The 57,671-nt window shown below is 50.1% G+C and carries 53 protein-coding genes (2 of these 53 cut by a window edge); 23 read left to right on the top strand and 30 right to left on the bottom strand.

Annotation, left to right across the window (positions count from 1 at the left end; translation table 11 throughout):
• Positions 1-928 carry the 3' portion of an SgrR family transcriptional regulator gene (locus FEK47_RS11795; protein WP_135486578.1) on the top strand. The gene continues 773 nt to the left of window position 1, outside the view, so the window shows 928 of its 1,701 coding nt (coding positions 774-1,701); its start codon lies off the left edge, out of view; its stop codon occupies positions 926-928.
• A 63-nt stretch (positions 929-991) separates the two neighbouring features.
• Positions 992-1,687, top strand: a complete 696-nt coding sequence (gene queC, locus FEK47_RS11790) for a 7-cyano-7-deazaguanine synthase QueC (RefSeq protein ID WP_130223217.1) — start codon at positions 992-994, stop codon at positions 1,685-1,687.
• 51 nt (positions 1,688-1,738) lie between these two features.
• On the opposite strand, the gene fadM is transcribed toward queC, so the two are convergent.
• From fadM to bolA, 9 genes are all read right to left on the bottom strand, one after another.
• Complete coding sequence (gene fadM / locus FEK47_RS11785; protein WP_001194534.1) at positions 1,739-2,137, bottom strand: long-chain acyl-CoA thioesterase FadM; 399 nt, start codon at positions 2,135-2,137, stop codon at positions 1,739-1,741.
• Between the two features lie 93 nt (positions 2,138-2,230).
• Entirely contained in the window at positions 2,231-2,602 is a 372-nt protein-coding gene (locus FEK47_RS11780; RefSeq protein ID WP_135486579.1) for a helix-hairpin-helix domain-containing protein, read from the bottom strand.
• A 150-nt stretch (positions 2,603-2,752) separates the two neighbouring features.
• Positions 2,753-4,624 (bottom strand): peptidylprolyl isomerase, encoded by a 1,872-nt coding sequence (ppiD, locus tag FEK47_RS11775; RefSeq protein ID WP_138183192.1) that lies wholly within the window; start codon positions 4,622-4,624, stop codon positions 2,753-2,755.
• A 191-nt stretch (positions 4,625-4,815) separates the two neighbouring features.
• Entirely contained in the window at positions 4,816-5,106 is a 291-nt protein-coding gene (gene hupB / locus FEK47_RS11770) for a nucleoid-associated protein HU-beta (protein WP_254892905.1), read from the bottom strand.
• Between the two features lie 190 nt (positions 5,107-5,296).
• Positions 5,297-7,651 carry an endopeptidase La gene (gene lon / locus FEK47_RS11765; RefSeq protein ID WP_130215455.1) on the bottom strand — a complete coding sequence of 785 codons (2,355 nt, stop codon included), beginning with the start codon at positions 7,649-7,651 and terminating at the stop codon, positions 5,297-5,299.
• A gap of 187 nt (positions 7,652-7,838) precedes the next feature.
• A complete protein-coding gene (clpX, locus tag FEK47_RS11760; protein ID WP_000130305.1) occupies positions 7,839-9,113 on the bottom strand; it encodes an ATP-dependent protease ATP-binding subunit ClpX in 1,275 nt (424 codons plus the stop codon).
• A gap of 125 nt (positions 9,114-9,238) precedes the next feature.
• Positions 9,239-9,862 carry an ATP-dependent Clp endopeptidase proteolytic subunit ClpP gene (gene clpP / locus FEK47_RS11755; protein ID WP_000122253.1) on the bottom strand — a complete coding sequence of 208 codons (624 nt, stop codon included), beginning with the start codon at positions 9,860-9,862 and terminating at the stop codon, positions 9,239-9,241.
• 245 nt (positions 9,863-10,107) lie between these two features.
• The gene (tig, locus tag FEK47_RS11750; protein WP_001198386.1) at positions 10,108-11,406 is read right to left on the bottom strand and encodes a trigger factor; all 1,299 of its coding nucleotides are present in this window, start codon (positions 11,404-11,406) and stop codon (positions 10,108-10,110) included.
• 343 nt (positions 11,407-11,749) lie between these two features.
• Positions 11,750-12,067, bottom strand: coding sequence for a transcriptional regulator BolA (gene bolA, locus FEK47_RS11745; RefSeq protein ID WP_130215453.1), 318 nt, complete (start codon positions 12,065-12,067; stop codon positions 11,750-11,752).
• Between the two features lie 304 nt (positions 12,068-12,371).
• On the opposite strand from bolA, the gene FEK47_RS11740 reads away from it, so the two are divergent.
• The 7 genes from FEK47_RS11740 to cyoE all read left to right on the top strand — a co-directional run bounded on the left by FEK47_RS11740 (position 12,372) and on the right by cyoE (position 19,725).
• Entirely contained in the window at positions 12,372-12,950 is a 579-nt protein-coding gene (locus FEK47_RS11740) for a lipoprotein (protein ID WP_130206262.1), read from the top strand.
• Between the two features lie 43 nt (positions 12,951-12,993).
• Positions 12,994-14,469, top strand: coding sequence for a muropeptide MFS transporter AmpG (gene ampG / locus FEK47_RS11735; RefSeq protein ID WP_135403883.1), 1,476 nt, complete (start codon positions 12,994-12,996; stop codon positions 14,467-14,469).
• Between the two features lie 460 nt (positions 14,470-14,929).
• Positions 14,930-15,877, top strand: coding sequence for a cytochrome o ubiquinol oxidase subunit II (gene cyoA, locus FEK47_RS11730; protein ID WP_001239440.1), 948 nt, complete (start codon positions 14,930-14,932; stop codon positions 15,875-15,877).
• A 21-nt stretch (positions 15,878-15,898) separates the two neighbouring features.
• Positions 15,899-17,890 (top strand): cytochrome o ubiquinol oxidase subunit I, encoded by a 1,992-nt coding sequence (gene cyoB / locus FEK47_RS11725; protein WP_130215449.1) that lies wholly within the window; start codon positions 15,899-15,901, stop codon positions 17,888-17,890.
• Entirely contained in the window at positions 17,880-18,494 is a 615-nt protein-coding gene (locus tag FEK47_RS11720) for a cytochrome o ubiquinol oxidase subunit III (RefSeq protein ID WP_000179819.1), read from the top strand. The genes cyoB and FEK47_RS11720 overlap by 11 nt, the downstream gene beginning before the upstream one ends.
• Positions 18,494-18,823, top strand: coding sequence for a cytochrome o ubiquinol oxidase subunit IV (locus FEK47_RS11715; protein WP_130237752.1), 330 nt, complete (start codon positions 18,494-18,496; stop codon positions 18,821-18,823). Before FEK47_RS11720 ends, FEK47_RS11715 begins: the two co-directional genes overlap by 1 nt.
• An 11-nt stretch (positions 18,824-18,834) precedes the next feature.
• Positions 18,835-19,725 (top strand): heme o synthase, encoded by an 891-nt coding sequence (gene cyoE / locus FEK47_RS11710; protein WP_000971339.1) that lies wholly within the window; start codon positions 18,835-18,837, stop codon positions 19,723-19,725.
• Positions 19,726-19,750: 25 nt separating this feature from the next.
• On the opposite strand, the gene FEK47_RS11705 is transcribed toward cyoE, so the two are convergent.
• Complete coding sequence (locus FEK47_RS11705; RefSeq protein WP_135486580.1) at positions 19,751-20,689, bottom strand: tetratricopeptide repeat protein; 939 nt, start codon at positions 20,687-20,689, stop codon at positions 19,751-19,753.
• 10 nt (positions 20,690-20,699) lie between these two features.
• A complete protein-coding gene (locus FEK47_RS11700) occupies positions 20,700-22,199 on the bottom strand; it encodes an SEL1-like repeat protein (RefSeq protein ID WP_138183191.1) in 1,500 nt (499 codons plus the stop codon).
• 393 nt (positions 22,200-22,592) lie between these two features.
• On the opposite strand from FEK47_RS11700, the gene FEK47_RS11695 reads away from it, so the two are divergent.
• From FEK47_RS11695 to FEK47_RS11685, 3 genes are all read left to right on the top strand, one after another.
• A complete protein-coding gene (locus tag FEK47_RS11695; RefSeq protein WP_135486583.1) occupies positions 22,593-23,963 on the top strand; it encodes an MFS transporter in 1,371 nt (456 codons plus the stop codon).
• Positions 23,964-24,144: 181 nt separating this feature from the next.
• Positions 24,145-26,298, top strand: a complete 2,154-nt coding sequence (locus tag FEK47_RS11690; RefSeq protein ID WP_135486584.1) for an SEL1-like repeat protein — start codon at positions 24,145-24,147, stop codon at positions 26,296-26,298.
• A 52-nt stretch (positions 26,299-26,350) separates the two neighbouring features.
• Complete coding sequence (locus tag FEK47_RS11685; protein WP_138183190.1) at positions 26,351-28,081, top strand: hypothetical protein; 1,731 nt, start codon at positions 26,351-26,353, stop codon at positions 28,079-28,081.
• Between the two features lie 59 nt (positions 28,082-28,140).
• On the opposite strand, the gene yajQ is transcribed toward FEK47_RS11685, so the two are convergent.
• On the bottom strand, positions 28,141-28,632 hold the full coding sequence (gene yajQ, locus FEK47_RS11680; protein WP_001138904.1) for a nucleotide binding protein YajQ: 492 nt from the start codon (positions 28,630-28,632) through the stop codon (positions 28,141-28,143).
• Between the two features lie 167 nt (positions 28,633-28,799).
• Between yajQ and panE the strand changes: the two genes are divergently transcribed.
• Together panE and yajL are read left to right on the top strand one after the other, a co-directional pair.
• On the top strand, positions 28,800-29,711 hold the full coding sequence (gene panE, locus FEK47_RS11675) for a 2-dehydropantoate 2-reductase (protein ID WP_000705865.1): 912 nt from the start codon (positions 28,800-28,802) through the stop codon (positions 29,709-29,711).
• Complete coding sequence (gene yajL / locus FEK47_RS11670) at positions 29,674-30,264, top strand: protein deglycase YajL (protein WP_001276309.1); 591 nt, start codon at positions 29,674-29,676, stop codon at positions 30,262-30,264. The genes panE and yajL overlap by 38 nt, the downstream gene beginning before the upstream one ends.
• Positions 30,265-30,317: 53 nt before the next feature.
• On the opposite strand, the gene thiI is transcribed toward yajL, so the two are convergent.
• Positions 30,318-31,766, bottom strand: a complete 1,449-nt coding sequence (thiI, locus tag FEK47_RS11665) for a tRNA uracil 4-sulfurtransferase ThiI (RefSeq protein ID WP_135486585.1) — start codon at positions 31,764-31,766, stop codon at positions 30,318-30,320.
• Between the two features lie 205 nt (positions 31,767-31,971).
• On the opposite strand from thiI, the gene xseB reads away from it, so the two are divergent.
• Genes xseB through yajO form a run of 4 tightly spaced genes read left to right on the top strand, consistent with a single transcriptional unit; the run spans position 31,972 to position 36,029 of the window.
• Positions 31,972-32,214, top strand: a complete 243-nt coding sequence (gene xseB, locus FEK47_RS11660; RefSeq protein WP_135486586.1) for an exodeoxyribonuclease VII small subunit — start codon at positions 31,972-31,974, stop codon at positions 32,212-32,214.
• Positions 32,214-33,113: a (2E,6E)-farnesyl diphosphate synthase gene (ispA, locus tag FEK47_RS11655; RefSeq protein WP_130215435.1), complete on the top strand. Its 900-nt coding sequence runs from the start codon at positions 32,214-32,216 to the stop codon at positions 33,111-33,113. Before xseB ends, ispA begins: the two co-directional genes overlap by 1 nt.
• Before the next feature lie 24 nt (positions 33,114-33,137).
• The gene (gene dxs / locus FEK47_RS11650) at positions 33,138-35,000 is read left to right on the top strand and encodes a 1-deoxy-D-xylulose-5-phosphate synthase (protein WP_000006815.1); all 1,863 of its coding nucleotides are present in this window, start codon (positions 33,138-33,140) and stop codon (positions 34,998-35,000) included.
• A 54-nt stretch (positions 35,001-35,054) separates the two neighbouring features.
• Complete coding sequence (yajO, locus tag FEK47_RS11645; RefSeq protein WP_001199800.1) at positions 35,055-36,029, top strand: 1-deoxyxylulose-5-phosphate synthase YajO; 975 nt, start codon at positions 35,055-35,057, stop codon at positions 36,027-36,029.
• 53 nt (positions 36,030-36,082) lie between these two features.
• Here the strand turns inward: yajO and pgpA are convergent, their stop codons facing one another.
• From pgpA to nrdR, 6 genes are all read right to left on the bottom strand, one after another.
• Positions 36,083-36,601, bottom strand: coding sequence for a phosphatidylglycerophosphatase A (pgpA, locus tag FEK47_RS11640; protein WP_000154044.1), 519 nt, complete (start codon positions 36,599-36,601; stop codon positions 36,083-36,085).
• Complete coding sequence (gene thiL, locus FEK47_RS11635) at positions 36,579-37,556, bottom strand: thiamine-phosphate kinase (protein WP_135486587.1); 978 nt, start codon at positions 37,554-37,556, stop codon at positions 36,579-36,581. Before thiL ends, pgpA begins: the two co-directional genes overlap by 23 nt.
• Before the next feature lie 78 nt (positions 37,557-37,634).
• Entirely contained in the window at positions 37,635-38,054 is a 420-nt protein-coding gene (gene nusB / locus FEK47_RS11630) for a transcription antitermination factor NusB (RefSeq protein ID WP_000801125.1), read from the bottom strand.
• A 19-nt stretch (positions 38,055-38,073) separates the two neighbouring features.
• Entirely contained in the window at positions 38,074-38,544 is a 471-nt protein-coding gene (gene ribE, locus FEK47_RS11625; RefSeq protein WP_001021161.1) for a 6,7-dimethyl-8-ribityllumazine synthase, read from the bottom strand.
• 88 nt (positions 38,545-38,632) lie between these two features.
• Positions 38,633-39,736, bottom strand: coding sequence for a bifunctional diaminohydroxyphosphoribosylaminopyrimidine deaminase/5-amino-6-(5-phosphoribosylamino)uracil reductase RibD (gene ribD, locus FEK47_RS11620; RefSeq protein WP_130258536.1), 1,104 nt, complete (start codon positions 39,734-39,736; stop codon positions 38,633-38,635).
• A gap of 3 nt (positions 39,737-39,739) precedes the next feature.
• Complete coding sequence (gene nrdR / locus FEK47_RS11615; protein WP_064527125.1) at positions 39,740-40,189, bottom strand: transcriptional regulator NrdR; 450 nt, start codon at positions 40,187-40,189, stop codon at positions 39,740-39,742.
• Positions 40,190-40,339: 150 nt separating this feature from the next.
• Here nrdR and FEK47_RS11610 point away from each other — a divergent pair, with 150 nt between their 5' ends.
• Positions 40,340-40,882 (top strand): DUF3251 domain-containing protein, encoded by a 543-nt coding sequence (locus FEK47_RS11610; RefSeq protein ID WP_135486588.1) that lies wholly within the window; start codon positions 40,340-40,342, stop codon positions 40,880-40,882.
• Positions 40,883-41,179: 297 nt separating this feature from the next.
• Complete coding sequence (tsx, locus tag FEK47_RS11605; RefSeq protein WP_116836751.1) at positions 41,180-42,064, top strand: nucleoside-specific channel-forming protein Tsx; 885 nt, start codon at positions 41,180-41,182, stop codon at positions 42,062-42,064.
• Between the two features lie 217 nt (positions 42,065-42,281).
• On the opposite strand, the gene yajD is transcribed toward tsx, so the two are convergent.
• The 6 genes from yajD to queA all read right to left on the bottom strand — a co-directional run bounded on the left by yajD (position 42,282) and on the right by queA (position 48,222).
• Positions 42,282-42,629 carry an HNH nuclease YajD gene (yajD, locus tag FEK47_RS11600; RefSeq protein WP_000974823.1) on the bottom strand — a complete coding sequence of 116 codons (348 nt, stop codon included), beginning with the start codon at positions 42,627-42,629 and terminating at the stop codon, positions 42,282-42,284.
• 128 nt (positions 42,630-42,757) lie between these two features.
• Positions 42,758-43,729 (bottom strand): protein translocase subunit SecF, encoded by a 972-nt coding sequence (secF, locus tag FEK47_RS11595; RefSeq protein ID WP_130206230.1) that lies wholly within the window; start codon positions 43,727-43,729, stop codon positions 42,758-42,760.
• Positions 43,730-43,739: 10 nt separating this feature from the next.
• Entirely contained in the window at positions 43,740-45,587 is a 1,848-nt protein-coding gene (gene secD, locus FEK47_RS11590) for a protein translocase subunit SecD (RefSeq protein WP_130215424.1), read from the bottom strand.
• A gap of 27 nt (positions 45,588-45,614) precedes the next feature.
• Positions 45,615-45,947 (bottom strand): preprotein translocase subunit YajC, encoded by a 333-nt coding sequence (yajC, locus tag FEK47_RS11585; RefSeq protein WP_135486589.1) that lies wholly within the window; start codon positions 45,945-45,947, stop codon positions 45,615-45,617.
• A 22-nt stretch (positions 45,948-45,969) separates the two neighbouring features.
• Positions 45,970-47,097, bottom strand: a complete 1,128-nt coding sequence (gene tgt / locus FEK47_RS11580) for a tRNA guanosine(34) transglycosylase Tgt (RefSeq protein WP_000667317.1) — start codon at positions 47,095-47,097, stop codon at positions 45,970-45,972.
• 54 nt (positions 47,098-47,151) lie between these two features.
• Positions 47,152-48,222, bottom strand: a complete 1,071-nt coding sequence (gene queA / locus FEK47_RS11575; protein WP_135486590.1) for a tRNA preQ1(34) S-adenosylmethionine ribosyltransferase-isomerase QueA — start codon at positions 48,220-48,222, stop codon at positions 47,152-47,154.
• Between the two features lie 92 nt (positions 48,223-48,314).
• On the opposite strand from queA, the gene acpH reads away from it, so the two are divergent.
• Positions 48,315-48,896 (top strand): ACP phosphodiesterase, encoded by a 582-nt coding sequence (gene acpH / locus FEK47_RS11570; RefSeq protein WP_135486591.1) that lies wholly within the window; start codon positions 48,315-48,317, stop codon positions 48,894-48,896.
• Between the two features lie 4 nt (positions 48,897-48,900).
• Here acpH and malZ read toward each other — a convergent pair whose 3' ends face one another.
• From malZ to phoB, 5 genes are all read right to left on the bottom strand, one after another.
• Positions 48,901-50,718, bottom strand: coding sequence for a maltodextrin glucosidase (gene malZ / locus FEK47_RS11565; RefSeq protein ID WP_135486592.1), 1,818 nt, complete (start codon positions 50,716-50,718; stop codon positions 48,901-48,903).
• Between the two features lie 154 nt (positions 50,719-50,872).
• On the bottom strand, positions 50,873-52,246 hold the full coding sequence (gene proY, locus FEK47_RS11560) for a proline-specific permease ProY (RefSeq protein WP_130223251.1): 1,374 nt from the start codon (positions 52,244-52,246) through the stop codon (positions 50,873-50,875).
• 75 nt (positions 52,247-52,321) lie between these two features.
• Positions 52,322-53,641: a branched-chain amino acid transporter carrier protein BrnQ gene (gene brnQ, locus FEK47_RS11555; RefSeq protein WP_130206217.1), complete on the bottom strand. Its 1,320-nt coding sequence runs from the start codon at positions 53,639-53,641 to the stop codon at positions 52,322-52,324.
• Between the two features lie 405 nt (positions 53,642-54,046).
• Positions 54,047-55,342 (bottom strand): phosphate regulon sensor histidine kinase PhoR, encoded by a 1,296-nt coding sequence (phoR, locus tag FEK47_RS11550; RefSeq protein WP_135486593.1) that lies wholly within the window; start codon positions 55,340-55,342, stop codon positions 54,047-54,049.
• 57 nt (positions 55,343-55,399) lie between these two features.
• Positions 55,400-56,089, bottom strand: coding sequence for a phosphate response regulator transcription factor PhoB (gene phoB, locus FEK47_RS11545; RefSeq protein ID WP_000113933.1), 690 nt, complete (start codon positions 56,087-56,089; stop codon positions 55,400-55,402).
• 189 nt (positions 56,090-56,278) lie between these two features.
• Between phoB and sbcD the strand changes: the two genes are divergently transcribed.
• Together sbcD and sbcC are read left to right on the top strand one after the other, a co-directional pair.
• Positions 56,279-57,481 (top strand): exonuclease subunit SbcD, encoded by a 1,203-nt coding sequence (sbcD, locus tag FEK47_RS11540; protein WP_105477770.1) that lies wholly within the window; start codon positions 56,279-56,281, stop codon positions 57,479-57,481.
• On the top strand, positions 57,478-57,671 hold the 5' end (the start) of the coding sequence (gene sbcC / locus FEK47_RS11535) for an exonuclease subunit SbcC (protein ID WP_135486594.1). Its footprint extends 2,950 nt past the window's final position; the window shows 194 of its 3,144 coding nt (coding positions 1-194); the start codon lies at positions 57,478-57,480; its stop codon lies off the right edge, out of view. The genes sbcD and sbcC overlap by 4 nt, the downstream gene beginning before the upstream one ends.

Below are 57,671 nucleotides of genomic sequence, written 5' to 3'. Positions count from 1 at the left end.
TCCGCAATTACCACTGGTAGGAACCGGACCTTTCCGCTTAACACAATTCACACCGGAGCTGGTGCGCCTCGAAAGCCATGATTATTACCATTTACGTCATCCGCTACTAAAAGCGGTTGAGTACTGGATAACCCCGCCGCTTTTTGAAAAAGATTTGGGTACGAGTTGTCGGCATCCCGTCCAAATCACCATCGGCAAACCAGAGGAATTGCCACGGGTCAGTCAGGTCAGTAGCGGCATCAGTTTAGGTTTTTGCTATTTAACGTTGCGCAAAAGCCCCCGACTGACCCTCTGGCAGGCACGAAAAGTGATCACCATTATTCATCAATCCGGTTTACTACAAACGTTAGAAGTCGGAGAAAATCTGATCACCGCCAGTCATGCATTGCTGCCAGGCTGGACTATTCCACAATGGAAGGTACCGGAGGAAGTCAAACTACCTGAAACGCTGACGCTGGTTTATCACCTGCCGGTGGAACTTCATGTGATGGCAGAACAGTTACGAACGACGCTGGCGGCAGAAGGTTGCGAGCTAAAGATTATTTTTCATAACGCGAAAAACTGGGATGGAGCCACGCCACTGGCGCAAGCAGACCTCATGATGGGCGACAGATTAATTGGCGAAGCGCCGGAATATACCCTTGAACAGTGGCTGCGCTGCGATCCGCTGTGGCCACATGTTTTTACTGCCAGTACATACGCACATCTACAATCGACACTGGATGCCGTGCAAATAATGCCTGATGAAGAAAACCGATTTAATGCCCTGAAAACGGTGTTTAGCCAGTTAATGGCAGATGCGACGCTGACGCCGCTATTCAACTATCACTATCGCATTAGCGCCCCTCCCGGCGTGAACGGTGTGCGACTGACACCGCGCGGCTGGTTTGAATTTACCGAGGCCTGGCTACCCGCACCGTCGCAATGAAGAGCTGGCCCGGGTTAACCGCAGGCGTTACCATAACGTTTTATCGATTTAGCAGGATGATTTATGAAACGTGCTGTCGTTGTATTCAGTGGGGGCCAGGACTCTACAACCTGTCTGGTGCAGGCATTGCAACAATATGATGAAGTCCATTGCGTGACGTTTGATTACGGTCAGCGCCATCGCGCAGAGATCGACGTCGCGCGCGATCTGGCGCTGAAACTGGGCGCACGCGCGCATAAGGTGCTGGATGTCACCCTGCTTAACGAGCTGGCAGTCAGCAGTCTAACGCGTGACAGCATTCCAGTGCCAGATTATGAACCTGAAGCCGATGGCATCCCGAATACGTTTGTTCCAGGGCGTAATATTTTGTTCCTGACGCTCGCGGCGATTTACGCATATCAGGTGAAAGCCGAAGCGGTGATCACCGGCGTCTGCGAAACAGATTTCTCCGGCTACCCGGATTGCCGCGATGAATTTGTGAAAGCACTAAACCATGCCGTCAGTTTGGGCATGGCGAAAGATATTCGTTTTGAAACGCCGCTGATGTGGATTGATAAAGCGGAAACCTGGGCGCTGGCGGATTATTACGGCAAGCTGGATTTAGTGCGTAACGAAACACTGACCTGCTATAACGGCATCAAAGGCGATGGTTGCGGTCATTGTGCTGCATGTAATCTGCGTAGTAATGGGTTGAATCATTATCTGGCCGATAAACCGGCTGTGATGGCGGCGATGAAGCAGAAAACAGGGTTGAAGTAATTATTCCGGGTGTTGCCGGATGCGGCTTGAGCATCCGGCACAACAAAATGTTTACTTAACCATCTGCTCCAGCTTTTCGCGCAGCTCCCCTTCCAGAGCTAAAGCCTTCTGCGTTTTAAGATCGATACAGACAAACGTGATAAGCGCATCCGCGACCACCTGCCCTTCCGGCTCCAGAGTGATGACCTGGCTTAAGATGCCGCTTTTACCGTTTAATTGCTGTAACTGGCTCGTAATGGTTAACAAGTCACTTAATACCGCCGGGCGGCGATAGTTGATATTGATATTCACCACCACGAAAGCGATGTTATGGGCGGTCATCCATTGAAAACTGTCGCTGTTTTCCAGTCCATCCCAGCGGGCTTCTTCGAGAAACTCAAGGTAGCGGGCGTTGTTTACGTGCTGGTAGACGTCGAGATGATATCCACGAACTTTGATTTGTGTTTGCATAGCGCAATAACCTTACGTTGTTGTTATAAGTACAGAGGCCATAACTGGTATGACCTCTTCAGTCTGGCAAAAAATTGCCACTATGCAAATTAATTACAGGGTTAATATCGCCAGATTACGCTCCACCAGCGAATTACCCATCCCCGGCACCTGCTTCAGATCCTCCACCGTTTTAAATGGGCCATACTCTTCGCGATAACTGACAATCGCCTGCGCTTTCTTCAGGCCAACGCCATTCATCGCGCGGGCTAGCTCTTCCGCGCTGGCATTATTAATGCTGACTCTGGTGCCTTCTTCATCACTGGCTTTCGCCGGTACTGCCGCTTTGCTTTGTGCTGCAGGGGCTTCCGCTTTGGTTTCGACCGCCGCCGGTTTCGCTGCAGGAGCTGCCGCCAGTGCGCTATGAGACATTCCGGCACAGGCCAGGGACAGGGTAATGAGCAGTGCTTTGATTCCGTGTTTCATACTGTTTTCTCCTTGTTTGTTAACAGTGGAATCACCTTAACGGCAGTGAAAACAGTAAACAAATGGCAATGTTCAGAAATGGAAAAGGCCGCGAAAGCGACCTTTTCTTGTTACAGCTACAAAGCATTTTTTTGCGAGGCGGCTTCAGGATTATTGCTGTTCCAGCGCATCGCCAATTTTGATTTTCGCCTCTTTACGCAGGTTACTCATCAGAGCTTCAAAGACGATTTGTGCGTTGTTTTGGGTAATGCCCTGCACCATCGCTTTTTTCTGCTCTTCCGGCATTGAACCTTGTTTCACTTCGTCCAGCGCCAGCAGAACGACATTGCCCTGCATATCGGTCGCCATACCGTAGCTCGGTTTGTCTTTCGCTGGCAGAGGCAGTGCAAATGCCGCCAGGCTAATCGGGTCACGACCAGAACGGCTTAAGGTTTTCGGCTCACCAAATTTCACACCGGCAGCCTGCATAGCTTCCGCACCTTTGCCCGCTTTCAGATCAACCAGCAGTTTTTCAGCATCGATTTTCGCTTGCTGTTCAGCTTTGTTGTGCTGAACCATCGCTTTAACCTGTTCCTGAACATCTGCCAGCGGTTTAACCGCTTCCGGTTTATGCTCACTGATACGCAGAACGAATGCACGATCGCCATCTACGGTGATGATGTCAGAGTTGATGCCCGGCGCGCCGTTTTCACCAATCAGACCGCCGTTAAAGATAGCGTCCGCAACCGGCTTGAAGTTTAACTCTTCCGGCAGCTTATCTTTGCTGAACCAGCCAGTCTGAGTAGCTTTAACGCCCGCTGCCTGCTCTGCACCTGCCAGAGATTCAGTGTCGTTGCTTGCTGCATCGCTTATTTTCTGTTGCAGCGCGTAGTATGCATCCAGCGCTTTTTCGTGTTTCACTTTCGCTGCGATGTCGTCACGCACTTCGTCTAACGACTTCACTTTTGCTGGCTGAATGTCATCCAGACGGACGATCAGGAAACCTACCGAGGATTTGATCACGCCAGAAAGCTGACCTTTTTCTTTCAGACCGGCATTTTTCAGCTCGTCCGGAGTGGTGGCGTCTTCTAACCAACCCATATCACCGCCGTTACGGGCAGAGATAATATCGGCAGATTTTTCTTTTGCTAACGCGGCAAAATCACCGCCTTTGTTCAGCGCATCAAGTACGGCTTTCGCTTCATCTTCAGTTTTGGTCTGGATGATGCTGTAGCGCGTGCGCTGCGGCTGGGTGAATTGATCCTGATGCTGATCGTAGTAGCTCTGGATATCCGCATCGCTAACCGGTTGCTGCATCGTGGCGGCATCCAGCTTGATGTAGCTCACGCGGAACTGTTCCGGAGTCATGAAATTGTTTTTGTTTTGCTCGTAGTAGCTGGCGATTTCTGGTTCGGTCACAGCTTGCTTAGCCGCCAGCGCATTAACGTCGATAGTCGCTTCACGCACTACACGTTGTTGAGCGACCAGTGCAGCCAGTTCGTCAGTTTCACCTTTCAACATAAAGTCGGTGCCGGCAACGCCAGCAATCAGCTGTTGGGTGGTGAGCTGGTTACGCAGCGCCTGCGCGTACTGATCGGCACTCATTCCCATTCGGTTGAGGATATCGTTGTAGCGGCTGTTATCGAACTTGCCGTCAACCTGGAAAGCCGGGGTCGCGAAAATCGCTTGCTTGACCTGCTCATCGCTGATACCCAGTTTCAGTTCGCGAGCGTACTGATCCAGCAGCGCCTCGTCGATAAGACGATTCAGCACCTGTTGACGCAGGGTTTTCATATAGCCTTCGTTCGCCGCCAGCTCGGAGTATTGATCGCCCAGCTGTTGCTGCATGCGATTACGCTCGCTGTTGAAGGCGTTCTCGAACTGCCCACGGCTGATTTCCTGGTCATTCACTTTTGCGGCGTAGTTATTGCCTCCGCCAATCAGGTAACCACTCACGCCGGTCAATATGAACGACACGATAATGATACCGAAAATAATCTTGAGCACGAGACTGTTTGCAGCCGTGCGTAAGCTGTCCATCATGGTGTAACAACACTCCGCTGTAGATGACTGTATACCTCACGCAACTTATCGCTGCGCGCAAAGGCCTATTGTGACAAGAAACGGGGGCAATTGTCAGCCCACAATGCGCAGAAAGTCACGGAATACAAATAAAAAAGGCACATCAGTAGATGCGCCCTTGAACTTCGTCACATCCCCAATGGGGACAACACTTAGTTTACCGCGTCTTTCAGTGCTTTACCTGCACGGAAGCTCGGTACTTTAGCTGCAGCGATGGTGATCTCTTTACCGGTCTGCGGGTTGCGACCAGTACGGGCAGCACGCTCTTTAACGGCAAAAGTACCAAAACCTACCAGTGCTACATCATCCCCTTCTTTCAGGGATTCAGTTACGGAAGCAATAATAGCATCTAACGCACGGCCAGCCGCAGCTTTAGAGATATCAGCCCCTGCAGCAATCTTGTCAATCAATTGAGATTTATTCACTCTTCTCTTCCTCTTTATAATTTATCTCGCACTTGAATCCTTCAAGGTGCGAACGCGCAGCAGTTATATCAGGCCAGCCATCCCCTTACAACACCCCTTAATAAGGGCAAGCCTAATCCGCCCTCTAACTTAACGAGACAAAAAAAGGCTGGCAAGTCCGAATTTACCTGCCAGCCCTTTTTTTATTAGTGCATTTTGCGCGAGGTCACTATTTTGCGGTTACAACCTGCATGCCAGACGGCTCATTTTGCAACGCGAGAGTCAGAACTTCCTCAATACGTTTCACCGGATGAATGTCCAGATCGGCAATAACATTGTCTGGAATCTCTTCCAGATCGCGTTTATTTTCGTGCGGAATTAACACAGTTTTAATTCCACCACGATGCGCCGCCAGCAGTTTTTCTTTCAAACCGCCGATTGGTAACACTTGGCCACGCAAGGTTATCTCGCCCGTCATCGCCACATCGGCGCGAACCGGGTTACCGGTCAGGCAAGAAACCAGCGCAGTGCACATGGCAATACCAGCGCTCGGACCATCTTTCGGCGTCGCACCTTCCGGTACGTGCACATGGATGTCGCGTTTTTCGTAAAAATCTGGATTGATCCCCAGTTTTTCCGCACGCGCACGAACCACCGTTAACGCCGCCTGAATGGACTCTTGCATCACTTCGCCCAGCGAACCGGTATAAGTGAGTTTACCTTTGCCTGGTACACACGCAGTTTCGATGGTCAGTAAGTCGCCGCCGACTTCTGTCCACGCCAGACCCGTTACCTGACCGACGCGGTTTTCGTTATCCGCGCGACCATAGTCGAAACGTTGTACGCCGAGGTAGTCATGCAGGTTATCGCCGTTAATTTCGATATGTTTTAATGACTTATCGAGAAGTAACTGCTTAACCGCTTTACGGCACAGTTTGGAGATTTCACGCTCCAGACCACGCACGCCTGCCTCACGGGTGTAGTAACGAATAATGCCGATAATGGCGCTATCGTCGACGGTAAGCTCACCTTTTTTCAGCGCATTACGTTCAATCTGCTTCGGCAGCAAGTGACGTTTGGCGATGTTCAGTTTTTCATCTTCGGTATAACCGGAGAGGCGAATCACTTCCATACGATCCAGCAGCGGTGCCGGAATGTTCATGGAGTTCGACGTCGCGACAAACATCACGTCACTCAGGTCGTAATCCACTTCCAGGTAATGGTCGCTGAACGCCACGTTCTGCTCTGGATCCAACACTTCAAGCAGTGCAGAAGCCGGATCGCCACGCATGTCAGAAGACATTTTGTCGATCTCATCGAGCAGGAACAGCGGGTTTTTCACGCCCACTTTCGCCATTTTCTGGATCAATTTACCCGGCATAGAACCGATGTAAGTACGGCGGTGACCACGGATTTCCGCTTCATCACGCACGCCGCCCAGTGCCATACGGACATATTTACGTCCTGTGGCTTTGGCGATGGACTGCCCCAGGGACGTTTTACCTACCCCCGGCGGCCCTACCAGGCAGAGGATCGGCCCCTTGATTTTGTTTACACGGCTTTGAACCGCGAGGTACTCAAGGATACGATCTTTCACGCGCTCCAGACCATAATGATCGGTATCGAGGATTTCTTGCGCCTGACGCAGGTCTTTTTTGACCTTGCTACGCGCATTCCACGGCACCTGTACCATCCAGTCGATATAACCACGCACCACGGTTGCTTCTGCCGACATCGGAGACATCATTTTCAGCTTCTGCAGTTCTGCTTCCGCTTTTTCTTTTGCCTCTTTCGGCATTTTCGCCGCGTCGATTTTGCGCTTCAGGGCTTCGTTTTCGTCCGGCGCGTCGTCCATTTCGCCGAGTTCTTTCTGAATGGCTTTCATCTGCTCGTTCAGATAGTACTCACGCTGGGATTTCTCCATCTGCTTTTTCACGCGGTTACGAATACGTTTCTCAACCTGCAGCAGATCGATTTCCGACTCCATCATCGCCATCAGATATTCCAGACGCTCGTTAACGTCGGACATCTCAAGAACAGACTGTTTGTCAGCCAGTTTCAGCGGCATATGCGCGGCAATGGTATCTGCCAGACGCGCAGGATCGTCGATGCTGTTAAGCGACGTCAGCACTTCTGGTGGGATTTTCTTATTCAGCTTGATGTAGCCTTCGAACTGGCTGATTGCAGTACGCACCAGCACTTCCTGTTCCCGCTCCTCAATGGTCGGCGATTCCAGATACTCCGCCTTCGCAGAAAAGTGTTCGCCATTGTCAGAGAGCGCAGAAATACGCGCGCGCTGTAACCCCTCGACCAGCACTTTGACGGTGCCGTCAGGCAGCTTCAGCATCTGCAATATAGAGGCCACGGTCCCGACGGTGAAAAGATCGTTTACACCCGGCTCATCCGTTGAAGCTTCTTTCTGCGCGACCAGCATAATTTTTTTATCATGGTCCATCGCCGCTTCCAGACAACGGATAGATTTTTCCCGCCCGACAAATAAGGGGATGACCATGTGCGGATAAACCACCACATCGCGCAGCGGCAATACGGGGATTTCAATGCGTTCAGAACGCTCAGGATTCATAGAGCTCTCTCTTAGTTTAATTTCCGCCAGGTAATCAGATGACACGACTGTGCTTCACGCCATCTATTAACATGTACGTCAGTATATGGGGATGTTTCCCCCACATTCAACGTCGAGAATAGAGGAAAAATGAAAGGGGAGATAAAATCCCCCCTTTTTGGTTAACTGACTGTATGCGAATGGTTAATTATTCACCAGATGCCTGTTGCGCTTCCGGCTTACCATAAATCAGCAGCGGTTTGCTTTGGCCATCAATTACCGATTCGTCGATAACCACTTTTTCGACATCTTCCATGGACGGCAGATCGTACATGGTATCGAGCAGTGCGGCTTCTACGATGGAGCGCAGACCACGTGCACCGGTTTTACGCGCCATCGCTTTCTTAGCGATAGCATCCAGCGCCTCGTCACGGAACTCCAGATCAACGCCCTCAAGATTAAACAACGCCTGATATTGCTTGGTCAGGGCGTTTTTCGGCTCTTTAAGGATCTGAATCAGGGCTTCTTCGCTCAGTTCATTCAGCGTTGCTACAACTGGCAGACGACCGATGAACTCAGGGATCAGACCAAATTTGATCAGATCTTCCGGTTCTACCTGCGCCAGCAGTTCGCCTTCACTTGCTTTGTCGGACTTCGCTTTTACCGTCGCGCCAAAACCAATGCCGGAGCCGGTTTCTACACGATGGGAAATCACTTTATCCAGACCAGCAAACGCACCACCACAGATAAACAGTATCTTAGAGGTGTCTACCTGCAAGAACTCCTGCTGCGGATGCTTACGCCCGCCCTGCGGTGGAACGGCAGCAACTGTACCTTCGATCAGTTTCAACAGTGCCTGCTGTACGCCTTCACCGGAAACGTCACGGGTAATAGACGGGTTGTCAGACTTACGTGAAATCTTGTCAATTTCATCGATGTAGACAATACCGCGCTGCGCTTTCTGTACGTCGTAGTCGCACTTCTGCAACAGCTTCTGAATGATGTTTTCAACGTCTTCGCCCACATAACCGGCTTCGGTCAGTGTAGTCGCATCGGCCATAGTGAACGGAACATCCAGCAGGCGTGCCAGCGTTTCAGCCAGCAGCGTTTTACCGGAACCGGTCGGACCGATCAGCAGAATGTTACTTTTGCCCAACTCGACGCCATTGCTGGTATCGCCATTGCGCAGACGTTTGTAGTGGTTGTATACCGCGACCGCCAGCACTTTTTTCGCCTGTTCCTGACCGATTACGTAATCGTCCAGATGGTTGCGAATTTCATGCGGCGTCGGTAGCGCACTGCGTTCACGATGCGGTGCAACTTCTTTAATCTCTTCGCGAATGATGTCGTTACATAAATCAACACATTCGTCGCAGATATACACGGATGGTCCGGCAATCAGCTTGCGCACTTCATGCTGGCTTTTGCCGCAAAAAGAGCAGTACAACAGTTTGCCTGAGCCATCTTTGCGTTTATCTGTCATGGGTCAAAACCTCTTCTTTGTTCTTTGTGCCGCACACGACGACGCAAATGCCATTCTCAGGCGCAAGTCGCTTATAGCGTTGTGCCGCCCTGGATAAGTATAGCGGCACAGTTGCGCCTCTGGCATCAATTACGATGGGTCAGAATCGAATCGACCAGACCGTATTCCACCGCTTCAGGGGCGGAAAGGAAGCGATCGCGCTCGGTATCTCGTTCAATCTGTTCTAATGATTGACCCGTATGGAGCGCCATAAGTTCATTCATGCGCCCTTTAACTTTCAGAATCTCACGGGCATGAATTTCGATATCGGTCGCCTGGCCCTGATAGCCGCCCAGCGGCTGGTGAATCATCACGCGCGAGTTCGGCAGGCAGAAACGTTTACCTTTTGCCCCTGCGGTCAGCAGGAATGCGCCCATCGAGGCCGCCTGGCCCATACAGATGGTGCTGACATCAGGCTTGATAAACTGCATGGTGTCATAGATAGACATCCCGGCAGTGATCACTCCGCCTGGGGAGTTAATGTACAGATAGATATCTTTTTCTGGGTTTTCCGCTTCCAGGAACAGCATCTGCGCCACAATCAGGTTAGCCATGTGGTCTTCAACCTGGCCAGTCAGAAAAATGACACGTTCCTTAAGTAGACGAGAATAGATATCAAAAGAGCGCTCACCGCGTGAGGTCTGTTCAATGACCATCGGCACCAGCGCCATATGGGGTGCAAAGTTATCTCGTTCGCCGCTGTATGACATTTCCGTCTCCTGGATAAAATTGAAAAAACCTGCTGTACCGATTGTAACCTTATGGACGGATTATCAGCTAGTCCCTGTGTTATGGGTACGGCATCACCATATTTCAAGCATAACAATCTTTTGTTGTTACGCTAACACCGAAAGAGCGTTTTCGCACGGTTCCATGCAAAATTCATGACAAAAAAAAGCCCACCACCTGGCGGTGACGGGCCTTTGTGCGAATTTAGCGCGTTATGCTGCGTAAATTACGCCTGCTGGTTCATCAGCTCGTTGAAAGTGGTTTCTTTTTCAGTCACTTTCGCTTTCGCCAGTACAGCTTCTACAGCCTGTTCTTCCAGAGCAACATTGCGCATGTTGTCCATCAGTTCTTTGTTTTTGCTGTAGAACTCGATAACTTCTTTCGGATCTTCGTACGCAGAAGCCATCTCTTCGATCAAGCCTTTCACGCGCTCTTCGTCAGCTTTCAGCTCGTTGGTGCGGATAACTTCGCCCAGCAGCAGGCCAACAACTACGCGGCGTTTAGCCTGTTCTTCGAACAGTTCACGCGGCAGTTCCAGCGCTTGTTTCTCGTTACCGCCGAAACGCTGTGCAGCCTGACGACGCAGAACGTCGATTTCGCTGTCGATCAGCGCAGCCGGTACGTCGATGTCGTTAGCTTTTACCAGACCTTCGATCGCCTGAGACTTAACGCGGTTACGGATGGCGCTCTTCAGTTCGCGCTCCATGTTTTTACGCACTTCAGCGCGCAGACCTTCTACGGAACCATCTTCAACGCCGAAACGTTTGATGAATTCTGCAGTCAGTTCCGGCAGTTCACGCTCTTCAACTTTCTTCAGGTTGATAGCGAATTTCGCTGCTTTACCCTTCAGGTTTTCTGCGTGGTATTCTTCCGGGAAGGTCACGTCGATGGTGAACTCTTCGCCAGCTTTGTGGCCTTTGATACCGTCTTCAAAGCCCGGGATCATGCGACCCTGACCCATCGCCAGTACGAAATCAGACGCTTTACCGCCTTCGAACTCTTCGCCGTCAACTGAACCGGTGAAGTCGATGGTTACGCGGTCTTCTGCTTCAACAGCGCCGTCTTTTTCTTTCCAGGTCGCCTGCTGTTTACGCAGAGTATCCAGCATGCCGTCAACGTCAGCGTCGGTCACTTCCACGATCGGTTTTTCAACTTCGATCGCTTCCAGACCCTGCAATTCAACTTCCGGATACACTTCAAACTCTACAGAGTAGGTGAAGTCTTCACCCAGCTTGTATTCGCCCGGAACATAGGTCGGTGCGCCAGCCGGATTGATTTTTTCTTTAATGATGGCGTCAATGAAGTTACGGCTCATCAGGTCGCCCAGAACGTCCTGGCGTACAGACGCGCCATAACGCTGAGCAACGATATTCATTGGCACTTTGCCTTTACGGAAGCCGTCAATACGTACTTTTTTCGCAACGTTGACCAGCTCGCTTTTAACAGCGGTTTCGATGCTGTCAGCAGCGATAGTAATCGTTACACGGCGGCCAAGGCCTTGAGTGGTTTCAACTGAAACTTGCATCTTGTTACCTCAAAAAATCACAGTGCTCGGTCAACTCTTACCCCGCAAGCACAGGTTGTTGGCTTCGCGGTACCGGGATGTTCTTATAATCAATCACATTCCCTGTTACCAGAATCATCCCGAAAGCATTCAAATAGGACGCGGCATTATAGCGGCATCACTTTTATGAGTCGAGAACGGTTATTGCGCGCTACCGCGTATTTTTTCACAATTCCCGGGGAATTTTCGTCTGAATGCTGGGCAAAAAGCACAAAATCCAGACAAAACAAAACGGCCCGCAGGCCGTTTTTCATAAAATCTTTAGCAACATACTGGAAAAGCGCTGACGGTTGCAAATGCGTTTTTACGCGATGCTTCCTGCTCCACGACAGGGAGGAGAGGCAAAAATGGTATCCTGCAACCCTTCCCATTCCTTAATAGTGTAAGTATGCAGAGCCAGCGCATGAACGGTAGTAGAGAGTTCCTCCGCTAAAGTACTGTAAATCATTCGATGACGATTCAGAAAACGTTCACCCGTAAAACGATCGCTGACCAGCACAACTTTAAAATGGCTTTCAGAGCCGGCTGGGACATTGTGACGATAGCTTTCATCCACAACTTCGAGGAATACGGGTTGGAACGACGCCCTTAATTTTTCTTCTATCCGCTCACGTATCATCATGAAATATCTCCTCCGACAACGCTGAGATGTCACCCATCCCTTTAAATACTAGCCGCTTTTACCGTTACCATTACAGCTTAGCAACAAATATTTAGCTTTCGTCCCAGTTTTTCAGTCAACCGTATGAAGTTTACTGATTTAAAGATTAATTCACAGGCTGCACACGAGTGATTCTTTTACTCACGGTGATTATTTCGTCAACACGATGAATTTACATGCCTTACCCACTTCCCCTCGTCGTTGGCAATGTTATGATGGCGAGAATTTTTACCAAACACGCTTACCAGTCTCTGAGAGCCAGAACATGTTCAAAAAAATCCTCTTCCCATTAGTTGCTCTGTTTATGCTTGCAGGATGCGCAACACCACCAACGACGATTGACGTTTCCCCAACGATGACGCTGCCGCAGCAGGATCCAAGCCTGATGGGCGTCACCGTTAGCATTAATGGTGCCGATCAACGTACCGATCAGGCGCTGGCGAAAGTGACCCGCGATAACCAGATTGTCACCCTGACCGCCTCTCGCGATTTGCGTTTCCTGCTGCAAGAAGTGCTGGAAAAACAAATGACCGCGCGTGGTTACATGGTCGGCCCAAATGGTCCGGTTAATCTGCAAATCATCGTTAGCCAACTGTATGCTGACGTGTCCCAGGGTAACGTGCGTTACAACATCGCCACTAAAGCAGATATCGCCATCATCGCCACCGCGCAGAATGGCAACAAGATGACCAAAAACTATCGTGCCAGCTACAACGTTGAAGGCGCTTTTCAGGCTTCCAACAAAAATATCGCCGATGCGGTTAACAGTGTGCTGACCGACACCATTGCTGACATGTCTCAGGACACCAGCATTCACGAATTCATCAAGCAGAACGCGCGTTAATTTCTGCCCTCTGGCCCGGTGCAAACCGGGCCTGTAGACGCCCATGTCCAGTCAATATTTACGTATTTTCCAACAGCCACGTTCAGCCATTTTGCTGATCCTGGGTTTTGCATCCGGGCTACCGCTAGCCCTGACATCCGGCACGTTACAGGCGTGGATGACCGTTGAGAATATCGATCTTAAAACCATCGGTTTCTTCTCTCTGGTAGGCCAGGCTTATGTATTTAAATTTCTCTGGTCCCCGCTGATGGACCGCTACACCCCACCGTTCCTCGGACGTCGGCGCGGTTGGCTGCTCGCTACACAAACTCTATTGTTACTGTCCATTGCGGCGATGGGTTTTCTCGAACCTGGCACCCAATTACGCTGGATGGCAGCTCTGGCGGTGGTGATCGCTTTTTGCTCCGCCTCCCAGGATATCGTCTTTGATGCCTGGAAAACGGATGTGCTTCCAGCGGAAGAACGCGGCGCAGGTGCGGCAATCAGCGTGCTGGGGTATCGCCTGGGGATGCTGGTATCCGGCGGCCTGGCTTTATGGCTGGCGGATAAATGGCTGGGCTGGCAAGGCATGTACTGGTTGATGGCGGCGCTGCTGATCCCCTGTATTATCGCGACACTGCTTGCACCAGAACCAACCGACACCATTCCTGTACCCAAAACGCTGGAACGAGCCGTTGTAGCACCATTGCGTGATTTCTTTGGCCGCAATAACGCATGGCTGATTCTGCTTTTAATCGTACTGTACAAACTGGGCGATGCTTTCGCCATGAGCCTGACAACCACGTTTTTGATTCGCGGCGTCGGATTTGATGCCGGCGAAGTGGGTGTAGTTAACAAAACGCTCGGTCTACTGGCGACCATCGTCGGCGCATTGTTCGGCGGAATTTTAATGCAGCGCCTGTCATTGTTCCGTGCGCTCATGATTTTCGGCCTTTTACAAGGTGCGTCCAACGCCGGTTACTGGCTACTTTCCGTGACTGATAAGCATCTCTACAGCATGGGCGCGGCTGTCTTTTTCGAAAATCTGTGTGGCGGGATGGGAACATCAGCATTTGTGGCGCTATTAATGACCCTGTGTAATAAGTCATTTTCCGCTACCCAGTTCGCCCTGCTCTCGGCGCTTTCTGCTGTAGGACGGGTTTATGTAGGACCAGTAGCAGGTTGGTTTGTTGAAGCTCACGGCTGGCCGACGTTCTATCTGTTCTCTGTTGCCGCCGCCGTACCTGGACTTATTTTGCTGCTGGTTTGCCGCCGCACGCTGGAGTACACATGGGTCAATAACGACTTTATCCCTCGTACCGGGTATCCGGCAGGTTATGCCTTTGCCATGTCGACGTTGGCAACGGGCGTCAGTCTGTTAGCCGTGTGGTTACTGCTATTGACGATGGACGCGCTGGATTTGACCCACTTCTCTTTCCTGCCTGCTCTGCTGGAAGTCGGCGTTTTAATCGCCCTGGGCGGAGTCGTGCTTGGTGGTTTGCTGGATTATCTGGCGCTACGAAAAACACATCTGACGTAATCTGTGAATATTATTTAGCTGTAGTAATCACCCGGCGTAATTATTACGGCTAAATAAACATCAGCATCGCTTAATAATATTTGTTCTTTTGTGCGGCTTAGATTTCTAAATTTATTGACGCCATTTATAGATTCTATTTTTCTTACACGATTCAGCTAATGACACTTTATTTCTTCTCACCTGAGTTGTCACCTCAATGATAATTATTTGTTAAATAATTGTTTTATTTTGAGATTGGTTATACCAATTGCCCTGCCACCCCCCTTCCGCGCGCCCCTTTCGTTATAACGCCCTTTTGCAACAGCTTCTTAAAACCAACCTGATATGTTTTGCAACATATGTGACCTGACAGCCAAATCCAAGTAACAGGAATTTAATCATGTTTACAGTAATGTAACCTTCCCGTAAAATGCCCACACACTTTAAACGCCACCAGATCCCGTGGAATTGAGGTCGTTAAATGAGACTCAGGAAATACAATAAAAGTTTGGGATGGTTGTCATTATTTGCAGGCACTGTATTGCTCAGTGGTTGTAATTCTGCGCTGTTAGATCCCAAAGGACAGATTGGTCTGGAGCAACGTTCACTGATACTGACGGCATTTGGCCTGATGTTGATTGTCGTTATTCCCGCAATCTTGATGGCTGTTGGTTTCGCCTGGAAGTACCGTGCGAGCAATAAAGATGCTAAGTACAGCCCGAACTGGTCACACTCCAATAAAGTGGAAGCTGTGGTCTGGACGGTACCTATCTTAATCATCATCTTCCTTGCGGTACTGACCTGGAAAACCACTCACGCTCTTGAGCCTAGCAAGCCGCTGGCACACGACGAGAAGCCCATTACCATCGAAGTGGTTTCCATGGACTGGAAATGGTTCTTCATCTACCCGGAACAGGGAATTGCTACCGTGAATGAAATCGCTTTCCCGGCGAACACTCCGGTGTACTTCAAAGTGACCTCCAACTCCGTGATGAACTCCTTCTTCATTCCGCGTCTGGGTAGCCAGATTTATGCCATGGCCGGTATGCAGACTCGCCTGCATCTGATCGCCAACGAACCCGGTACTTATGACGGTATCTCCGCCAGCTACAGCGGTCCGGGCTTCTCAGGCATGAAGTTCAAAGCTATCGCAACGCCGGATCGCGCCGAATTCGACCAGTGGGTCGCAAAAGCGAAACAGTCGCCGAACAGCATGTCTGACATGGCAGCGTTCGAAAAACTGGCCGCGCCTAGCGAATACAACCAGGTGGAATATTTCTCCAACGTGAAACCAGACTTGTTTGCCGATGTGATTAATAAGTTTATGGCTCACGGTAAGAGCATGGACATGACCCAGCCAGAAGGTGAGCACAGCGCACACGAAGGTATGGAAGGCATGGACATGAGCCACGCGGAATCCGCCCATTAAAGGGGTTGAGGAAGAATAAAGATGTTCGGAAAATTATCACTTGATGCAGTCCCGTACCATGAACCTATCGTCATGGTTACGATCGCTGGCATTATTTTGGGAGGTCTGGCGCTCGTTGGCCTGATCACTTACTTCGGTAAGTGGACCTACCTGTGGAAAGAGTGGCTGACCTCCGTCGACCATAAACGCCTCGGTATCATGTATATCATCGTAGCGATTGTGATGTTGCTGCGTGGTTTTGCTGACGCCATTATGATGCGTAGCCAGCAGGCCCTTGCCTCGGCGGGTGAAGCGGGCTTCCTGCCACCTCACCACTACGATCAGATCTTCACCGCGCACGGCGTGATTATGATCTTCTTCGTGGCGATGCCTTTCGTTATCGGTCTGATGAACCTGGTGGTTCCGCTGCAGATCGGCGCGCGTGACGTTGCGTTCCCGTTCCTCAACAACTTAAGCTTCTGGTTTACCGTTGTTGGTGTGATTCTGGTTAACGTTTCTCTCGGTGTGGGCGAATTTGCGCAGACCGGCTGGCTGGCCTATCCACCGCTATCGGGAATAGAGTACAGTCCGGGAGTCGGTGTCGATTACTGGATATGGAGTCTCCAGCTATCCGGTATAGGTACGACGCTAACCGGTATCAACTTCTTTGTTACCATTCTGAAGATGCGTGCACCGGGCATGACCATGTTTAAGATGCCGGTATTTACCTGGGCATCACTGTGCGCAAACATTCTGATTATTGCTTCCTTCCCAATTCTGACGGTTACCGTCGCGTTGTTGACCCTGGATCGCTATCTGGGCACCCATTTCTTTACCAACGATATGGGTGGCAACATGATGATGTACATCAACCTGATTTGGGCCTGGGGCCACCCGGAAGTTTACATCCTGATCCTGCCTGTTTTCGGTGTGTTCTCCGAAATTGCGGCAACCTTCTCGCGTAAACGTCTGTTTGGTTATACCTCGCTGGTATGGGCAACCGTCTGTATCACCGTGCTGTCGTTCATCGTCTGGCTGCACCACTTCTTTACGATGGGTGCGGGCGCGAACGTAAACGCCTTCTTTGGTATCACCACAATGATTATCGCCATCCCGACCGGGGTGAAGATCTTCAACTGGCTGTTCACCATGTATCAGGGCCGCATCGTGTTCCATTCTGCGATGCTGTGGACCATCGGCTTTATCGTCACCTTCTCGGTGGGCGGTATGACTGGTGTGCTGCTGGCAGTACCGGGCGCGGACTTCGTTCTGCATAACAGCCTGTTCCTGATTGCGCACTTCCATAACGTTATCATCGGCGGCGTGGTCTTCGGCTGCTTCGCAGGGATGACCTACTGGTGGCCTAAAGCGTTCGGTTTCAAACTGAACGAAACCTGGGGTAAACGCGCGTTCTGGTTCTGGATCATCGGCTTCTTCGTTGCCTTTATGCCGCTGTATGCGCTGGGCTTCATGGGCATGACTCGTCGCTTGAGCCAGCAGATTGACCCGCAGTTCCACACCATGCTGATGATTGCAGCCAGCGGTGCGGTACTGATTGCGCTGGGTATTCTCTGCCTCGTTATTCAGATGTACGTTTCTATTCGCGACCGCGACCAGAACCGTGACCTGACTGGCGACCCGTGGGGTGGCCGTACGCTGGAGTGGGCAACCTCTTCCCCTCCTCCGTTCTATAACTTTGCCATTGTGCCGCACGTTCACGAGCGTGATGCATTCTGGGAAATGAAAGAGAAAGGCGAAGCGTACAAAAAGCCTGACCACTATGAAGAAATTCATATGCCGAAAAACAGCGGCGCCGGTATCGTCATTGCGGCTTTCTCCACCATCTTCGGTTTCGCCATGATCTGGCATATCTGGTGGCTGGCGATTGTTGGCTTCGCAGGCATGATCATCACCTGGATCGTGAAAAGCTTCGACGAGGACGTGGATTACTACGTGCCGGTGGCAGAAATCGAAAAACTGGAAAACCAGCATTTCGATGAGATTACTAAGGCAGGGCTGAAAAATGGCAACTGATACTTTGACGCACGCGACTGCCCACGCGCACGAACACGGGCACCACGATGCAGGCGGAACCAAAATCTTCGGATTTTGGATCTACCTGATGAGCGACTGCATTCTGTTCTCTATCTTGTTTGCTACCTATGCCGTTCTGGTGAACGGCACCGCAGGCGGCCCGACAGGTAAGGACATTTTCGAACTGCCGTTCGTTCTGGTTGAAACTTTCTTGCTGTTGTTCAGCTCCATCACCTACGGCATGGCGGCTATCGCCATGTACAAAAACAACAAAAGCCAGGTTATCTCCTGGCTGGCGTTGACCTGGTTGTTTGGTGCCGGATTTATCGGGATGGAAATCTACGAATTCCATCACCTGATTGTTAACGGCATGGGTCCGGATCGCAGCGGCTTCCTGTCAGCGTTCTTTGCGCTGGTCGGCACGCACGGTCTGCACGTCACTTCCGGTCTTATCTGGATGGCGGTGCTGATGGTACAAATCGCCCGTCGCGGCCTGACCAGCACTAACCGTACCCGCATCATGTGTCTGAGCCTGTTCTGGCACTTCCTGGATGTGGTTTGGATCTGTGTGTTCACTGTTGTTTATCTGATGGGGGCGATGTAATGAGTCATTCTAACGAACATAGCGGCGCATCCCATGGCAGCGTAAAAACCTACATGACAGGCTTTATCCTGTCGGTAATCCTGACGGTGATCCCGTTCTGGATGGTAATGACAGGTTCTGCCTCTCCGGCCGTAATTCTGGGAACAATCCTGGTAATGGCTGTGGTACAGGTTCTGGTGCATCTGGTGTGCTTCCTGCACATGAATACCAAATCAGATGAAGGCTGGAACATGACGGCGTTTGTCTTCACCGTGCTAATCATCGCTATCCTGGTTGTGGGCTCCATCTGGATTATGTGGAACCTCAACTACAACATGATGATGCACTAAGAGCGGCGGTTATGATGTTTAAGCAATACCTGCAAGTAACGAAACCAGGCATCATCTTTGGCAACCTGATCTCGGTGATTGGGGGATTCCTGTTAGCCTCAAAAGGCAGCATTGATTATCCCCTGTTTATCTACACGCTGGTTGGGGTGTCACTGGTTGTGGCGTCGGGTTGTGTGTTTAACAACTACATCGACAGGGATATCGACAGAAAGATGGAAAGGACGAAGAATCGGGTGCTGGTTAAAGGCCTGATCTCTCCTGCTGTCTCGCTGGTGTACGCCACCTTGCTGGGTATTGCTGGCTTTATGCTGCTGTGGTTTGGCGCGAATCCGCTGGCCTGCTGGCTGGGGGTGATGGGCTTTGTGGTTTATGTCGGCGTTTATAGCCTGTACATGAAACGCCACTCGGTCTACGGCACATTGATTGGTTCGCTTTCCGGCGCAGCGCCGCCGGTGATCGGCTACTGTGCAGTAACCGGCGAGTTCGATAGCGGCGCAGCGATCCTGCTGGCTATCTTCAGCCTGTGGCAGATGCCTCACTCCTATGCCATCGCCATTTTCCGCTTTAAGGATTATCAGGCGGCGAACATTCCGGTACTGCCGGTGGTAAAAGGCATTTCGGTAGCGAAGAACCACATTACGCTGTATATCATCGCCTTTGCCGTTGCCACGCTGATGCTCTCTCTTGGCGGTTACGCTGGGTATAAATATCTGGTGGTCGCCGCGGCGGTGAGCGTCTGGTGGTTAGGTATGGCCCTGCGCGGTTATAAAGTTGCTGATGACAGAGTCTGGGCGCGCAAGCTGTTCGGCTTCTCTATCATCGCCATCACTGCCCTCTCGGTGATGATGTCCGTTGATTTTATGGTGCCGGACTCGCATACGCTGCTGGCTGCTGTGTGGTAAATCTTATCGTCATCAAAAAACCCGCTTACTCTGGCGGGTTTTTTATTGCCCCCACTTTTAGCAGATCCACTTCTTTACCCTTTATCATTGCCGTTGCGGCAATAATGCGAGTCTTCACCTGTGAACACATTTTCGACTCAAAATCGGATCTATAAAGAAGGAGCAATGAATTGCTGCTAAACGAACCGATTATGTAATCAGTAAAGTTAATATTCAGTCGGTTTAAGCCGAAAGGCTCGAAACCAACCGTTTGGATAATTTCTTTACCAGACGGACTCTTAATGTTGTACGTAACACGAAGATTGGCCACTTCGCCTAATTTATTGGTTTCGGCAAAGAGGCTGTCCATACAGGAAAAGCTCTCATCTAAAAAATTATCCCGCATTCCAGAATGGGTAATTCTGATGGCTGGCAACGTATCGTCAACCGTTTTTCTGTCAATCATGTCTTTTCGACAAGTAGCCAGAAAATCTTCCGGGCCACCATAAATGTGGACACCTTTATCAAGATATTCCTTCGCTTTCTTACAATCTACCTCAACATACTGACCATTGGCGTACATCATGCCCAATCTGGACCATGCTAAATTTATACCGTGTTGCGCGGCCTGATTAAATAACGCATACGCTTTGGCGTAATCCACCCGTATAAGTGTACCGGAATAGTAAATATCTCCCAGTGCCAGCAAAGCATCTCCATGACCTTGCCTGGCGGCTAACTCGAACCATTTAATCGCTTCCTGCACGTTGGGTTTCGTATCATAGCGGGGCTGATAATATTCCCAGCCTAACAGGCTCTGCGCGTCGACATCCCCCGATTCAGCCATTTTATGCAGTGTACTTATAACATCGGGCGCAGGTTTACCATCGTATATGCTGTCATACAATTCATGCGCTTTCTCACTTGCCACCACGCCTGGTGAAACTATCAGCATTAAAGAAAATAATATTCTTTTAGGCAACATAAAATATCCCTTATTTATCTTGCACCTGAATATGCTCTTCTTTTAATAAATCACGTTGTTTTCCATTCAGTATCGCCGTCGCAGATTTAACAGAATAAGTCAAATCATGAAAATCGCATAAATTACGATTATACATTGGGATGTCTATATAGCTTTTTCTTATATGACTGGAATTATTATACATATCCACACCGAGCGTATTCAAACTAAAAGGAGGGACAGAAAGAGTATATTCTTTATTCACTCCCTCCCCCCCTTTTAGCTCAAGCGTCAACTGCAAATTAGTTATACCACTAATTTTATCTGCATTAATTTCAATACTGACATCGCATATTTTTGGTTTTTCATTTGCGTTAAAGCCATAGGTCCCGTAATGTTTTAACGTGATGTAAGGTAAAGTATCACCCTGTGTTTCTCGGTTTTTTTGATCTTGATTACAACGGGTTAAATATTCATCCTTATTGAATTTCATTGAATATTTCCCTGCGCCTTTTTCGTAATATTCCCATGCCTTATCACAATCAAGCGTTTCACCTAATCCGTTGTAATACATCCAACTTAACCACAATGCAGCTTTTTTTGCCCCTTGCTGTTCAGCCTTGTCAAAAAGCACGCTCGCTTTAGAATAATCAACCTCACCGGTCAACCCAGAATAGTAAATATTCCCCAGGGCCACTAATGCTTTTTCGTCATTCTTATTTGCAGCTAATTCGTACCATTTTTTGGCTTCGACAGCATCAATTTTTAAACCAGCACTGCCATTTTCGTAGGCATCGCCCATGGTATACTGCGCCATCGGATAACCTTTTTCTGCCGCAGTGCGAAACCATTGCAGTGCTTTCTTTATGGTGTCTAAAGAACGTCTATCATCAGAAGGTGAAAAATCATCGAGATAAAGATTTCCGACAATATAATCCATTTCGGGGTCGCCTTCCTGCGCCCATAGAGTCGCCAGACGCAGAATTTCCGGTTTACTGAAACCAATTCGCCCCCAAAAAAGCAAATCATTCTCGGGTGCCTGACCGACATAACGACTGACAAATTCAATTAAACTCGCCCGTTTCGTTTTGTCTGTCTCGGCCCCGGATTTCAATTCATAGGCCTGATTAATTATTTTATTCATCAAATCAGGCGGAATATTAAGATCGTCAGTTTTCGACTTACTGGCATACATCTGTGCTCGTGTCACATCCAGGGTTATGCCTTTACCATATTGAAAGAAATAACGTGCATTATAACAACCGTATTCGCCCCCCTGGTTACAGGCTTTCTCATACCACTGAATCGCCTTTGGGATGTCAACAGATACTGTCACTCCGTGTTCATAAACAAATCCCAGTAGCACTAGCGCCTGCGTGTTATTGGTATCAGCTAATTTTTGCAGTTCTTTTAACGCCGTCTGATCTTTATTGACAATACGTTCATACAGTTGATCAATATCTGTTGAAGCATGACAAAAAGAAGCCAGAGATAAACCCAATGATAATAAAATAACTTTACCAGACCACATACATTCCTCCTTGATATATTCAACCAGCAAACATCCACCTCATGAATAAATACGCTGCCATAACGGCCCAGGTAATAAGTAAACATTTAAGCTGAAACAGCATAACCAGTGCCTCCAACGCTTCTATTTATTGCGATAAAATAACACCATCCTTTGATAAAAAATTACACGCCCATCAATAAACCCGAAAATAATGTCATTAGTTGCAGGATAAAATCATTTGAGCTTTTCATTTGTTATATTTAACGCATGATGTATTAATGGCAAGAATATGAGAGAAACTCATACCTGACGTAAAAATCACTCTCTTATGTAATATTTACTCATTAACACTCTGTTTACCTAACATGCGCTCCGCACTACACTATGTGGGCAATTTTTTAAGAGGTGGTAATGAACGATTATAAAATGACGCCAGGTGAGCGGCGCGCGACCTGGGGTTTAGGGACCGTATTTTCATTGCGCATGCTGGGCATGTTTATGGTACTGCCGGTTCTGACTACGTACGGTATGGCACTGCAAGGCGCCAGCGAAGCATTAATCGGTATTGCCATTGGTATTTATGGTCTGACCCAGGCCGTTTTTCAGATTCCGTTTGGCCTGCTTTCCGACCGCATTGGTCGAAAACCATTAATTGTCGGCGGACTGGCAGTATTTGCTGCCGGTAGCGTTATTGCTGCACTTTCCGACTCCATCTGGGGAATTATTCTGGGCCGGGCGCTACAAGGCTCCGGCGCCATAGCCGCAGCCGTTATGGCGTTGCTTTCCGATCTCACTCGCGAACAAAACCGCACCAAAGCGATGGCGTTTATTGGCGTGAGCTTCGGCATTACCTTCGCCATTGCGATGGTGCTTGGCCCGATCATTACTCACAAACTTGGGCTGCACGCGCTGTTCTGGATGATCGCTATTCTGGCAACGATCGGCATTGCGTTGACCATTTGGGTTGTACCCAACAGCAGCACGCACGTACTTAATCGTGAGTCCGGGATGGTGAAAGGCAGTTTCAGTAAAGTGCTGGCGGAACCACGGCTGCTGAAACTCAACTTCGGCATTATGTGTCTGCACATGCTGCTGATGTCGACGTTTGTTGCCCTGCCAGGGCAACTGGCTGATGCGGGTTTCCCGGCGGCTGAACACTGGAAGGTCTATCTGGCAACGATGTTAATCGCCTTTGGCTCTGTCGTACCTTTCATTATCTACGCTGAAGTTAAGCGTAAAATGAAACAAGTCTTTGTCTTCTGCGTCGGGCTGATCGTGGTTGCGGAAATCGTGTTGTGGAACGCACAAACGCAGTTCTGGCAACTGGTGGTCGGCGTGCAGCTTTTCTTTGTGGCGTTTAATTTGATGGAAGCCCTTCTGCCTTCGCTTATCAGTAAAGAGTCTCCAGCTGGTTACAAAGGTACGGCGATGGGCGTTTACTCCACCAGCCAGTTTCTTGGCGTGGCGATTGGTGGTTCGCTGGGCGGCTGGATTGACGGCATGTTTGACGGTCAGGGCGTATTTCTCGCTGGCGCAATGCTGGCAGCATTGTGGCTGGCAGTCGCCAGTACCATGAAAGAACCACCGTATGTCAGCAGCTTGCGCATTGAAATCCCAGAAAACGTAATGGCAGATGAAAAACTGGAAAAATGCTTACTGACAACGCCTGGTGTCAAAGATGTACTGCTGGCGAAGTTAGAACATTGCGTCTATGTGAAAGTAGACAGTAAAATCACCAATCGTTTTGAAATAGAGCGAGTAATCAACGAAGTATCTTATTAAATAATAAGCACGGTGCTATTCATGAAAAATAAAATAGCACCGTACTTCGTAACACCATAATCCTTTAAACCCTCCATTATTAATACTTCGCTTAATTCCATATAACTGGACGATTACATTAGAAGTAAACTATACTTTTTATGAAATATCAGGGATAAATTATTCACATGGAAAATACATCATGTACAAATCATTATTTACTATTATCATTCTACTGTATAGCGCCAGTTCATATGCAAAAAGCGAATCCCCTCCCGCAAGCACTATAACTTTCATTGCACAAATCGATCATGTTGAGCCAAATAAAACAGCATTATCTCATGATTTGAAACTCGTTCTTGCCGATCGTTTTTATTTCAAAACCAGTAATCCTTGCGAAACAAATTCAATTTCTGCTCGACCAGAATCAATGGGTATTACTGACAAAGCCTATGCCGACAAATTAAAAAAATTAGAAACTCCTTTTCTTGATGATCGCTATTTCTTTATGACCATCAATCAGTGTGACGGTAATGGCACTCCCATGCTGACAGACATAAAAGTATGTACAACAGAATTATGTGGTGCTGAATATACAAAGAAAATGTCTACTGTATGGCTCGATGAAACTTTAAAACCAACTGCTAAACGTCTGGCAATTTATTTTATTCAATCTCCTTTACCCTTTGACGATGAGAAAAAACAATGGAAAGTCACCGGATGGTATATCTCATCAACTGATAATCCGTCTTCAACTAAACAGATTGCATTTGAAGGATATACAGACACAGATAACTTCTCCGATTCTAAATTTATTTCTTCATTTCAATCCTGGTTTGAAAGTGGAAAGATAAAAAACATTGCTAACTATAATCCAAAAGGAGAAAGAGATGGAAAATACGAAAGTTATTACAATAGCAATGGTAACGTCTATGAATCTCTAAGTTTTTCTAATGGTCTTATCAACGGCGAGTTTATTACATATTATGAAAATGGGACCATTGAAAGTAAACGTCATTTTAATAACGGCAAAATTAAAGATGGTGAATGCCCTCATTTTTATGAAGATGGAAAAATCAAACAGCAGCATAGCTATCTGAATAGTAAACTCGATGGTCCTGCATATGAATATTATCCTGATGGCAAACTCATGCAGGAAAATTTCTATCAGCAAAGTGAGTTGATTGGAAAAGATACCAGTTACTACCAATCCGGAAAAATAAGCTCTATACACAATAGAAATTCCCGTGGTCAGTATGATGGAGCTAACGAACGTTATAGTGAAGAGGGTAAGTTACTGTCTAAATCCGTCTATAAAGACGGAAAACAAATTTCTGTTCAAACCTGGTATGAAAATGGGCAGAAAGAAGAGGAGAAACATTTTGATGAGCAAGGCCAATTAAATGGTCTGGTTAAGCAATGGTATAAAAATGGAAATCTTGCAAAATCACAAAACTATAAACATGACATACTCGATGGTAACAGTGAAGAGTGGTACGAAAATGGCATCCCTGAGAGTTTGTACCCTTATAAGAATGGAAAAACCGACGGTATTGCCAAATCATGGAATAAGTATGGTAAATTAACCTATTCAATCGAATACAAAAATGGCGTAGAGAATGGGGCATATCGTAACTGGAGCAAAAACACAGGTAAACTAACCAAAGAAACCCTGTACGTCAATGGTATCAGACAAGGAGTGGAAAAAGAGTTTAACGATCGCACAGGTAAACTATTAACCTCAACGCAATATGTTAATAATAAAAGACATGGTACGGAGGAAACTTATGATCAAAACGGAATAAAATATATTACATGCTATCAAAATGATGAGAAATTATCGTCTTTAGACACTCCAACACAAATAAAAGATAATGCAACAACAGGCGACTCCAGTGCTCAATTTGCATTAGGGAAATACGAATTCATCTGTGCAAATATAGATGAAGGGATTAAATGGTTAACCAAATCTGCAGAGCAAAAAAACACTGATGCGATATACTTTTTAGCGACAGTCTACAAAGGCAATGGTATACCTGCAAACAATGAAAAATACCTGACATATCTGCAACAAGCTGCAACACTGGGCAATAGTAATGCCCAGGCGGAAATTGGCTATTTATATCTCATCGGAAAAGAACTACCACAGAATCTTCCTGATGCTGGTGTCTGGTTCAAAAAAGCAGCTGCACAAGGTAATTTTGCCGCACATTTCTACCTGGGAAGGATGTATCAGAATGGTGACGGCGTTGAGAGAAATATGGAAAAAGCCAGGTTTCATCTATCTAATGCGGCAGAAGGCGGAATAGAACCTGCGCTTAAAGCATTAAATGAACTTGAACATCAAACAAAATAAAGCGCTCAGGGACCACGTAAGGTTCATCAAACAGAAAAGGATATAGTTTGCGATGAAAGCGAAATCTACTTTGTTATTAATGATTTTATCTGTGTTTTATTCTCATCAGGTTTTATCCAGCGAACCCACTCAGCCGGATGTTTATTCTGTCGTCGAGCAAAAACTAAACTCTGCTTTACCTCTGGAAGAAAATACCACCTTCAGATCGCAAGCTGAATGGTTTAATTTGCAATATGAATTATTAGTATCTGGCTACCCTGAACGTGCTTACAATTTACTGAGCAAACTTGAAACAGAATCTAAAAACGCTAAATATTATCTGGATTTAACGGCCTCCAGAGTCGCTGAAGAAGGAGCACCAGAGACAGCCTTAACTTTTTTATCAAAAATTGGGTTAAATAAACCGGCAACTCTTACATCCTTTGAGAGCTATATCAATAGCTGGATAAAAAGCAAACAACCCGAAAAGGCGATGCAGCTTCTCAGCCTCGATGACAATGCCCTGCATTATTATTTACCTACTGTGTTAGTCGCATATCAGAGTGATCCTGATAAGGCAATAAGTATTTATAATACTGTATATGGTGATAATGTTGTTATACCCTACCAGCAAGTCACCATGTTACTTACAGTTGCGGAGGGTTATCAAACAAAAGGCGATATAAAAAACGCCATTCATTATGCCGATAAGGCGCTGAATATGTTTGATAAAGCTATTGCTGTAGATAGCAGTCGTGAATCCCATTATGGTGATGAGTATTTGAAACTCATGAATATCTACGCTGCCAATGGCAACAAAGAAAAAGCGGTAGTTTTATCTCAACGTCTACACAAAGCCATTACCGAATCTCAATCGAATTACTTAAGTACTCTGGAAGGAATTTTATTGTTTTATAGAAATAATGATATGCAGCAAGACTATCAAAACAGCCTTTCAAATTACATAGTATTTATCGATAAAATTTTTGCCTTTTCCCCATCAACAAGAAGTGAATTAAGCCTCATTAATTTATTAAGTTCATTAAATGAGGTGGAATTGATGAAAAAACGTCTGGCGCTTCTGATGACAGCACCAGAATACGCTTGTTATGATAGTCAGTATTGTTATGAAGACAAAGTCAGCGCATTAAAAATCCTGTATAGTCATCAGGACAATGAGCTAATGGACAAATATTTCACGACTCTTCTTAAAGAGATCAGTAATCAACCATTAGAAGACTGGGATATAATAATAAGTAATACTGGTGAAAAATTTAGTGAAGTGGGTCTAACCAAATATGCTCAACATCTCGCATCTTTCGCTGAAGAATTTTATATAAACGAGCAAAAATCACATTCTGAAAGTGAAATGAGAGGACTATTTTCATCACTTGCCGAATTATATAGTTTTGGTAATGATACTGCCAGCGCAAACCGAGTGCTGCATCAGCATGTCCCTGCCTTCAATACAGATCATATGATTCAATATTATATAAATGCCAAAGAATGGAGCAATGCCAGGGAATTATTGATAAAAGAGGAAATGTTGGGTATGCATAATCTGATATTGTTGGAGAATATTTGTATGCAGAAAAATGCAGAATGCATGGCACACATTACCTTTACGCTTAATAAATTAACAACACAACCAGCAATAACAAAAATAGATAGCGTGGGCAATGAGCAACTTTATCAGATTGGCAAAATCTACCATAAGTTGGAAATTAAACCTGAGCCAGAGCAACAGGCTTTAATTCAGTCGCTTTATGACCGGGCATCAGGAAACGCCTCTGCAACTCAATAAATGCATGGTCAAAAGGGCCACCACGGTGGCCCTGACAATCAGTAGCTATATCCAGAAAGTTAATCGCGGAAGTTTTTGAACTGGAACGGCTGACCGAGATCGCCACCGCGCACCATCGCCATGACAGCCTGCAAATCATCACGAGATTTGCCAGTCACGCGGATCTCATCGCCCTGAATTTGCGCCTGCACTTTCAGTTTGCTGTCTTTGATCATCTTGACGATTTTCTTCTGGGTCGCGCTCTCAATGCCCTGTTTCAGTTTCGCTTCCACAAACCAGGTTTTACCGCTATGAACGATATTTTCCGGTACATCCAGCGAACTGCCTTCAATGCCGCGCTTCAGCAGCTTGGCACGCAGAATATCCAGCAACTGATTGACCTGGAAATCGGACTCGCTCAACACTTTAATGGTTTTGCTGGCGTCGTTCAGCTCAAATGAGGCTTCAACGTTACGGAAGTCAAAACGGGACTCCACTTCGCGGCTCGCGTTATCGACCGCGTTACGTGCTTCCTGAAGATCAACTTCAGAGACAATATCGAAAGATGGCATCTTTTCCTCTCCCTTCATTTTTGATGCGAAGCATAATACCTGCAAAGTTAAATAACCAACAGTCCTGCACCAGGACGTATCCCTTAATTGTGCATAGACGCAACAGCATGCACAATTAAGGGATAGCCTTATTGAACACCCGGAGTGGTTGCGGGTGAGGAGGAACAATGAAAATTACCGTATTGGGATGCGGTGCCTTAGGGCAATTATGGCTTACAGCACTTTGCAAACAGGGTCACGAAGTTCAGGGCTGGCTGCGCGTACCGCAACCTTATTGTAGCGTGAATCTGGTTGAGACTGACGGTTCGATATTTAACGAATCGCTGACCGCTAACGATCCCGATTTTCTGGCCACCAGCGATCTGTTACTGGTGACGCTGAAAGCATGGCAGGTTTCCGATGCCGTCAAAAGCCTCGCGTCCACACTGCCTGTAACCACGCCAATACTGTTAATTCACAACGGCATGGGTACCATCGAAGAGTTGCAAAACATTCAGCAGCCGTTACTGATGGGCACCACCACCCATGCCGCCCGCCGCGACGGCAATGTCATTATTCATGTGGCAAACGGTATCACGCATATTGGTCCGGCACGGCAACAGGATGGCGATTACAGTTATCTGGCGGATATTTTGCAAACCGTGTTACCTGACGTTGCCTGGCATAACAATATTCGCGCCGAGCTGTGGCGCAAACTGGCAGTCAACTGTGTGATTAATCCACTGACTGCCATCTGGAATTGCCCGAACGGTGAATTACGTCATCATCCGCAAGAAATTATGCAGATATGCGAAGAAGTCGCGGCAGTGATTGAACGCGAAGGGCATCATACTTCAGCAGAAGATTTGCGTGATTACGTGATGCAGGTGATTGATGCCACAGCGGAAAATATCTCGTCGATGTTGCAGGATATCCGCGCGCTGCGCCACACTGAAATCGACTATATCAATGGTTTTCTCTTACGCCGCGCCCGTGCGCATGGGATTGCCGTACCGGAAAACACCCGCCTGTTTGAAATGGTAAAAAGAAAGGAGAGTGAATATGAGCGCATCGGCACTGGTTTGCCTCGCCCCTGGTAGTGAAGAGACTGAAGCCGTCACCACTATCGATCTGCTGGTTCGCGGCGGAATCAAAGTCACCACTGCCAGCGTCGCCAGCGATGGTAACCTGGCGATTACCTGCTCGCGCGGCGTGAAGCTGCTGGCGGATGCGCCGCTGGTCGAAGTGGCTGATGGCGAATATGACGTGATCGTGCTGCCTGGTGGCATTAAAGGCGCGGAATGTTTTCGCGATAGCACCCTGCTGGTTGAAACTGTTAAACAGTTCCACCGTTCCGGGCGTATCGTCGCGGCTATTTGCGCCGCGCCAGCCACTGTGCTGGTGCCGCACGATATCTTCCCGATTGGCAATATGACCGGCTTCCCGACGCTGAAAGATAAAATTCCCGCTGAACAATGGCAGGACAAGCGCGTCGTCTGGGATGCACGGGTAAAATTGCTGACCAGCCAGGGGCCGGGTACAGCTATCGACTTTGGTCTGAAAATTATCGACCTGCTGGTTGGGCGCGAGAAAGCCCATGAAGTGGCATCACAACTGGTGATGGCGGCAGGGATTTATAATTATTACGAGTAGTGTCGGATGCGGTAAACGTCGCATCTGACCAGATGCGACGTCACAACCACAAATTATGGGCGATATACCTTCACATTGTTAAAGCCCTGCTCGCGCAGATAGAGCGCCTGCAGGCGGCTCATCACCCCGCGCTCACACCACAACAGCCAGGTTTTGTTCTGGTCGAGATCGCCAAATTTGGTGCTCAGTTTATAGAACGGCAGAGAAACCACATCAATCCCTTGAACTTTCAGTGGCTTATCTTCCTGTTCATCGATAGAACGGATATCGAGGATCACGTCGTTCGGACCGAAGCCATTGACGGTTTCCACTTCCACCACTTCCTGCTCGGTCTGCTGGGCGATTTCGCGGATATCAACGTTATTCGCTTCCTCAACCACTTTATCGAGGATGCTGAAGTCGAACTTCTCTTCTTCCGCTTCAATCTTCGATTTAACCGCTTTCACCGTCGGGCTTTTGGAGATCACACCGCAATATTCCGGCATAGTACGGGCAAAGTCTTCAGTGCCAATCTGGCGAGCCAGGTTGATGATGTGCTCTTTGTCGTAAGAGATCAGCGGACGCAGGATCAGCGTATCGGAGACGTTATCAATCAGGCGCAGGTTGGTCAGCGTCTGGCTGGACACCTGACCCAGTGCTTCGCCGGTGACCAGCGCCTGTACGCCGTAACGTTCAGCCACTTTAGATGCGGCACGCACCATCATACGTTTGAGGATAACGCCCATCTGACCGTCGTCGATTTTCTCGAGAATTTCCCCGACGACCGGCTCGAAATTAATAGCGACAAAACGCACGCGGTGGGAGCTGCCAAAGCGGTTCCACAGATAATGCGCCACCTGGCGCACGCCAATTTCATGCGCCGCGCCGCCGAGGTTAAAGAAGCAGTAATGCACGCGGCAGCCGCGACGCATCAACATATAGCTGGATACACCGGAGTCGAAACCGCCGGAAATGAGCGACAGCACATCTTCCTGGGTGCCGATCGGGAAACCACCAATACCTTCGTAGCGACCTTTGATCAGCAGCAGACGATCGTCTTCCACTTCCAGATGGACAGTCACTTCCGGATTCGTCAGCTTCACGCGCGCGGATTCAATATGCTGATTTAAACCGCCGCCGACGTAACGTTCCACATCAATCGAGCTAAAATCATGCTTACCGCGGCGCTTCACGCGCACGCAGAAGGTTTTGCCTTCCAACTGATCGCGATACTGAACCAACGCTTTCTCAAAAATATCGTGCATGTCAGTAAACGGCACGTCTTCAACTTCGAGAATATGGTGGATACCCGGAATACGGGTCAGGGCGTCGCGAATGGCCAGACGCTGGTTTTCATCTTTTGCGCGAACTTCGATGTTATCCCAATGGCGGACGACAGCGAGCGTCTCATCATAGTGCTTTAAAACGTTACGAATGTTCCCGGTAAGGATTTTTATAAAGCGCAAGCGCACAGATTGGCTTTTGATGGTGATTTCCGGGAACAATTTAATGATAAACTTCATGGCGGCAATGGTTCGTTGGCAAGTCTTAAGCGACTTGTATAGGGAAAAATACAGCAGCCCACACCTGCGGCTGCATCCAGGCGCGGAAGTATACCACTAACATCGCTTTGCTGCGCACATCACCTTACCATTGCGCGTTATTTGCTATTTGCCCTGAGTCCGTTACCATGACGGGGCGAAAAATATTGAGAGTCAGACATTCATTATGCCGAAGAAAAATGAGGCGCCCGCCAGCTTTGAAAAGGCGCTGAGCGAGCTGGAACAGATTGTAACCCGTCTGGAAAGTGGCGACCTGCCGCTGGAAGAGGCGCTGAACGAGTTCGAACGCGGCGTGCAGCTGGCACGTCAGGGGCAGGCCAAATTACAACAAGCCGAACAGCGCGTACAAATTCTGCTGTCTGACCACGAAGACGCCTCTCTAACCCCTTTTACACCGGACAATGAGTAATGGACTTTCCGCAGCAACTCGAAGCCTACGTTAAGCAGGCCAACCAGGCGCTGAGCCGTTTTATCGCCCCACTGCCCTTTCAGAACACTCCCGTGGTAGAAACCATGCAGTATGGCGCATTATTAGGTGGTAAGCGCCTGCGACCTTTCCTGGTTTATGCCACCGGTCAAATGCTCGGCGTAAGTCTGAATACTCTGGACGCACCCGCCGCCGCCGTAGAGTGTATCCACGCTTACTCATTAATTCATGATGATTTACCGGCAATGGATGATGACGATCTGCGTCGCGGTTTGCCGACCTGCCATGTGAAGTTTGGCGAAGCGAACGCGATTCTCGCTGGCGACGCTTTACAAACGCTGGCGTTCTCGATTCTAAGCGATGCCGATATGCCGGAAGTGTCGGACCGCGACAGAATTTCGATGATTTCAGAACTGGCAAGCGCCAGCGGTATTGCCGGAATGTGCGGTGGTCAGGCATTAGATTTAGATGCGGAAGGCAAACACGTACCTCTGGACGCACTCGAGCGTATTCATCGTCATAAAACCGGCGCATTGATTCGCGCCGCCGTTCGCCTTGGTGCATTAAGCGCCGGAGATAAAGGGCGTCGTGCTCTGCCAGTACTCGACAAGTACGCAGAGAGCATCGGCCTTGCCTTCCAGGTTCAGGATGACATCCTGGATGTGGTGGGAGATACTGCAACGTTGGGAAAACGCCAGGGTGCCGACCAGCAACTTGGTAAAAGTACCTACCCTGCACTTCTGGGTCTTGAGCAAGCCCGGAAGAAAGCCCGGGATCTAATCGACGATGCCCGTCAGTCGCTGAAACAACTGGCTGAACAGTCACTCGATACCTCGGCACTGGAAGCGCTAGCGGACTACATCATCCAGCGTAATAAATAAACAATAAGTATTAATAGGCCCCTGATGAGTTTTGATATTGCCAAATACCCGACCCTGGCACTGGTCGACTCCACCCAGGAGTTACGACTGTTGCCGAAAGAGAGTTTACCGAAACTCTGCGACGAACTGCGCCGCTATTTACTCGACAGCGTGAGCCGTTCCAGCGGGCACTTCGCCTCCGGGCTGGGCACGGTCGAACTGACCGTGGCGCTGCACTACGTCTATAACACTCCGTTTGACCAGTTAATCTGGGATGTGGGGCATCAGGCTTATCCGCATAAAATTTTGACCGGACGCCGCGACAAAATCGGCACCATCCGTCAGAAAGGTGGCCTGCACCCGTTCCCGTGGCGCGGCGAAAGCGAATATGACGTATTAAGCGTCGGGCATTCATCAACCTCCATCAGTGCCGGAATTGGTATTGCGGTTGCTGCCGAGAAAGAAGGCAAAAATCGCCGCACCGTCTGTGTGATTGGCGACGGCGCGATTACCGCTGGCATGGCGTTTGAAGCGATGAACCACGCGGGCGATATTCGTCCCGATATGCTGGTGGTTCTCAACGACAATGAAATGTCGATTTCCGAAAATGTTGGCGCGCTTAACAACCATCTGGCGCAGCTGCTTTCCGGTAAGCTTTACTCTTCACTGCGCGAAGGCGGGAAAAAAGTTTTCTCTGGCGTGCCGCCCATTAAAGAGCTGCTCAAACGCACCGAAGAACATATTAAAGGCATGGTGGTGCCTGGCACGTTATTTGAAGAGCTGGGCTTTAACTACATCGGTCCGGTTGACGGTCACGATGTACTGGGGCTTATCACCACGCTGAAGAACATGCGCGATCTGAAAGGCCCGCAGTTCCTGCATATCATGACCAAAAAAGGTCGTGGTTATGAACCGGCAGAAAAAGACCCAATCACTTTCCACGCCGTGCCTAAATTTGATCCCTCCAGCGGTTGTTTGCCGAAAAGTAGCGGCGGCCTGCCGAGCTATTCAAAAATCTTTGGCGACTGGCTGTGCGAAACGGCAGCGAAAGACAACAAGCTGATGGCGATTACTCCGGCGATGCGTGAAGGCTCCGGCATGGTCGAGTTTTCACGTAAATTCCCGGATCGCTACTTCGACGTGGCTATTGCCGAGCAACACGCAGTGACCTTTGCTGCGGGTCTGGCGATTGGTGGATACAAACCCATTGTCGCGATTTACTCCACTTTCCTGCAACGCGCCTATGATCAGGTGCTGCATGACGTGGCAATTCAAAAGCTCCCGGTCCTGTTCGCCATCGACCGCGCGGGCATTGTTGGTGCTGACGGTCAAACTCACCAGGGCGCTTTTGATCTCTCTTACCTGCGCTGCATACCAGAAATGGTCATCATGACCCCGAGTGATGAAAACGAATGTCGCCAGATGCTCTATACCGGCTATCACTATAACGATGGCCCGTCCGCGGTGCGCTACCCGCGCGGCAACGCGGTTGGCGTGGAACTGACGCCGCTGGAAAAACTGCCTATTGGCAAAGGCATTGTGAAGCGTCGTGGCGAGAAACTGGCGATCCTCAACTTTGGTACGCTGATGCCAGAAGCGGCGAAAGTCGCTGAATCGCTGAACGCTACGCTGGTCGATATGCGTTTTGTGAAACCGCTTGATGAAGCGTTAATTCTGGAAATGGCCGCCAGCCATGAAGCGCTGGTCACCGTAGAAGAAAACGCCATTATGGGCGGCGCAGGCAGCGGCGTGAACGAAGTGCTGATGGCCCATCGTAAACCAGTACCCGTGCTGAACATTGGTCTGCCGGACTTCTTTATTCCGCAAGGAACTCAGGAAGAAATGCGCGCCGAACTCGGCCTCGATGCCGCCGGTATGGAAGCCAAAATCAAGGCCTGGCTGGCATAATCCCTACTCTACTCCTGCTATGCTTAAGAAATTATTCATGGCAGGAGTGGCAGCATGCAATACAACCCCTTAGGAAAAACCGACCTTCGCGTTTCCCGACTTTGCCTCGGCTGTATGACCTTTGGCGAGCCAGATCGTGGTAATCACGCATGGACACTGCCGGAAGAGAGCAGCCGTCCCATAATTAAACGTGCATTGGAAGGCGGCATAAATTTCTTTGATACCGCCAATAGCTATTCCGATGGCAGCAGCGAAGAGATCGTCGGTCGCGCACTGCGGGATTTCGCCCGTCGTGAAGACGTTGTCGTTGCGACCAAAGTGTTCCATCGCGTTGGTGATTTACCGGAAGGATTATCCCGTGCACAAATATTGCGCTCTATCGACGACAGCCTGCGCCGTCTCGGCATGGATTATGTCGATATCCTGCAAATTCATCGCTGGGATTACAACACGCCGATCGAAGAGACGCTGGAAGCCCTGAACGACGTGGTAAAAGCCGGGAAAGCACGTTATATCGGCGCATCATCCATGCACGCCTCGCAGTTTGCTCAGGCGCTGGAACTACAAAAACAGCACGGCTGGGCGCAGTTTGTCAGTATGCAGGATCACTACAATCTGATTTATCGCGAAGAAGAGCGTGAGATGCTGCCACTGTGTTATCAAGAGGGCGTGGCGGTCATTCCGTGGAGCCCGCTGGCGCGGGGCCGTCTGACTCGTCCGTGGGGAGAAACCACTGCACGCCTGGTGTCTGATGAGGTGGGGAAAAATCTCTATAAAGAAAGCGATGAAAATGACGCGCAGATCGCAGAACGCTTAACGGGCGTCAGTGAAGAACTGGGCGCGACACGAGCACAAGTTGCGCTGGCCTGGTTGTTGAGCAAACCAGGTATTGCTGCACCCATTATTGGTACATCGCGGGAAGAACAACTTGATGAACTACTGAACGCGGTGGATATCACGTTGAAGCCGGAACAGATTGCTGAACTGGAAACGCCGTATAAACCGCATCCGGTGGTAGGATTTAAATAGGAATCCAGGCCTGATAAGACGCGACAAGCGTCACATCAGGCATCGGTGCACAACTACGACAGAATACCCAGCGGCCAGTGATGACCGATAAAATACAGGATGCCTGCGGAAATCACCCCGGCGACAATATCGTCGATCATGATCCCCATGCCGCCATGCACATTGCGATCAAACCAGCGGATCGGCCACGGTTTCCACATATCCAGAATACGGAAAATCACAAACCCGGCGGCGACCCACTGCCAGTCATTGGTCGGCAGCGCCATGAGCGTGATCCACATACCGATAAATTCGTCCCAGACGATACTACCGTGATCGTGCACGCCCATATCTTTCGCGGTCTGATGGCAAAGATAGACGCCGATACAGATCCCCAACATGACTACCAGCGAATAAAGCTGCCAGGGTAAAAAGGTCATCAGATACCAGAACGGAATCGCCGCCAGCGATCCCATCGTGCCAGGAACAATCGGGCTTAATCCACTTCCGAATCCGACAGCAAGCAAATGCCACGGATTACTCATCTTCAGGCGACTTTTCGCGACATCTTTATGGCGTGGCAAAATGGTCATATCCTTTCCAGTCTAACGTGACAGGTTCGCCGTCACGAACAAAACAGAGTCCTTCTATATCGGCGGTCATTTGCCCGATACAGGTAAACGGTACGCCCAGATGTCCCAAAGCGACATCCAGCGCGCCACGGTTCAGTTCCGGCACAGTGAAACACAACTCGTAATCTTCGCCACCAGAGAGCGCCCAGCGCAGCGCCTGTTCCGGTTCAACGTGGCGAGAAAGCGCATCAGAAAATGGCAACAATGCCAAGTCAATGCGTGCGCCGCAGTCGCTGGCTTTCACGATATGCCCGAGATCGGAAATCAGACCGTCAGAGAGATCGATGGCTGAATTTGCCAGATCGCGCAATGCCTGCCCCTGTAAAATACGCGGCGACGGACGGAGGTGACGTTTGATCAAGTAGTCCGCATCTTTAGCATCGGCAACCCGCAAACGGTTTTGCAAAATCGCCAGCCCGGCGGCGCTATCGCCCGGCGTACCGGTCACATAAATCCAGTCACCCGGTTTCGCCCCAGAGCGCGTTAAGGCTCGTCCCATCGGAACAAAGCCGTGGATACCCAACGTCATTGATAATGGCCCACGCGTGGTGTCGCCGCCAATGAGTTGCATATCGTAATAATTGAGAAGATCAAACAAACTGTCGCTGAAGGACTCAAGCCACGATTCGTCTACGTCCGGTAAGGTTAATGCCAGCGTCAGCCAGGCCGGATCGGCGCCCATCGCTGCCAGATCGCTTAGGTTTACCGCCAGTGCTTTGTATGCCAGATCCGCAGGATCGATATCAGGGAGGAAATGGTTGCCCGCCACCAGCGTATCAGTGCTGATCGCCAGGGTCTGTTTCTCGGGGATATTGAGAAGTGCGCAATCGTCGCCAATGCCAAGTTCGACATCAAGACGAGAGCTTCTTACACGGTCAAAATAACGGGCAATCAGGGAGAACTCGCCACATGCCATACGTTATGCCTCAGCAGGTAAAAAAGAAAAGGCCGGCGAGTGCGGAACTGTTTTTCCGTTACTCTGCCGGCCTGGATATCACTTTTTGTTAGGGCGAATCACAGGTGCTGCTTTATCCAGTACGCCATTGACGAACTTATGGCTGTCTTCTGCGCCGAACGATTTCGCCAGTTCGATCGCTTCGTTAATGGCCACTTTGTACGGCACATCGCTACGTTTAGACAGCTCGTACAGCGCAATGCGCAGTACCGCTTTTTCTACCTGGCCCAGCTCTTCCAGCAGGCGAGACAGATATGGCTTCATCAGTCCGTCGAGGTATGCGGTGTTAGTCGCCACCCCGGCCAGCAGCTCACGGAAGTACAGGACGTCAACGTCTTTTACATCCTGTTCAGCCAGGAACTGGTATTCAACATCAGCGATGTCGTTCTGGGACAACTGCCAGGAGTAGAGCGCCTGGACGGCACACTCACGAGCGCGGCGACGAGCAGCAGGTTTCACGGATTTCCCCTTACTAATTTCAGGCCTTGATGGCTTTCAATACATTAATCATTTCAAGCGCGGTCAGTGCAGCTTCTGCACCTTTGTTACCAGCTTTGGTGCCAGCACGTTCGATCGCTTGTTCAATGCTTTCAGTGGTCAAAACCCCAAAAGCAACCGGAATTTCGCTGTCCTGGGCAACATGCGCCAGGCCGTTGCTTGCACCACCAGCGACATATTCAAAGTGGGCAGTGCCACCACGAATAACCGTCCCCAGCGCAATCACCGCGTCGTATTTACCGGTTTTAGCCAGTGCACCCGCCGCCAGCGGCAGCTCATAGGCACCAGGCACCCAAACAACGGTAATGTTTTCATCTTTTACCTGACCGATACGTTTCAGTGCGTCAATTGCACCTTCCAGCAGGCTGTCATTGATAAAGTTGTTGAAACGCGCAATGGTGATGGCGACGCGAGCGTCCGGGGTAGCAACGTTAGCTTCAATAATGTTCATTTTCTTCCTTCGGGTTCGAGTATGGCCCCGCAGGGGGGCGGATTTTAGCATAATATTTCGTGCGCTGCTTCCCTTTCGAGCCGGGAGATCATGCACCCACTAAATGCAGGCAAACATCCGGGCCTACATGACGTATCTCTTTGAATTTAAATTGGGGCGCGTCGGCTAATTTCTCAAGCCCCGGCAGCGTACATAATCCGCGGGCGTCGCTGCCTAATAGTTTAGGTGCGATATAGACAATCAGCTCATCGACTAAACCCGCCTGTAGCAATGCGCCAGCGAGCGTTGGCCCCGCTTCCACCCAGATGCTGTTAATCTGCTGTTTACCCAGTTGCATCATCAGCACAACCAGATCCAGATGACCTTTATGCTCTGGAATCAGCAAGGTACGCACCGTTTCCGGCCACTCACGAGAATCTTCCTGCGTACGCGCGAACCAGGTTTCGCCCGGCTGCTGCACGATGCGGTGTTCCGGCGTCACGCGATTTTGGCTATCAATCACAATACGTACCGGCTGACGGAGATTTTGTTGCGGATAGAGCGCCTGAGTTTGTTCATCCAGTTCAGACCAACGCACCGTTAAGGCTGGATCGTCCGCCAGCACCGTGGCGCTGCTGGTTAAAATAGCATGACTTTGCGCGCGCAGACGCTGAACATCGCGTCGAGCCTGAGGTGAAGTGATCCACTGGCTTTCACCGCTGGCCATCGCAGTGCGACCATCTAGCGACGCGCCGAGTTTCAACTGTATATAAGGAAAGCCGGTGCGCATGCGCTTGAGGAAGCCTTTATTCAATTGCTCGGCTTCGCTCATCATCAGGCCGTGGCTGACGTCAATGCCAGCTTGTTGCAAACGGTAAAGTCCACGCCCAGCGACCTGCGGATTAGGGTCCTGCATCGCAGCCACCACGCGCGCCACGCCAGCAGCAATTAATGCGTCACAACACGGCGGCGTACGACCATGATGACTACAAGGTTCGAGTGTCACATACGCCGTTGCGCCTTTGGCTTTTTCACCTGCCATGCGCAACGCGTGTACCTCGGCATGCGGTTCGCCCGCGCGGTGATGGTAACCTTCACCGACAATTTCGCCATCTTTCACAATGACGCAACCGACATTCGGGTTAGGGTGAGTGGTGAAGCGCCCTCGTTGCGCCAGCTTTAGCGCCCGCGCCATGTATAACTCGTCCTGCACGGTTTAATCCTCCAGGCGCGCGATCTCTTCGCCAAATTCTTTGATATCTTCGAAACTGCGATAGACAGAGGCAAAACGGATATAGGCGACTTTGTCGAGCTTTTTCAATTGCTCCATCACCAGATTGCCAATCATTTTGCTCGGCACTTCGCGCTCACCGGTGGCGCGGAGTTGCGATTTAATATGGTTGATCGCCATTTCGACGTCATCGGAACTCACCGGACGTTTTTCCAGCGCCCGCAGCATTCCGCTACGCAATTTTTCTTCATTAAACGGTTCGCGCACGTCGTTGCTTTTCACGACACGCGGCATAACCAGTTCCGCCACTTCAAAAGTAGTGAAACGTTCATTACACACCAGACACTGCCGACGGCGGCGTACGGAAGAACCCTCGCTCACGAGACGAGAGTCAATTACCTTAGTGTCCACGGCGAAACAGAATGGGCAATGCATACGGCGTCCTGACCAGGTGGTTAATAGAAATCTATTTTACCCTGAACTGGCGATACAACAAAGGCGCAACGCTTTTGAGATAAAGGATCGATGCTTTCACGGCTTTAAGCCTCTACCATTAGGATAATTGTGACGAGAAAGGGACTACCTATGAACATTAAAGTATGTTTTCGACTACTCCTGCTGGGAAGCCTGTTCAGCCTGAGCGCCTGCGTGCAGCAAAGCGAAGTACGCCAGATGAAACACAGCGTCAACACGTTGAATAAAGAGATGACTCAGCTCAACAAAGAAACTGTCAAAATCACCCAGCAAAATACGCTGAACGCAAAATCCAGCAGTGGGGTTTACCTGTTACCTGGTGCAAATACACCGGCACGGCTGGAAAGCCAAATTGGCACTTTACGTATGTCGCTGGTGAATATTACGCCAAATGCAGATGACACCACTCTGACATTACGGGTTCAGGGCGAGTCCAATGATCCCTTACCCGCTTTCAGCGGAACCGTTGAATATGGACAAATTCAGGGAACAACTGACAACTTTCAGGAAGTCAATGTGCAGAATCAATTGATTAACGCACCTGCCAGCGTCCTCGCTCCGAGCGATGTTGATATTCCGTTACAGTTAAAGGGTATTTCTGCGGATCAGGTAGGTTTTGTACGTATACACGACATTCAACCTGTTATGCAGTAAACGTATCGCGGGGCGTTTTGTGCGTCCCGCAACATCCTCCCCCGTCATTTTGTTACTCCGCTTACATCACCCAGATTGATAGTAAAAGTTTGCAACAAGGGTGAAAGTCAGTACAATCCCCGCCCGAATATGTGTAAACGTGAACGCAATCGATTACGTAAATGATAGAACTGTGAAACGAAACATATTTTTGTGAGCAATGATTTTTATAATAGGCTCCTCTGTATAGGAAATATTTAGAAACGCAATTTGCGCCTTTTTCACTCCCGTAAGGGATTTTCAAACAGTGGCATACATATGAAAAAAACATTACTGGCAGCCGGTGCGGTACTGGCGCTCTCTTCGTCTTTTACTGTCAACGCAGCTGAAAACGATAAACCGCAGTACCTTTCCGACTGGTGGCACCAGAGCGTTAACGTAGTTGGTAGCTATCACACTCGTTTCGGACCGCAGATCCGTAACGATACTTACCTGGAGTATGAAGCATTCGCTAAAAAAGACTGGTTCGATTTCTATGGTTACGCGGATGCGCCAGTATTCTTCGGCGGTAACTCCGATGCAAAAGGTATCTGGAACCACGGTTCTCCGCTGTTTATGGAAATCGAACCGCGTTTCTCCATCGATAAGCTGACCAATACTGACCTTAGCTTCGGTCCGTTCAAAGAGTGGTACTTCGCGAACAACTACATTTACGACATGGGCCGTAACAAAGATGGTCGCCAGAGCACCTGGTATATGGGTCTGGGTACTGACATCGACACTGGCCTGCCGATGAGCCTGTCCATGAACGTGTATGCGAAATACCAGTGGCAGAACTACGGCGCAGCGAACGAAAACGAGTGGGACGGTTACCGTTTCAAAATTAAATACTTTGTGCCGATTACCGATCTGTGGGGCGGTCAGTTAAGCTACATCGGTTTCACCAACTTCGACTGGGGTTCCGATCTGGGTGATGACAGCGGTAACGCAATCAACGGTATTAAGACGCGCAGCAATAACTCCATCGCTTCCAGCCATATTCTGGCGCTGAACTACGATCACTGGCACTACTCTGTCGTAGCTCGTTACTGGCACGACGGTGGTCAGTGGAACGACGATGCAGAACTGAACTTCGGCAACGGCAACTTCAACGTTCGCTCTACCGGCTGGGGTGGTTACCTGGTAGTAGGTTACAACTTCTGATTATGAAAATGCCGGGATTTATTCCCGGCATTTCAGATTGTCGACAACGTGCGCGTTATTCATGCTGGATGCGGCGTAAACGCCTTATCCGGTCTACAAAAGCACGCAAATTCAATACATTGCTGAGATTACGTAGGCCTGATAAGGCGTAGCGCATCAGGCAATTTTTCGTTTGTCACAAAGCTCAAATAGCGAATTTTGTATCCGGCATTTTTTATTACTTCTTCTTATTCATCATCGCTTTTAAATCAGCGAATGGGTTGTACTTCGCTTCACCGACATCTTTCTGCGCATCTTCCCCTGCGATAACGGTCGTACCATACTGATCCGCTTCGGTATATTTCGAATGCTCATGATCGTGGCAATAGAGACAAAGTAATTCCCAGTTACTGCCATCTTCCGGGTTATTGGTATGGTCGTGATCGATATGGTGAACGGTAAGCTCACGCAGGTTGGAATAAACAAACTCGCGGGAACAGCGACCGCAGACCCACGGATAGAGTTTTAATGCTTTTTCGCGATAGCCGCTTTCTAACCGCGCATAGTTTTTTGGGATGATAGCCATGAAAAGTTACCTGGATGAAATGTAGGGTTACGCGCAGTTTCCCAAGATGTGGGGATTTTCGCAATCTCCATACATCAAAAAAAATCCCGATCTTCTGACCGGGATTTTCAACATCAACGGGAACTTGATTAAGGCAGAATTGACGGCTGGTCCGCCCCTTCTTTTTCCACTTTCTGCTGCAACATGTGTTCGCGCTTCATACCCAGTTTCAGGGCCAGCGCCGATGCTACATAGATGGAAGATGCAGTACCGATAGTCACACCAATCAGCATGGTCAGCGAGAAGCCTTCCAGCACCGGGCCACCGAAGAGATACAGCATCAGGATAACCATCAAGGTGGTACCGGATGTGATCAAGGTACGGTGCAGCGTCTGGGTCAAGGACACGTTAAAGATTTCGTAAGGCGTACCGCGACGGATCTTGCGGAAGTTCTCACGAATACGGTCCGATACCACGATACTGTCGTTAAGCGAGTAACCGATAACCGACATCAACGATGCCACAATGGTCAGGTCAATCTCGATATGGAATAACGACAAAATACCCAGCGTAATGATAACGTCGTGCGCCAGCGCGATTACTACCCCTGCAGCCAGTCGCCACTCAAAGCGGAAACCAACGTATACAAGGATAGACAGCAGCGCAGCCATCAGCGCCATCGCGCCGGTTTGCGCAAGGTCTGCCCCTACGCTCGGACCGACGAACTCAATACGCTTCACCGCCGCGTTCTGATTGGTAGCTTCGTTAATCACCTTCAGAACTTTGCTGCCCAGCACCTGACCACCGGTTTCGCCTTCAGCTGGCGGCATGCGGACCATGATGTCGTGGCTGCTACCGAAGTTTTGCAGCATCGGCTCTTCAAAGCCCGCTTTCTGCAATGCATCACGCATTACATCAATTTCAGCCGGTTTTTCGAGCGTAATTTCAATAACCGTACCACCGGTGAAATCCAGCCCCCAGTTAAAGCCGCGCACGCCCATAATGACGATCGCGGCAATTAACAGTAGACCAGAGATGCCGAAAGCCCAGTAGTCCCAGCGCATAAAGTCGTAGACTTTACGGCCGTGGTTTAGTTGTTCAACAGTATATTCCTGTGCCACATCGCACTCCTCAGATTGACAGCTTCTTGACGCGCTTGCCGCCATATAGCAGGTTTACGATGGCACGCGTACCGACAATCGCGGTAAACATCGACGTCGCCACACCGATACCGGTAGTAATCGCGAACCCTTTAATTGCCCCGGTACCCACCGCGTACAGGATGATGACTTTAATCAGCGTGGTGATGTTCGCATCGAAGATGGAACTGAACGCGCCACGATAACCTTCATCAATTGCCTGCTGAACAGTACGCCCGTTGCTTAACTCTTCTTTAATACGTTCGTTGATCAGTACGTTAGCATCGACCGCTACCGCAAGGGTTAAGACGATACCCGCGATACCCGGCATACTCAGCGTTGCGCCTGGCAACAGCGACATAATGCCGACAATCAAGATCAAGTTCGCAATCAGAGCACTGGTCGCAATCAGACCAAACTTCTTATAGAAGAGGATCATGAACAGAATAGAAACCAGCAGGCCAGCCAGACACGCTTCCAGCCCCTGTTCAATGTTCTGCATACCCAGAGTCGGGCCAATGGTACGTTCTTCAACAATCTGAATCGGCGCGATCAACGCACCGGCACGCAGCAGCAGTGACAGTTGGCGGGCTTCGTTCGGGTTGTTGATACCAGTGATACGGAAGCTGTTACCCAGACGAGACTGGATATTCGCGATGTTAATCACCTCTTCCTGTTTCACCAGAACCGCACGACCGTTAGCATCTTTCTTACCGCTGTCTTTGTACTCCACAAACAGGGTCGCCATCGGTTTGCCGATGTTGTCCTTAGTGAAGTTAGACATGATGTTGCCACCAGCGCTATCGAGCGAGATGTTAACCTGCGGCTGGTTGTATTCGTCCTGGCTGGAAGTGGAATCGGTGATATGGTCACCGGTCAGAATTACGCGTTTGTACAGCACAACCGGCTGACCTTCGCGGGTCTGTTTCACTTCAGAGTCGCCCGGTACGCGGCCAGATGCAGCAGCGGCCTGGTCAACGTTGGTGTTTACCAGACGGAACTCCAGCGTCGCGGTCGCGCCAAGAATCTCTTTCGCGCGAGCGGTATCCTGAATACCTGGCAGCTCAACGACAATGCGGTCTGCGCCCTGACGTTGTACTACAGGTTCCGCCACACCAAGCTGGTTTACACGGTTACGCAGGATGTTAATGTTCTGCTGCACCGCATATTCACGCGCTTCACTGAGACGCGCATCGCTCATGACCGCACGCAGCTGGTTGCTACCCTGGCTGCTAATGACCAGATCGGGATGACGCTTGCTCAGATATGCAATGGCTTCATCACGGGCGTTGCCATCGCGGAAAGTGATGCTCAGACCGTAATTATTTTCTTTACGAACAGTGGTATACGGGATGCCCTTTTCACGCAGATCGCTGCGCAGGCTATCGATATTTTGTTCCTGAAGTTTGCCAAGCGCAGTGTCCATATCCACTTCCATCAGGAAGTGAACGCCGCCACGCAAGTCAAGGCCGAGCTTCATCGGCTCAGCGTGAATAGCTGCCAGCCAGCGCGGCGTAGCCGGGGCAAGGTTAAGCGCCACGACATATTTGTCACCCAGAATGCCCATTAATGCTTCACGAGCGCGTAGCTGGGTGTCAGTGGAGTCGAAGCGCGCAAGAATAGCGCCCTCTTCCAGTGCCACAGACTTAGCAGTTATTTTTTCTTCTTGTAACGTTTTCTGGACCTGGATCAGCGTTTGCTCACTGGCGGCGACTCCGCGCGCGCCAGTGATCTGAACAGCCGGATCCTCACCAAACAGGTTGGGAAGCGCATACAGCAGACCGATGACAATCACCACGATCAGCATGACGTACTTCCACAAAGGATAACGGTTTAACACGGCAATTCCCTTAGGGAAAAATTTTAATTACAGCGCCTTCATGGTGCCTTTCGGCAGAACGGCGGCTACGAAGTCACGTTTAATAACTACTTCAGTGGTGTCATTCAGCGCGATAGTAATGTAGCCGTTTTCTGCTACTTTGGTTACGCGACCGACCAGGCCACCGTTCGTCAGCACTTCATCACCTTTCGCGATGGAGTCCATCAGCTTTTTGTGTTCTTTGGTGCGCTTCTGCTGTGGGCGCAGGATCATGAAATAGAAAATCAGACCGAATACCACCAGCATCAAAATCAAAGACATCGGGCTACCTTGTGCCGGAGCACCCGTTGCCGCTACCGCATCAGAAATAAAAAAGCTCATTAAATTTCCCTCATTATTAATATTAATCAACGTTCAAAGGTGGTACTTCTCGCCCCTGACGCTGGTAAAAATCAGCTACGAAGCTCTCTAATTTACCCTCTTCAATAGCCTTGCGTAAACCCGCCATCAAACGCTGGTAGTAACGAAGGTTATGAATGGTGTTGAGTCGCGCGCCTAATATTTCGTTGCAACGGTCGAGATGATGCAAGTAGGCACGTGAATAATTGCGACAGGTGTAGCAATCACACTCAGGATCGAGCGGGCCAGTGTCGCTCTTATACTTCGCATTGCGGATTTTCACCACGCCATCGGTCACGAACAGATGACCGTTACGCGCATTACGTGTTGGCATTACGCAGTCAAACATATCGATACCGCGGCGCACGCCTTCAACCAGGTCTTCCGGTTTACCAACGCCCATCAGGTAACGTGGTTTGTCTGCCGGAATTTGCGGGCACACATGCTCCAGGATACGGTGCATATCTGCTTTAGGCTCACCCACTGCCAGACCGCCGACAGCGTAGCCATCAAAACCGATATCTACCAGACCTTTAACAGAGATATCACGTAAATCTTCGTAAACGCTGCCCTGAATGATACCAAAGAGCGCATTTTTGTTGCCGAGGCTGTCAAAACGCTCGCGGCTACGCTTCGCCCAACGCAGCGACATCTCCATAGAGCGCTTCGCGTAATCCCAGTCAGCAGGATACGGCGTACACTCGTCAAAAATCATGACGATGTCTGAGCCAAGATCGTATTGAATCTCCATCGATTTTTCGGGATCGAGGAAAATCGGGTCGCCGTTGATGGGGTTACGGAAGTGCACGCCCTGTTCGGTGATTTTACGGATATCGCCAAGACTGAAGACCTGGAAGCCGCCGGAGTCGGTAAGGATCGGGCCTTTCCACTGCATAAAATCGTGCAGATCGCCATGCAGTTTCATGATTTCCTGACCCGGGCGCAGCCACAGGTGGAAAGTGTTACCCAGAATAATTTGCGCGCCAGTAGCTTCAACTTCTTCCGGCGTCATCCCTTTTACGGTGCCGTAGGTGCCAACAGGCATAAAACAAGGCGTTTCCACTACGCCACGATCGAAGACCAGGCGGCCACGGCGTGCGCGACCGTCGGTGGTGTCCAGTTCAAATTTCATTTTTTCTCCACTACGTCAGAAAAACAGTCCAACGTTTAAACCAGCGCCGCGGAATTACTCCCCGACGCGCTCATTAATTGCCTGCGGATTGTACGTGATAAACATCGCATCACCGTAACTAAAAAAGCGATATTTCTCTTCTACTGCCGCTTTATAGGCGTTCATGGTGTGTTGATAACCGGCAAATGCGGAAACCAGCATAATCAGCGTTGACTCCGGCAGATGGAAGTTAGTCACCAGCGCATCGACCACTTTGTACTGGAAGCCGGGATAGATAAAGATTTGTGTATCATCGAAAAACGGTTCAATCAGATCGTTTTTCGCCGCCTGGGCCGCGCTCTCAAGCGAGCGAACAGAGGTGGTGCCAACCGCAATCACCCGGTTACCACGCGCTTTCGCAGCCAGCACTGCGTCAACCACATCCTGCGGCACTTCTGCATATTCCGAGTGCATGATGTGGTCTTCAATGGTGTCGACGCGTACCGGCTGGAAGGTACCCGCCCCCACATGCAGAGTCACGAATGCCATCTCCACGCCCTTGGCGCGCAATTTTTCCAGCAGCGGTTCGTCAAAGTGCAGTCCGGCGGTCGGTGCTGCTACCGCGCCTGGTTTTTCGCTATAAACCGTTTGATAAAGTTCGCGGTCTGCATCTTCGTCCGGACGGTCGATGTACGGCGGCAGTGGGATATGGCCGATGCTGTTGAGAATATCCAGCACCGAGCGCTCATCGTTAAATTCGACTTCAAACAGTGCGCCGTGGCGCACGGTCATTGTTGCGTTGATACTTTCGTCATCGCCCAGCAACAGTTCTGCGCCAGGTTTTGGCGCTTTCGAGGCGCGAATATGCGCAAGAATGCGTTTGTCGTCGAGCATCCGCTCAACCAGCACTTCAATCTTGCCGCCACTGGCTTTACGCCCAAACAGACGCGCCGGGATCACGCGGGTATTATTAAAAACCAGAAGATCGCCGGGGTTGAGCTTATCGAGTAAATCGGTGAAAGTACCGTGCGTCAGCGCGCCCGTCGGCCCGTCCAGCGACAGTAAACGACAGCTACTGCGTTCAGGCATTGGATAGTGGGCAATCAGGGATTCGGGCAATTCAAAGGAGAAATCGGTAACGCGCATGACACTGACTCAGACTAAAATAAGAGGCGGGTAGTCTAGTGCCGGGGCGCTCTCCCTGCAACCTTTACCCCCTTTTGGATAGAATATAATCGATGAATTTTTTAGCTCACCTGCATTTAGCCCATCTCGCGGAAAGCTCGCTTTCCGGCAATTTACTGGCTGATTTCGTACGCGGAAATCCTGACGAAAGTTTTCCGCCCGACGTGGTTGCAGGTATTCATATGCATCGGCGTATCGATGTGTTAACCGACCATCTGCCGGAAGTCCGCGAAGCGAGGGAGTGGTTTCGTAGTGAAACCCGCCGCGTTGCGCCTATTACGCTGGATGTGATGTGGGATCACTTTCTGTCCCGCCACTGGTCGCAGTTGTCGCCCGACTTTCCGCTACAGGAATTTGTCTGTTATGCCCGCGAGCAAGTGATCACCATTCTGCCGGACTCACCGCCGCGCTTTATCAATCTGAATAACTACTTGTGGTCAGAGCAATGGCTGGTGCGCTATCGCGATATGGATTTCATCCAGAGCGTGTTAAACGGCATGGCAAGCCGTCGCCCACGTCTGGATGCTCTGCGTGACTCCTGGTACGATTTAGACGCCCATTACGACGCTCTTGAAACCCGCTTCTGGCAATTTTATCCGCGGATGATGGAGCAGGCGTCACGCAAAGCGTTGTAAGGTATTAATTCATCCACACCGTGGCTGATATCGCGGGCAACGCCAGGATCCCATCTACCCGTTGTCCGTTCCCTTCTTTGCATTGCCATTGCGCGACATTAAGCAACGGCGATGCGGGTAGCACCACTTCACACGCTTCACCACGGTTGATTGCCACTAGCACACGCTGCTGATTGAGCACACGCACAAACACCACCACGTTATCTTCTGCATACAACACCTGACAGCCGCCACGACGCAATGCCAGGCTCTTCTTACGCAGCGCAATCATTCGCTGGTATAGCGCGAATAGCTCCGTATCTTGTTTTTCCGGGTCCCAGGGAAACGGTTTACGACAAAATGGATCGTTATTGCCATCCAGCCCCACTTCATCGCCGTAATAAATACACGGCACACCAGGCCAGGTGAACAGCCAGACGACCGCCAGTGGCAGACGCGCAACATCCCGTCCGAGTAACGTTTTAAATCGCGCGGTATCGTGACTATCGAGCTGGTTAAACATACGCAGTTGCTGTTGATGAGAAAGCCCGGCACGGTAATTGTCCATCCAGGTCATACAGATTTGAGCGTTAATCTGCTGCGGATCGTAAGAGACATCGGTATTAGCGAGAAAGCCCCACAGCGGAAAAGTAAAGCCGCGATAGTTCATCGATGCATCTTCCACATCGGCCTGTAACCATTGCCGCGCATCGCCAAAATATTCACCGACAATGTACGCTTCTGGCTGGGTTTCTTTCGCCGCCTCAGTGATGCCGGCGACATGCTGCAAATTATTGCGCGCTCCGCCCGCTTCCCCCAGCATATGCACCACATCCAGCCGCCAGCCGTCCATATTCCACGGCGCTTTTAGCCAGTGACGGACAATGCTGTCTTCACCGCGATAAATTTCATTCACCAGACTTTCCGACTGATAATCCAGTTTTGGCAGGCTGGCATAGCCCAGCCAATCGAGCGCCGTGCCGTCATCGCGAAACGAGTACCAGTCGCGCCAGGGCGATTCGGGGTTATGGCAAGCGCCGCCCGTCCCGCGATTGTGCCTGTCAAACCAGGCATGAGAATCGCCACTGTGGTTAAACACGCCGTCCAGCATCAGGCGCATTCCTTGCTGCTGCGTGTTGTGTCTCAAACGCAGCAACGCCCCGTCGCCGCCAAACTGCGGATCGACGTGGCGATAATCTTCGGTATCGTATTTATGCACGCTGGGTGCTTTAAACACCGGATTAAGATACAGCGCCGTCACGCCGAGTTTTTTCAGGTACGGCAGTTTTTCGCTTATCCCGTCCAGATCGCCGCCATAGAACGTTGATCCGCCAGCCTGTGCCGTGACCGGCTCATCCCAGTCACGCAATATGATTTCCCGCCCGGCGGCGTGATGATAATAGACATGATCCTGATCGGCATTACGAGGCAGACTCCGGGCAAAACGATCCGGGAAGATCTGATAAAAAATCTGATCCGCCGCCCATTGTGGTCCGATATCCGGCACATCGACGGCAAACTGTTCCAGCCGTGCTGGTGGTATTGGGCTGAAACCTTGCGGTGTAAACCAACGCTGGCGATCGTGCCACAGCAATTTGAAACTATAGCGCCGCCGTGGTTGCCCGGTGGCGAGAGAGAGCGCTCCCCGCCACGCCGTCACACCAGGCTGCGGCTGGCTGCGCTGTTTATGCATCGGTATTGATGTTTCTTCGTTATCGTTTTCCACGCGCAACATAAGGCGCTGTGGCGGCTCTTCGCCCGTCAGCCACAGTGTAATGAGCAGTTGATCTTTGCTTTGCTTAACAAACGGGGACACCGGCAGGTGCCATGCATTCAACATCATAATTCCCCTGCGATTAAAATGTGTTCACCTTGCCATAGCCTAATGCAGGATCAATCATCATCTGAAGGATATTTAGGGGAGGAGGACGGGGGCGGATAATTTTCGGAATAGCCGGATCAGGTTTTGCTCCTGATCCGGCGACAAAAGGCAGGAATTAGTGGTTTTCTGCCAACTGACGATCGTGGCGGCGTTTAAACATCCAGCCAATCAACAGCACCACAATCCACGCAAAACCAACGTACAGAGAGATACGCGTTTCAGGGTGATAACCGATCAGCCCGATGATAAAGACCAGGAAAACCAGCCCCGTGATGGTCGTTGCCACTCCGCCAGGAACTTTAAATTTCAGCGCTTTAACTTCTTCTGGCGGCAGGCGGCGACGGAAGGCAATCTGCGACAGCAGGATCATAATCCACACCCACACGGTAGCGAAGGTCGCCAGCGAGGCAATCACCAGGAAGACGTTTTCCGGCATGATGTAGTTCAGATACACAGCAAACAGCAGCGCGGTAGTCATGACCAGCACCGTGACCCACGGAATACCGCGACGCGACGTTTTGCTGAAAATTTTCGGCGCACTGCCCTGCTCTGCCATGCCGTGCAGCATACGGCCTACACCAAACACATCGCTGTTAATTGCCGACAGCGAAGCAGTCAGCACAACGAAGTTAAGAATGCTGGCGGCAAAGGTAATCCCCAAATGCTGGAACGTCAGCACGAACGGGCTACCTGCAGTACCTACCTGATTCCACGGATAGATAGACATAATGACGAACAGCGTACCAACATAGAACACCAGAATACGCATCGGCACTGAATTAATCGCGCGCGGAATAGACTTCTCCGGCTCTTTCGCTTCACCGGCGGTAATACCAATAATTTCAATACCACCGTAGGCAAACATCACCATTTGCAACGACATCACCATGCCAAGCCAGCCGTTACTGAAGAAGCCGCCGTTGCTCCACAGGTTATGGATACCGGTCGGTTGCCCGCCGTTGCCAATCCCCCAAATGATGATACCGAAACCAGCAACGATCATGATGATAATGGTGGCGACTTTAAAGAACGAGAACCAGAATTCCAGCTCACCAAAGACTTTCACGCTCATCAGGTTAATGGCGCAGATAATCAGCACCACGCTCAACACCCATATCCAGTGCGGCACCGTCGGGAACCAGACGCCCATATAGATACCGAAAGCGGTGACATCGGCGATGGCGACAATAAGGATTTCAAAGCAGTAGGTCCAGCCGGTGATATAACCTGCCAGCGGGCCAAGGTTTTCCTGCGCATAACGCGAGAAAGAGCTGGCGGCCGGGTTATGTACCGACATTTCTCCCAGCGCACGCATAATGATATACGCCGCGACACCACCGATAATATAGGCCAACAACACGCTCGGTCCGGCCATTTTGATGGCGTCCGCCGAACCGTAAAACAACCCGGTGCCAATTGCTGAACCCAGTGCCATAAAGCGTATGTGTCGGGTACTTAGCCCACGCTTTAGCTTGTTCTTACTTTCCATCAATTCCTAACCCATCAACACAATAAAAAACCACGGGGCATCGCAGCCCCGTGGTTAAAACAAATTTACAGTGATTTAGTGGGCGCTGGAGGTCACCTGACGACCTGCTGCGCGATCCCAGATAATGGCCAGAACCACCATCACCACCGTTGGCATTAACCACGCCAGACCTTGTTCGGCCAGCGGTAAACGCTGCGCCCAGGACGGTAAAATATCGCTGAATGCAGATGCTTTGATCCCGTCGAGAATACCAAAAAGCAGGCTGATAAACATCGGCGGAGCAATCACGCGGGACGAATTATGCCACCATGAGCGTGTAAAACTTAATACAACCAGTGCGATACACGGCGGATAAATGGCAGTCAGCACCGGTACAGAGATCTGAATCAGCTGGCTCAAGCCCAGATTAGACACCACCATCGAGAAGCCGCCGAGGATAAACACCAGCGTACGGTATGAGAGCGGGATGTATTGGGCAAAGAATTCCGCACAAGCGCAGGTCAGGCCAACCGCCGTGACCAGACAAGCGATGAAGATTAACGCCGCCAGCAGGAAGCTACCGCCGCCGCCAAAGGTGTGCTGAACGTAAGCATGCAGAATAGCGGCACCGTTCGCGGATTGATCAACCAGCGACGCGCTGTCTGAACCCAGACGGAACAGCGCCAGGTACAGCAGAGTCAAACCAACGCCTGCCATCAGGCCAGCCCAGACGGTATAACGGGTCAGCAGACGCGCTTCGGTAACGCCGCGAGAACGCGCCGCGTTAACAATAACGATACCAAACACCATCGCGCCCAGCGTATCCATAGTCAGATACCCGTTAACGAAGCCGTTAGAAAACGCAGCGTTTTGATAAGCCTCAGTTGCCGTGCTGATAGAACCCGCAGGCCAGACAATCGCCGCAACAGACAGGATGACCAGCGCGATAATTTTCAGCGGCGCAAGGAAGTTGCCCACGGTATCCAGCAGCTTGCCCGGATAGAGCGAAACCAGAATAACGATAGCGAAATAGACCAGGCTGTAGATAAACAGCGGCAGTGCGGAGTCACCCGTCAGCGGCGCAATGCCCACTTCAAAGGAGACAGTTGCCGTACGCGGTGTTGCAAACAGCGGCCCTACCGCCAGGTAGCAGACTGTTGCCAGCAGCACGCCTGCGACTTTACCGATGGGTGTGCTCAGACTGTCAACGCCGCCGCCAACTTTCGCCAGCGCCACTACCGTTAATACCGGCAAACCGACGGCAGTAATAAGGAAGCCGAATGCCGCAGTCCAGACGTGTTCGCCTGCCTGCAAGCCGACCATAGGAGGGAAAATAATGTTACCTGCGCCAACGAACAACGCAAATGTCATAAAGCCCAGAGCGATGATATCGCGCGATCTTAACTGATGGGTCATAAATCATACTGCCTGTGGATGTGGTGTTGTAACGTTAAATTTTGTGCCAATCCCTGGGGATGATACAGCGGTATATTTAAACAATTTTAGCGGGAAATACTCCCAACCAGGCGCGGCGAAGAATAGTTTTTCGATTTACCGCGTGAATGCAGTCAGTATGACAGCACCTGAAGCGCAATTTAAACGCTTATAACGTTTTAAAGCAAGGAGGGATCTAAAAACCAGAGGTATATAGCGATAAGAAATCACCAACCAGTATAAAACACTATTTCCGTGAAAAAGATATGGCTTATCATGCGAACAAAAAATCACCAGACATTGTAAAATTCAGCGCCCGTTTTTTGACTGCAAAGAAAAAAAGCCAGCATCGGCTGGCTTATGGCAACAAAAAATGACAAAGGCGGGTTAATCGCTATTTTTGGCAATTAAACGTTCCGGCAGAACAAAACTGAAACGCGTACCTTTGCCCACCGTACTTTCAATATTGAGCCGGCTTTCATGATGATTTACCGCATGCTTCACGATCGCTAACCCCAACCCGCTACCGCCTGTTTGTCGGGAACGCGCTTTATCAACGCGATAAAAACGCTCGGTCAGGCGCGGAATATGCTCCGGTGCGATGCCCGGTCCATTATCTTCAACACTAAATTCGGCACCGTGCGGCACTCGCTGCCAGCGTACGGTGATATGCGTACCTTCCGGCGTATGATTCACGGCGTTATAGACCAGATTCGAAATCGCACTGCGTAACTGGTCTTCGCTGCCAGACACTTTGAGGTCGTTATCAATCTCAAAGGTAAATGTCTGTTTTTGCTGGCTCAGCGTCTGAGCTTCACGCTCAACGACGCGCAGCATCATCGGCACATCAACCTTCTCATTCAGCAACTGAGTCGGCGCGGCTTCAATTTTCGACAAGGTCAGCAACTGCTTCACCAGCCCTTCCATCCGCTGAGTCTGCTCACGCATGGTGTGCAACGCTTTTTCGCGTACCGCGCCTTCCAGCGGCTGCTCATCCATCATCTCCAGGTAACCCTGTAACACGGTCAATGGCGTGCGTAACTCATGGCTTACGTTGGCGAAAAAGTTGCGCCGCGCCCCTTCCAGTTGATGCATTTGCGTGACATCTCGCGCCACCATCAGCAGCTGTTTATGGGTATAAGGCATGACGCGAATTTCCAGATGCCGCCCGGTGTTGAGCACCAGATTGAGCGGGCGAGAAAAATCACGCGTTTTCAGATATTGCGTAAACTCCGGATAACGCAGCAGGTTAAGGATGTTCTGCCCGTTATCTTCCGGCCAGCGCAGACCAAGAATTTGTTGCGCCAGACCGTTACACCAGAAAATACCGCCCTCTTCCGTGGTCAGCACCACCGCATCGGGTAGCGACTCCGCGCCGCTACGAAAGCGTTTGATAAGATTACCCAGCTCGCGGCGGCGTTTTTTATTACGCAGTTGCATCTGGTGTAAACCGTACAGCAGCGGTTCCCAGCTACCACGCCCCGGTGGCGGGGTCATACTGCGATCCACCCACAGCCACCATGAAAGGCGCAATAAATTCCAGAAATGCCAGATAAGCAGTCCTGTTACCGATGCCAGCAAAAACCAGGGCAGGTAACCAAAAAATGCACCCAGGATGAAAGCCGGGAGGCAGCAAAGTAGCAGCTCCAGCACCAGCCTTTTCCACGACAGCCGTTCCAGCACGTAAGATACTCCAGTTAAGAAATCATAAGCCCTGCTCTGCGTCCGATGAGCAAGGCGTTAAAAGCGGGTTGAAAAACGATATCCTGTACCGCGCACGGTCTGCACCATGCGGTCATGCCCGCCGGGCTCCAGTGCTTTACGCAGGCGGCGAATGTGGACATCGACCGTGCGGTCTTCCACATATACGTTGGTTCCCCAGACGTGATTCAACAGTTGCTCGCGACTGTACACGCGCTCGGGATGCGTCATAAAAAAGTGCAGCAGTTTAAATTCAGTTGGCCCCATCTCCAGCGGTTCTTCGCCCGCCATCACCCGGTGAGATGTCGGGTCGAGACTTAGCCCCTGCATCTCAATCACCTCTTCCACCGCCATCGGCGATATACGGCGCATTACCGCTTTGATTCGCGCCACCAGCTCCTTCGGCGAAAACGGCTTGGTGATATAGTCATCCGCACCGGTTTCAAGGCCGCGCACGCGATCTTCTTCTTCCCCTCTGGCGGTCAGCATCACAACCGGAATATCACGGGTCATCGACTCACGCTTGAGATGTTTGATGAACTGGATACCGGAGCCGCCGGGTAACATCCAGTCGAGGAGAATTAAATCCGGCCAGGGTTCATTCAGTTGGTTCACAGCACTGTCATAATCTTCCGCTTCGACCGGCTGGAAGCCATTTTGCTCGAGCACGAAGCAGACCATTTCGCGAATTGGAGCTTCATCTTCTACGACCAGAATACGTCTCGCCATGATTTGCCCTGTTGTAATAAATAGATTGCGATCATTAATGCGACGTCATTATGCGTCAGATTTATGACAGATTTATGAAAAGCACGCCGCACATCCTTTCAGGTTATTGATTTCTGTGGTGCAGAAAAAAGCAAATAGCGCACCTGTTTGGGTATAATCGCGCCCATGCTTTTTCGCCAGAGAATCGTTATGCGCATCCTTCACACTTCAGACTGGCATCTCGGCCAGAACTTCTACAGTAAAAGCCGCGAAGCTGAGCATCAGGCTTTTCTTGACTGGCTGCTGGAGACAGCACAAACCCATCAGGTGGATGCGATTATTGTTGCCGGTGATGTTTTCGATACCGGTTCGCCGCCCAGTTACGCCCGTACTTTATATAACCGTTTTGTTGTCAATTTACAGCAAACGGGCTGTCATCTGGTGGTACTGGCGGGAAACCATGATTCGGTCGCCACGCTGAATGAATCGCGCGATATCATGGCGTTCCTTAATACTACCGTGGTCGCCAGCGCCGGACATGCGCCGCAAATATTGCCTCGTCGCGACGGGACGCCAGGCGCAGTGCTGTGCCCCATTCCGTTTTTACGCCCGCGTGACATTATTACCAGCCAGGCGGGGCTTAACGGTATTGAAAAACAGCAGCATTTGCTGGCAGCGATTACTGATTATTATCAACAACACTATGCCGATGCCTGCAAACTGCGCGGCGATCAGCCTCTGCCCATCATCGCCACGGGACATTTAACGACCGTGGGTGCCAGTAAAAGTGACGCCGTGCGTGACATTTATATTGGCACGCTGGACGCGTTTCCGGCACAAAACTTTCCGCCAGCCGACTACATCGCGCTCGGGCATATTCACCGCGCGCAGATCATTGGCGGCATGGAACATGTTCGCTATTGCGGTTCCCCCATTCCACTGAGTTTTGATGAATGCGGTAAGAGTAAATATGTCCATCTGGTGACATTTTCAAACGGCAAATTAGAGAGCGTGGAAAACCTGAACGTACCGGTAACGCAACCCATGGCGGTGCTGAAAGGCGATCTGGCGTCGATTACCGAACAGCTGGAACAGTGGCGCGATGTATCACAGGAGCCACCTGTCTGGCTGGATATCGAAATCACTACCGATGAGTATCTGCATGATATTCAGCGCAAAATCCAGGCATTAACCGAATCATTGCCTGTCGAAGTATTGCTGGTGCGCCGGAGTCGTGAACAGCGCGAGCGTGTGTTAGCCAGCCAACAGCGTGAAACCCTCAGCGAACTCAGCGTCGAAGAGGTGTTCAATCGCCGTCTGGCACTGGAAGAACTGGATGAATCGCAGCAGCAACGTCTGCAGCATCTTTTCACCACCACGTTGCATAGCCTCGCCGGAGAACACGAAGCATGAAAATTCTCAGCCTGCGCCTGAAAAACCTGAACTCATTAAAAGGCGAATGGAAGATTGATTTCACCCGCGAGCCGTTCGTCAGCAACGGGCTGTTTGCAATTACCGGCCCAACAGGTGCGGGGAAAACCACCCTGCTGGACGCCATTTGTCTGGCGCTGTATCACGAAACCCCGCGCCTCTCTAACGTTTC

Origin of the sequence: Escherichia sp. E3659 (assembly GCF_005781135.1) — a bacterium.
Classification (GTDB): domain Bacteria; phylum Pseudomonadota; class Gammaproteobacteria; order Enterobacterales; family Enterobacteriaceae; genus Escherichia.
Note: the sequence above shows the minus strand (reverse complement) of the source record. Positions and strands in the feature narration are given on the sequence as shown.

Bases quoted from the DNA above. Each gene is read 5' to 3' on its own strand.
- queC (WP_130223217.1), top strand. From the start codon at position 992: ATGAAACGTGCTGTCGTTGTATTCAGTGGGGGCCAGGACTCTACAACC.
- fadM (WP_001194534.1), bottom strand. From the start codon at position 2,137: ATGCAAACACAAATCAAAGTTCGTGGATATCATCTCGACGTCTACCAG.
- FEK47_RS11780 (WP_135486579.1), bottom strand. From the start codon at position 2,602: ATGAAACACGGAATCAAAGCACTGCTCATTACCCTGTCCCTGGCCTGT.
- ppiD (WP_138183192.1), bottom strand. From the start codon at position 4,624: ATGATGGACAGCTTACGCACGGCTGCAAACAGTCTCGTGCTCAAGATT.
- lon (WP_130215455.1), bottom strand. From the start codon at position 7,651: ATGAATCCTGAGCGTTCTGAACGCATTGAAATCCCCGTATTGCCGCTG.
- clpX (WP_000130305.1), bottom strand. From the start codon at position 9,113: ATGACAGATAAACGCAAAGATGGCTCAGGCAAACTGTTGTACTGCTCT.
- clpP (WP_000122253.1), bottom strand. From the start codon at position 9,862: ATGTCATACAGCGGCGAACGAGATAACTTTGCACCCCATATGGCGCTG.
- tig (WP_001198386.1), bottom strand. From the start codon at position 11,406: ATGCAAGTTTCAGTTGAAACCACTCAAGGCCTTGGCCGCCGTGTAACG.
- bolA (WP_130215453.1), bottom strand. From the start codon at position 12,067: ATGATGATACGTGAGCGGATAGAAGAAAAATTAAGGGCGTCGTTCCAA.
- FEK47_RS11740 (WP_130206262.1), top strand. From the start codon at position 12,372: ATGTTCAAAAAAATCCTCTTCCCATTAGTTGCTCTGTTTATGCTTGCA.
- ampG (WP_135403883.1), top strand. From the start codon at position 12,994: ATGTCCAGTCAATATTTACGTATTTTCCAACAGCCACGTTCAGCCATT.
- cyoA (WP_001239440.1), top strand. From the start codon at position 14,930: ATGAGACTCAGGAAATACAATAAAAGTTTGGGATGGTTGTCATTATTT.
- cyoB (WP_130215449.1), top strand. From the start codon at position 15,899: ATGTTCGGAAAATTATCACTTGATGCAGTCCCGTACCATGAACCTATC.
- FEK47_RS11720 (WP_000179819.1), top strand. From the start codon at position 17,880: ATGGCAACTGATACTTTGACGCACGCGACTGCCCACGCGCACGAACAC.
- FEK47_RS11715 (WP_130237752.1), top strand. From the start codon at position 18,494: ATGAGTCATTCTAACGAACATAGCGGCGCATCCCATGGCAGCGTAAAA.
- cyoE (WP_000971339.1), top strand. From the start codon at position 18,835: ATGATGTTTAAGCAATACCTGCAAGTAACGAAACCAGGCATCATCTTT.
- FEK47_RS11705 (WP_135486580.1), bottom strand. From the start codon at position 20,689: ATGTTGCCTAAAAGAATATTATTTTCTTTAATGCTGATAGTTTCACCA.
- FEK47_RS11700 (WP_138183191.1), bottom strand. From the start codon at position 22,199: ATGTGGTCTGGTAAAGTTATTTTATTATCATTGGGTTTATCTCTGGCT.
- FEK47_RS11695 (WP_135486583.1), top strand. From the start codon at position 22,593: ATGAACGATTATAAAATGACGCCAGGTGAGCGGCGCGCGACCTGGGGT.
- FEK47_RS11690 (WP_135486584.1), top strand. From the start codon at position 24,145: ATGTACAAATCATTATTTACTATTATCATTCTACTGTATAGCGCCAGT.
- FEK47_RS11685 (WP_138183190.1), top strand. From the start codon at position 26,351: ATGAAAGCGAAATCTACTTTGTTATTAATGATTTTATCTGTGTTTTAT.
- yajQ (WP_001138904.1), bottom strand. From the start codon at position 28,632: ATGCCATCTTTCGATATTGTCTCTGAAGTTGATCTTCAGGAAGCACGT.
- panE (WP_000705865.1), top strand. From the start codon at position 28,800: ATGAAAATTACCGTATTGGGATGCGGTGCCTTAGGGCAATTATGGCTT.
- yajL (WP_001276309.1), top strand. From the start codon at position 29,674: ATGAGCGCATCGGCACTGGTTTGCCTCGCCCCTGGTAGTGAAGAGACT.
- thiI (WP_135486585.1), bottom strand. From the start codon at position 31,766: ATGAAGTTTATCATTAAATTGTTCCCGGAAATCACCATCAAAAGCCAA.
- xseB (WP_135486586.1), top strand. From the start codon at position 31,972: ATGCCGAAGAAAAATGAGGCGCCCGCCAGCTTTGAAAAGGCGCTGAGC.
- ispA (WP_130215435.1), top strand. From the start codon at position 32,214: ATGGACTTTCCGCAGCAACTCGAAGCCTACGTTAAGCAGGCCAACCAG.
- dxs (WP_000006815.1), top strand. From the start codon at position 33,138: ATGAGTTTTGATATTGCCAAATACCCGACCCTGGCACTGGTCGACTCC.
- yajO (WP_001199800.1), top strand. From the start codon at position 35,055: ATGCAATACAACCCCTTAGGAAAAACCGACCTTCGCGTTTCCCGACTT.
- pgpA (WP_000154044.1), bottom strand. From the start codon at position 36,601: ATGACCATTTTGCCACGCCATAAAGATGTCGCGAAAAGTCGCCTGAAG.
- thiL (WP_135486587.1), bottom strand. From the start codon at position 37,556: ATGGCATGTGGCGAGTTCTCCCTGATTGCCCGTTATTTTGACCGTGTA.
- ribE (WP_001021161.1), bottom strand. From the start codon at position 38,544: ATGAACATTATTGAAGCTAACGTTGCTACCCCGGACGCTCGCGTCGCC.
- nrdR (WP_064527125.1), bottom strand. From the start codon at position 40,189: ATGCATTGCCCATTCTGTTTCGCCGTGGACACTAAGGTAATTGACTCT.
- FEK47_RS11610 (WP_135486588.1), top strand. From the start codon at position 40,340: ATGAACATTAAAGTATGTTTTCGACTACTCCTGCTGGGAAGCCTGTTC.
- tsx (WP_116836751.1), top strand. From the start codon at position 41,180: ATGAAAAAAACATTACTGGCAGCCGGTGCGGTACTGGCGCTCTCTTCG.
- yajD (WP_000974823.1), bottom strand. From the start codon at position 42,629: ATGGCTATCATCCCAAAAAACTATGCGCGGTTAGAAAGCGGCTATCGC.
- yajC (WP_135486589.1), bottom strand. From the start codon at position 45,947: ATGAGCTTTTTTATTTCTGATGCGGTAGCGGCAACGGGTGCTCCGGCA.
- tgt (WP_000667317.1), bottom strand. From the start codon at position 47,097: ATGAAATTTGAACTGGACACCACCGACGGTCGCGCACGCCGTGGCCGC.
- queA (WP_135486590.1), bottom strand. From the start codon at position 48,222: ATGCGCGTTACCGATTTCTCCTTTGAATTGCCCGAATCCCTGATTGCC.
- acpH (WP_135486591.1), top strand. From the start codon at position 48,315: ATGAATTTTTTAGCTCACCTGCATTTAGCCCATCTCGCGGAAAGCTCG.
- malZ (WP_135486592.1), bottom strand. From the start codon at position 50,718: ATGATGTTGAATGCATGGCACCTGCCGGTGTCCCCGTTTGTTAAGCAA.
- proY (WP_130223251.1), bottom strand. From the start codon at position 52,246: ATGGAAAGTAAGAACAAGCTAAAGCGTGGGCTAAGTACCCGACACATA.
- brnQ (WP_130206217.1), bottom strand. From the start codon at position 53,641: ATGACCCATCAGTTAAGATCGCGCGATATCATCGCTCTGGGCTTTATG.
- phoB (WP_000113933.1), bottom strand. From the start codon at position 56,089: ATGGCGAGACGTATTCTGGTCGTAGAAGATGAAGCTCCAATTCGCGAA.
- sbcD (WP_105477770.1), top strand. From the start codon at position 56,279: ATGCGCATCCTTCACACTTCAGACTGGCATCTCGGCCAGAACTTCTAC.